The following is a 55,447-nucleotide window of genomic DNA, read 5'->3' on the forward strand; positions in this document are numbered from 1 at the left end:
CTTGGCATGGCGCAGGCCGGTATCGTCATGGACGCTGATCAGCGTGATCTTGTTCGACGCGGTGCGCAGCAGATGCGCGAGCCGCGCGGCGTACTTGACGGCGCGGAGGGAATACTTGGACCCATCGGTAGCGACAAGGATCTTCATGGCTGGAGCCTGCGGTTGTTGTTGGTCCGGCGAGTGTATGGCGGACATGAAAGCCCCCGCGGCGGCGCGCGGCAAGCCGCTTGATCCTGGTCAAGCCCCGGCGCCGCCGGGCGCCCGCCGCGGGCATCAGCCCTGTTGCACCAGCGGCGCACTGCGCGTCTTCACGCGAGCGCCGTCGCGCAGCGCCGCCGGCGGATAGACGATCACCTCGGCACCCGCCTTGACGCCGCCCAGCAGCCAGGCCTCCACCCCATTGCGCCCGCCGAGTTCCACCGGCACCAGCCGCGCCCGGCCTTGCGCGACGACGAAGACGGCCATGCCTTCCCCGGGCAGGGGAAACACCGCGCTGACCGGCACCCGCAACACCGAGGGCTGCGCCACCGTCACGATGCGCACGCCGACGCGGTAGCCGTCCCCCAGCGCCTGCCAGGACGCCGCCGGGCTCGTGATGTCGATCAGCACGTTGACGCGCTGTTCCTCGATGCCCAGGGCCGAGACCTTGGTGAACGCGGCGGGCTCGATCAGCCGCACCCGGCCTTCGAGCGTGCCCGGCGCGCCCCAGCGTTCGATGCGCACCGGCGCGCCCACCCGCGCCTGCACGGCATCGGTCGTCAGCAGCTCGGTGACGATCTCCAGCCGCGAGATGTCCCCGACCTCCAGCACCGGCGTCCCCAGGGCCACCGTGGTCTCGCTGGGCTGCGCCACCTTGAGCACACGTCCCGCGACCGGCGAGCGCAGCGCGAAGCTGGCGGCCTGCCCGGGTGGCGCACGGGCCGCCAGGAGCGCGGCGCGAGCCGTCTCCAGCTCGTGCTGCGCGACATGCCGGGTCTGCTGCGCGGCATCGAGGTCCTTCTGCGCGGCCTGCACCGAAAGCCGGTCGGTCTCCGCCTTGGCCGGCGCGATGAAGTTCTCGCGCGCCAGCAGCTCGGTGCGACGCAGCTCGGCGCGTGCCTGGTCCAGCCCCACGCGCGCGCGCTGGATGCCCGCATCCGAGCGCTGCACGGCGGCCTCTGCGGCGTCCACGCGGGCGGCCTGCTCCCGCTGGCTGCGCTCGTCCAGCATGGGGGAGAGCACGGGCGTCAGCATCGCGACGATGTCGCCGGCCGCCACTGCATCGCCTTCGCGCAGGCTGATCCGCGCCAACCGCCCGGCCAGCGGCGCCGTGATGACATAGCGGTCCCGCAGCCGCGTGCGGGCGTCCTCCACGATGGCCTGCTCATAGGGCCCGACCGCGGCCGGCGCCACCTCGACGGCGATGGGGCGCGGCGCGAAGGCCCAGGCCAACAGGCCCGCCAGCAGCACAGCCGCGCCCGCCATCGTCACCAGCGTCTTGCGTTTCATGTCGCGCTCACTCCCTCGTCTTCAGTGCGGACACCATGTCGAGCCGGTCGATGCGGCGTCGCACGACCAGCGCGCTCGCGACCGCCGCAGCCAGTACCGCCAGCGCCGCCAGCGCATAGGTGCGCGGAAGAATCACGACCGGAAAGAAGAACTGGTCCGATTTGAGCAGGTTCGCGATGACATGGACCAGCCCGTATCCGCCGAACATGCCCAGCGGCAAGGCCACGGCGATGCCGAGGGCGAGCTCGCCCAGCAGCAGCGCCGAGACCTCCGCGCGCGTGAAGCCCAGCACGCGCAGGCTCGCCAGCTCCCAGGCGCGCTCCGCGAGCGCGATGCGCACGTTGTTGTAGACGACACCGACCGCGATGACGACAGCGAACAGGGTCAGGACCGTGCTCATGATGAGGATGTTGCGCGCCGTCAGCTCCTGCATGTTGCGCAGCATCGTCGCCTTGCTGAATGCCCCGGCCGCGCGGGGCAGGCCCCGCGTGGCCTGGAGGAAGCGCGCTTCGCTGCCGCGCTCGAGCGCCAGCAGGAAGCCCGTCGCCACATCGCCCTCGCCCAGCGCGCGGTTGAGCGCGGCGCGGTTCATGTAGGCGTTGAGGCCCATCATCTCGCGCACGGTGGCATCCACGCGCAGCGTGAGCTCGCCGCGCCGCCCCTCCTGCACCTCGACGCGCACCGCATCGCCCACCCGCAGCCCGAGCTTGTCGGCCAGGCGGTCGGTCAGCACGACGCCATCGCCGAAGGGCAGGGTCTGCCGGCCCTCGACGTCGATGATGCGCAGAAGCTCGCTGCGCATCGGCCCGCCGCGGATCATCACGCGCTGGCGCCGTTGGGCGTTGACCAGCGTCACCTGCACGTCGCGCAGCGACTCGTGGGCCAGCACGCCCGGCAGCCGCGCCAGCTGCAGCGCGATGGCGCCGTCGGCCGGATCGCTCAGCCACACCGACACATCGCTGCGCATCGAGAGCACGAAGGTGCTGTCGACGATCACCTCGATGGCATCGCGGAAGAAGTTTCCCATCACGACGATCGCCACCGCCGCCGCGATGCCCCCGATCGACAGGCCGGTGCGCAAGGGCCGGCGCTCCATGTTGCGAAGGATCATCCGCAGGGCGGGGCTCAGGCGCGTGAAGCCCAGGCGCTCGGCGAGGGTGCGGCGAAAGCGCCCGGGCGCGGGCGGCCGCATCGCCTCGGCCGGCGTCAGCCGGACGGTCGCGAGGATGGCCGACAGCGTGCCGAGGACGCCCGCGCCCAGCGTCAGCCCCGCGGCCAGCAGCACCAGCGCCGGATCCATGCGATGTTCGAAGTGCGCGAAATGGAAAGTCTCGGCATAGAGACCGACGAATCCGGCCCCCAGCCGGTCGCCCAGCGCCACGCCGAGCGCGATGCCGAGCGCAACGATCGCCAGCACCAGCTTCAGGTAGTGCGCCGCGATCGCCTGGTTGGCGTAGCCGAGCGCCTTCAGCGCCGCGATCTGCTCGCGCTGCGTGGCAACCAGCCGCGAGATCACCACGTTCAGCAGGAAGGCCGCCACCCCGAGGAAGATCGACGGCAGCACCGTGCCGAGCACGCGCTGTTCCTTGATCTCGTTGTCGAGCGTGGCGTGCGAAGTCTGGTCGACGCGGCCCCGGGGGGTGGCGCCGCCGTAGCGCGCCAGCGGCAGCGCCAGCCGATCGATCACCTCCGCCTCGGACACCCGGCGCGAAGCTTCCGGGGCCAGCCGGACGGCCAGCGTGTTGAAGGCGCCATCCATGTCGTAGGCCGCGGCGAGCGCCGCCTGGTCCACCCAGAAGATCCCGAATGCGCGTTGGTCCGGCATGCCCCAGAGCCCGGCGAAGACGAATTCCGGAGACACGGCGATGCCGACGATGCGCAGGCGTCGCTGCCGGCCGTTGACCAGGGCGCCGACCGAGTCGCCGGGATGCAGGCCGCGTGCGCGCGCGAAGCCTTTGGACACCAGGGCGTCGATGGTGTCCCGCACGGGCTCGTCGATCGCTGTCTGGTCGAACAGGCCGCGGCCGGCGTCGATGGCGACCTGGTTCAGGCGCGGCGGCTGCAGCCGGTCGACCCCGATCAGCTGGCCCAGCACGGGATCGCCGCTGCCGGCGATCTCGATGCGCACCACCTCCTCGATCGTCGGCTGCACATCGGCCACGCCCGTCACGCCGCGCAGTTGCTCGACCAGCGCCAGCGGCGCGCGCTTGACGGTGGCGAAGACGTCCGCGAAACGCCCCTCGGTGTAGAAGGTGTCGCGCGCCGCGACCAGCGAATCCACGGCCGAGAGGCTGGTCAGAAAGCCACCGACACCGCTGGCCACCACCAGCGCGATAGTGAGCGCCTGGCTCCACATCGCGCGCAGGTCGCGCAGCAGCTTGCGGTCGAGTGTTCTCATGGGCGGCTCACCAGGTGAGTTCCGTCGACGCCATGCGTCTCGCATTACGCTCGATGCGCTGGATCCTGCCGTCGGCGAGGTAGACGACGCGGTCGGCCATGCCGGCGATCGCCGCGTTGTGCGTGATCACCAGCGCGGTGGTGCCCAGTTCGCGGTTGATGCGCGCGATGACATCGAGCACCAGCTTGCCGGTGGCGTAGTCGAGCGCGCCGGTCGGTTCGTCGCACAGGAGCACCTGCGGACGCTTCACGATGGCGCGCGCGATCGCCACGCGCTGCTGCTCGCCCCCCGAGAGCTGCGACGGAAAGTGGTCGCGCCGCGCCGTCAGCGCCACCCGCTCCAGCGCCTCGTCGATGGACATGGGATGGGAGGCGATGTCGGTGACCAGCGCCACGTTCTCGTACGCCGTCAGGCTCGGTATGAGGTTGTAGAACTGGAACACGAAGCCGACATGGTCGCGCCGGTAGCGTGTCAGCGCATCGTCGCCGGCCCCCGTCAGCACATGGTCCAGGTAGCTCAGGCTGCCGGTCGTGGCCACCTCCAGGCCACCGAGGATGTTCAGGAGCGTCGACTTGCCGCTGCCCGAGGGCCCCAGCAGGACGACGAATTCGCCGGCCGCGATGTCGAGATCCACGTCGCGCAGGGCCACGACATCGACGTCGCCGGCGTGGTAGGTCTTGCCCAGGCCTCGGGCACGGAAGACGGGAGATGCGGGCGGCGATGGGACGGCCATGGTCGATGTTCCGCCGCGACGCGCCGGCGGCCCTTGACCTCGGTCAAGCGGCGGAGGTACGGGCCGTCTCGCGGCGGACCTGCCGGGCCGGCTTGTCCATGCGCAGCCCGCGGAACACGGAGTGGCGCACGCGGCCCTCGCGCGTCCACTCGCCGAAGGCCACCTCGCAGACCAGCACCGGCTTCACCCATTGCGCCTTCACGCCGGAGGGCCGGCTTTCGAAAGGGCACTTGTCCGATTGCTGCGCATCCAGCTTCGCCTTGACCTCGTCCAGGCGAGCGGCGTCGAAGCCCGTGCCGACGTTGCCGCAATACCGGAGGGCGCCTTCCGCGTCGTAGACGCCGAGCAGCAGCGAGCCGAAGCCCGAGCGCGAGCCCTTGGGCGCGGTGTAGCCGCCGATGACGAATTCCTGCCGCTGCTGGTTCTTGAGCTTGATCCAGTCCGGCGAGCGGCGCGACACGTAGCCCGAGCCCCTGCGCTTGCCGATGATTCCCTCGAAGCCCAACTGGGCCGACGACGCGAGCAGATCGCGCGGCGCGGCATCGAAGCTCTCGCTCAGCCGCAGGCCGGCGGGCGGCTTCCTGCCGAGCAGGCGCGCCAGCCGTTCGCGCCGCTCTTCCACCGGTGTCTCGCGCAGGTCGAAGCCATCGAGGAAGGGAACATCGAAAAGCCAATAGACGATGGAGGCCGTCGCGCCGCGATCGAAGGCGTTCTGCAGCGCCTGGAAATCCGGCGCACCCTGGGCGTTCATGACCACGATTTCGCCATCCAGCCAGGCCGAGCGCGTGGGGAGCCGGGCCAGCGCCTTCGCCAGGCCCGGCAGCTTGTCCGTCCAGTCGTTGCCGTTGCGGGTGAAGCACCGCACCTCGTCGCCGTCGACGCGGGTCAGCAGCCGATAGCCGTCGAACTTGAGCTCGTAGAGCCAGTCGTCCGGCGCGGCGGGCGGGCGCGCCACGAGCGTGGCGAGTTGCGGCGACAAGGTGGCGGGCAGCGCGGACCTCCTCGCCGGAGGGTCCTTCTTCGCCGGCGGGTCCTTCTTCGGAGGGGCCTTCTTTTCGGCGGGCTCGTCCATGTCGTCGACACCCCTTCCGCTGATCACGCTGTCCGGCTCGGCCGCGACGATGTCGTAGTCCGCCTGCGGCCGGGCCTCGTCGTCCCGCTCCTTGATCAGCAGCCAGGGCTCCTGCTTTTCCCCCTTGCCGCGCATGCGCACCAGCGTCCAGTGGCCGCGCAGCTTCTCGCCGCGCAGCTCGAACTTCAGCTTGCCGGCGGCGAGGCCCGCGCGCGGGTCGCCATCGGCTTCCCATTCGCCCCGGTCCCAGACGATCACCGCGCCCGCGCCGTACTGGCCGGAGGGAATGGTGCCCTCGAAGCCCGCGTACGCGATCGGATGGTCCTCGACCTGCACCGCCATCCGCTTGACCGTCGGGTCCAGCGACGGGCCCTTGGGCACCGCCCAGCTCTTGAGGGTGCCGTCGAGTTCGAGCCTGAAGTCGTAGTGGAGGTGGCTCGCGTGGTGCTTCTGGACGACGAAGGAGAGCGCGCCCCGGGCCGCCTTGCCGCCCGTGCGCGGCTCCGGGGTCTTCTTGAAATCGCGCTTGCCGTGGTAGGGCGCCAGGGCTTCGCGCGCGCTCGTTCGGCTCGCCATGCGCCGCCTCAGGCCGCCTTGCGGCGCGTCGCCGTCTTCGCCGGGGCGCGCTTGCGGGCCATGGACCTGGCGGGCGCCTTGGCGTCGGCCTTGCCGCCGCCCTTGCGCAGGCTGCGCTGAAGCAGTTCGGTGAGGTCGACGACCGTCGCGCCGCCCTTGTCGCCGCCGTCTTCCGCCGACTCGGGCTGCGTCACCTCCTCGGTCTGGCCTGCTTCCACCTTCTGGTCCACCAGCTTCATGATCTGGTCCTTGAACGAGTCCTTGAATTCGTCGGGATTCCAGTCCGAACTCATGTCGTCGACCAGCTGGCTGGCCATCTTGAGTTCGCGCTCGCTCAGGCCGGCCTGCCTTGCGCTCCCGGAGGGCAGCGGAAGGTCCTTCCATGGCCGGATGTCGGCGCCCCAGCGCAGCAGGTTCAGCACCAGCCCCGCCCCGCTCGGTACCAGCACCGCGAGGTGCTGCCGGGTCTGGATGACGACCCGCGCCACGCCCACGCGGCCGCTGCGCTGCAGCGTCTCGCGCAGCAGCGCGTAGACCTTGCCGCCGCGGTGGATCGGCGCCACGTAGTACGGCCGCTCCAGGTAGATGAAGGGAATGGCGTCGGCCGGCACGAAGGTCTCGATCTCGATGGTCTGCGTGGTCTTGGGGTAGGCGGCCGAGATTTCATCGTCGCTCAGCACCACGTAGTGGCCGTCCTCGTAGGCGATGCCCTTGACGATCTGTTCGCGCGCGATTTCCTTGCCGGTCTTCTTGTTGATGCGCTTGTAGCCTACCGGGTCCATGGTGCGCTTGTCGAGCCAATCGAAGTCGATGCCGTGATCGACGGTCGCGGCATAAAGCGCCACCGGGATGTGGACGAGACCGAAGCTGACGGCCCCTTTCCACAGGATGCGCGGGGCGGGGGTTTTGGATGTGGACATGGCGAGCCTCCGTCGAGCGACGGTAGCGGGGGACCCATGAGCGCCTTGTAGGAACGCGGCGGCGAGCCGCGTCAGGACGCGCCATGCCGGCGAGGCACGCGCCCCGCCTGCAAGGTCCGGGTTCCCCCTTGGAGGAAGACCCCGGGCGCCGCCTCAGCCGCGCTTGGCCACCAGCGTCAGGATGTCGTAGCTCGCCACGAGATCCCCGTCCTGGTTCGTCACCTCGACGTCCCACGCGACGACGCCCTGACCCACGCCGTTGGCGTCCTTCTTCTGCCGGTCGATCTTGCGCTTGCAGGTGAGGCGCGCGCGGATGGTGTCGCCGATGCCCACCGGCTTGATGAAGCGCAGCGTATCCAGGCCATAGTTGGCGAGCACCGGTCCGGGCGCGGGCGAAACGAAGAGGCCCGCCGCCGCCGACAGCACGAAATAGCCATGCGCGATGCGCTTGCCGAAGGGGCTCTCCCTGGCGGCGATCTCGTCGAAGTGCATGTAGAAGTAGTCGCCCGAGATGCCGCCGAAGGCCACGATGTCGGCCTCGCCCACCGTGCGCCGGTGCGTGAGCAGCGAGTCGCCGATGGCGAGGTCCTCGAAGTGCTTGCGGAAGGGATGCAGCGGCGACTCGTGCAGCGCGGCGCCGCGCACGTACTCGCCGGTCACCGCCGCGAGCATCGTCGGCGAGCCCTGCACCGCCGCGCGCTGCAGGTAGTGCTTGACGGCTCGCAGGCCACCCAGCTCTTCGCCTCCGCCCGCGCGGCCGGGGCCGCCGTGCTTGAGTTGCGGCAGCGGCGAGCCATGGCCGGTCGATTCGGCGGCGGCCTCGCGGTCGAGCACCAGCAGGCGGCCGTGATGGGCGGCTACGACGGGGATCACCCGCGCGGCCGTGGCGGGGTCGCGCGTGACCAGCGTGCCGACCAGGCTGCCGCGCCCGCGCGCGGCGAGCGCCATCGCCTCGTCCAGGCCGTCGTAGGCCATCAGCGTGCTCACCGGGCCGAAGGCCTCGACGTCGTGCACGGCGTGATCGTTCAGGGGGTCGCGCGACAGCAGCAGCGTGGGCGCGAAGAACGCGCCGCCGGCCACGCCTTCGCCCTGCGGCGAGAAGCCGTCGCGCTCGCCGTAGACCAGCTCCGCGCCCTCCATCAGCGTGCGCACGCGCGCGGCCACGTCGGCCTGCTGCGCATGCGATGCCAGCGCGCCCATGCGCACATCCTCGCGCGCCGGGTCGCCCACCACCATCTTCGCCAGGCGCGCGCGCAGCCTCTGCGCCACCGCGTCCACATGCTGGCGCGGCACGATCGCGCGGCGGATGGCCGTGCATTTCTGGCCGGACTTGACCGTCATCTCGCGCGCCACCTCCTTGACGAAGAGATCGAACTCCTCGTCGTCCGGCGACACGTCCGGCGCCAGGATCGCGCAGTTGAGCGAATCGGCCTCGGCATTGAAGGGGATCGACTGGCGCACGATGTTCGGGTGCACGCGCAGTTTCGCCGCCGTGTCGGCGGAGCCGGTGAAGGTCACGACGTCGGAGCCGTCGAGCCGGTCGAGCAGATCGCCGGTGCCGCCGATCACCAGCTGCAGGCTGCCCTCGGGCAGCAGGCCGGAGCGGTGCATCAGGCGCACCAGCGCCTCGGTCAGGTAGCTCGTGGAGGTGGCGGGCTTGCCGATGCAGGGCATGCCGGCGAGAAAGCTGGGCGCCCATTTCTCGAGCAGGCCCCAGACCGGGAAATTGAAGGCGTTGATGTGCACCGCCACGCCCCGGCGCGGCACCAGGATGTGCGTGCCGGCGAAGCCGCCCTTCTTGCCCAGCGGCATCGCCGGCCCCTCGTGCACGAGGTTGCCGGAGGGCAGCTCGTTGCCGCCGATGCCGGCATAGGCCGACAGCGTGCCGGCGCCGCCCTCGATGTCGATCCAGCTGTCGGCGCGCGTCGCGCCGGTGTGGGCCGAGACCGCGTAAAGCTCTTCCTTGTGCTCGGCGATGTACTTGGCGATGGCGCGCAGGCGCTGCGCGCGCTGCTGGAAATCCATCGCCAGCAGATGGGTCAGGCCGACGCCGCGCGCATGCGCGAGCGCTTCGCCGAAATCGATGGCTTCGGCATGTGTGCTCGCCACCGGGCGGCCGTTGACGGCGCTCAGCAGCACTTGCGCGCCCTGCTGGCCGAGCCAGCGGCCGCCGATGAAGCTCTGTAGGGTCTGGGTCATGTGATTTCTCCTGTGGGCACGGCGACGGCCGTGCGCTTGTTTCCAAGGCCGAGGTAGGTGTCGATGATTCGCCGGTCGTGCAGCAGCGCCTGGGCCTGGCCGGTCAGCGCGACGGCGCCGGTCTCCAGCACGTAGCCGCGGTCGGCCACCTGCAGGGCCGCGCGCGCGTTCTGCTCCACCAGCAGCACCGAGACGCCGTGCTGGCGCAATGAAGACACGACGTGCAGCACCTCGCGCACGATCAGCGGCGCGAGGCCGAGCGAGGGCTCGTCCAGCATCAGCAGGCGCGGTCGCGCCATCAGCGCGCGGCCGATGGCCAGCATCTGGCGCTCGCCGCCCGAGAGCGTGCTGGCGAGCTGCGCGCGCCGCTCCTTCAGGCGCGGAAAGATGGCGAAGACCTCGTCCATGCGCTCGCGCTGGTCGCGCCGGCCGGTGCGCCAGCGGTAGAAGCCGCCGAGCAGGAGGTTGTCTCCCACCGACATCTCGCCGAACAGCTCGCGCCGCTCGGGCACCAGCGCCACGCCGCGCGCGACCATGGCCTCGACGCTGGGCCGCGCGATGCGCTCGCCCGCGAGCGTGAGGCTGCCGCTGGACGGCAGCAGCCCCATGGCCGCGCACAGCAGCGTGGTCTTGCCGGCGCCGTTGGGGCCGATGACGGTGACGATCTCGCCCTCGTCCACGCGCAGCGCGACGCCGTGCACGGCCTCGACCGCGCCATAGGCGACGCTGAAGTCCTGGAGTTCGAACAAGGGGTTCATGCGGCCACCGCCAGCGCTTCGTCGTCGCTGCCGCCCAGGTAGGCATCCAGCACACGGGGGTTGCATTGCACCTGGGCCGGCGTGCCCTCGGCGATGACGGCGCCGAACTCCAGCACCGTGATGCGGTCGGCCAGGTTCATGACGAATTCCATGTCGTGTTCCACCACCAGGATGCCCAGGCCTTCGGCACGCAGCTGGGCGAGCAGGGCCGCGAGCGCCTGCTTCTCCAGGTGGCGCAGGCCGGCGGCGGGCTCGTCGAGCAGCAGCGCCGCCGGCTGGCCGGCGAGCGCGCGCGCAATCTCCACCACCCGCTGCTGGCCGAGCGCCAGCGATGCGGCCGGCGCGTCGGCATGCTCGCCGAGGCCGCAGCGCTCGATCTGGCGGCGGGCTTCGGCCAGCAGCGCCGCCTCCTCGGCGCGGTCGAGCCGCAGCATCGCCGCCAGCCAGCCGCGGTGCCCGCGCCGGTGCGCGCCGAGCGCCACGTTCTCCAGCACGCTGCGATTGCCGAGCAGGCGCACATGCTGGAAGGTGCGGCCCAGGCCGCGCGCCGCATAGTCGCGCGAGGGCTTGCCGTTCATCGTCTCGCCCATCAGGCGCACCTCGCCGGCACTCGGGTCGTCCACGCCGGAGATCATGTTGAAGAAGGTGCTCTTGCCGGCGCCGTTCGGGCCGATGAGCGCATGCACCTCGCCGGCCCTGAGCGTCATCTCGACCTCGTTGTTGGCGATCAGGCCGCCGAAGCGCTTGGTGACCTTGTCGGCTTCCAGCAGCAGCGCGCCGGCGGCGGGCATGGCGCGCCTGTCGAGCATCGCCGGGGTCTTCGATTCGCGAACCGGCTCCGGCCTGAGCACCCGCGAAGACCAACGCGCGAGCGTCGGCCACAGGCCCTCGGCGAAACGCTGCAGCACGAAGAGCATCAGCAGGCCGAAGACGATCACCTCGAAGTTGCCGCTGGCGCCCAGCAGCTGGGGCAGGATGTCCTGCAGCTGCTCCTTGACCAGCGTGATCAGCGTCGCGCCGAGCACCGCGCCCCACAGGTGCCCCGCGCCGCCCACCACCGCCATGAAGAGGTACTCGATGCCGATGTTGAGGTTGAAGGGCGTCGGGTTGACGAAGCGCTGCAGGTGCGCATAGAGCCAGCCCGACAGCGCCGCCAGCACCGCCGCGAGCACGAACACCTTCACGCGGTAGCCGGCCGTGTCGACGCCCATCGACTCGGCCATCACGCGCCCGGACTTGAGCGCGCGGATGGCACGGCCCTCGCGCGAATCGAGCAGGTTGTGCAGCGCCCACAGCACCAGCAGCAGGGCGCCCCAGATCACGGGCCCCAGCGCGCGCGGCGAAGCCAGCGAGAAGCCGGCGACGGTGAGCGCCGGCACGCCCGTGATGCCGGTCTGCCCGCCGAGGAAGTCGAGGTTGCCGAACAGGTAGTACAGGCTCAGGCCCCAGGCGATGGTGCACAGCGGCAGGTAGTGGCCCGAGAGCTTCAGCGTGATCGCGCCCAGCCCCCATGCGACGACGAAGGTGACCGCGAGCCCGAGCGCCAGCCCGAGCCACGGCAGCACGGCGGGCGGCACCGCGCCGCCCAGCGCAGCCGTTGCCGCGGGGGACGTGCAGACCCATGCCGTGGCATAGGCCCCGAGCGCGACGAAGGCGGCCTGGCCGAAGGAGGTCATGCCGCCGACGCCCGTGAGCATCACGAGCCCGGCCGCCACCAGCGAATAGAGGCCGATGTAGCAGAAGAGCGTGACGGTGAACTCGGGCAGCCATGCCCAGCACAGCGCCAGCGCCACGACGCACAGCAGTGTCAGGTGCCGCCGGGTCATTCCTCGTCCTCCACATGGCGGCTGCGCAGCGAACGCCACCACAGCACGGGGATGATCAGCGCGAACACCAGCACCTCCTTAAAGGCGCTGGCCCAGAAGGACGAGAAGGATTCCAGCTGCCCCACCAGCAGCGCGCCCAGCAGTGCCATCGGGTAGCTGGCCAGCCCGCCGACGATCGCGGCGACGAAGCCTTTCAGCCCGATGAGGAAGCCGGTGTCGTAATAGACGGTGGTCAGCGGCGCGATGAGCAGGCCCGACACGGCGCCGATCAGCGCGGCGAGCGCGAAGCTCAGGTCACCCGACAGGTCCGTGGGAATGCCCATCAGCCTTGCGCCGACACGGTTCATCGCCGTGGCGCGCAGCGCCTTGCCGACGATGGAGCGTTCGAAGAAGAGGAACATCAGTACCACTAGCGCGAGCGCGACGCCCACCACCACCAGCGACTGGCCGGTGATCGGCAGGCCGCCGAGATCGAAGCGCGCCTCGGAGAACGCGGGCGTGCGCGAACCCTCGGCGCCGAAGAAGAGAAGGCCGAGCCCGACCAGCACGCCATGCAGGGCGACGGACACGATCAGGAGCGTCAGCACGGTGGCGTTGGCCAGCGGCCGGTAGGCGAGCCGGTACAGCAGCGGACCGAGCGGCGTGATGATCAGCAGCGCGCTCACCGCCTGCGCCGAGAGCGAGCTCGAGCGAACGCCCAGCACCATCAGCGCGGCCAGCGCCGGGAAGGCGACGGTCCACACGAGCGTCGACATCCATTCCACCGTCGCGCCGCGCTTCCAGCGCCAGCCCTCGACCACCAGCGTGGCCACGGCGAGCGCCACCAGCAGCCACAGCGTCGCCGGCACGCGGCCGGCGTTGAGCGCGGCCATCGACAGCGCGCCGAAGGCCACCAGTTCGCCCTGCGGAATGAAGATCACCCGCGTGACGGAAAACACCAGCACCAGCGCCAGGGCCATCAGTCCGTAGACCGCGCCATTGACGATGCCGTCCTGCCCCAGCAACAGGGCAATCTGAAAATCCATGTCGATTCCAAGCAGGCCGCCACGCGGCCAAGGTTAAGACCTCACCCGTTCCACCCACCCCAGCTCCGCCCCCGCGCACGCCCTGATTCCAGAAACACCGCGGCCCGGCTCCGCCGGTCCGCCGGTGTTACCCCCTGACAGGGGGCAGGCGCAGCGACACGAAGTGCGCGAAGCCCGGGGGGCACCCAGTCTTTAGGGTTGGTATTTCCAGGCGCCGTTCTCGATCTTGACCATCACGCGCGCGCGCTGGTCGAGGCCCAGGTGGTCGGTGGGCGTCATGTTGAAGACACCGTGGGCGCCGGAGACGTCCTTCACCTGTTCGAGCGCATCGCGCAGGGCTGCGCGGAAGGCCGGCGTGCCGGGCTGCGCCTTCTTGAGCGCCACGGGCACGGCGGTCGCCATCAGCAGGCCCGCGTCCCATGCATGGCCGCCGAAGGTCGAGACCGAGCCTTTGCCCTGTGCTTCCTCATAGGCGGCGATATAGGTCAGCGCCGACTTCTTCACCGGGTTGCTGGCCGGCAACTGGTCCGCCACCAGCACCGGGCCGGCGGGCAGGAAAGTGCCTTCGACATCCTTGCCGCCGACGCGCAGGAAGTCGGCGTTGGCGACGCCGTGCGTCTGGTACATCTTGCCGGTGTAGCCGCGTTCCTTCAGGCTCTTCTGCGGCAGCGCCGCGGGCGTGCCGGAGCCGGCGACGAGCACCGCGTCCGGCTTGGCGGCCATGAGCTTCAGGGTCTGGCCGGTGACGGAGGTGTCGGCGCGGCCATAGCGTTCGTTGGCGACGATCTGCAGCTTCTTCAGCCCGGCCGCCTTGGTGAATTCCTCGTACCAGCCTTCGCCGTAGGCGTCGGAGAAGCCGATGAAGCCCACCGTCTTCACACCATGGGCGGCCATGTGCTCGGCGATGGCGAGCGACATCATGATGTCGTTCTGCGGCGTCTTGAAGACCCACTTCTTCTTCGCGTCCATGGGCTCGACAATGCGCGCCGAGGCGGCCATCGAGATCATCGGCGTCTGCGCTTCCGCGACGACGTCGATCATCGCCAGGGAGTTCGGCGTGACGGTCGAGCCCAGGATGATGTCGACCTTGTTCTCGGAGATCAGCTTGCGCGTGTTGCTCACCGCCGCGGTGGTGTCGCTCGCGTCGTCGAGCACGATGTAGTTGATCTTCTGCCCGGCGATGGTCTTGGGCATCAGCGCGATGGTGTTCTTCTCCGGAATGCCGAGCGAGGCGGCCGGGCCCGTGGCCGACACGGTCACGCCCACGTTGATGTCGGCCTGCGCGAGCGCCGATGCCAGCAGGGTCGCGATGAGGGCGACGGGTTTGAGGAATTTCATGCGTTGTCTCCGTTGTGGTTGCTTGGGTTGAAGGTTGAAGAAAGGGAAGATGTTCGCTCCGGACTCAGGCGTCGGCGGGCGCCACGCGCCGCGGCGGCCTGACGGCCGGCAGGCCGCCCAGGAACAGGTCGGCGACGACCGGCGCCATGCTCTCATAGGTCAGCTCGCCGTCGGACCGCATCCAGATGAACATCCAGTTGATCATGCCAAAGAGCAGCATGGTCAGCGGCTTGGCCAGCACTTCGCTGTCAAGGTCGGGGCGCAGCAGCGACACGACGCGCGCGAAGCCGGCGACGACCGTGCGCTCCTTGTCGAGCACGCGCTGGCGGTCTTCGGGCTCCAGGAACTTCACGTCTTCCGTCAGCACCCGGTGGGCGTGGCGCGCCCCGGCGTATTCCTCGACGAAGCGGCGGATCAGCTCGCGCAGGCGCTCCTCCGACGGGAGCCCCTGGGCCTCGACATCGGCCACCAGGTCTTCGAGCCGCGTGACGTGGTTCTCCGCGATGCTCACGAGCAGGCTGTACTTGTCGCGGTAGTAGTGATAAAGCGAGGCCTTGGAGAAGCCGCAGGCCTCGGCCACCTGGTTCATCGAGGTCGCGGGATAGCCCCGGTTGGCGAAGAGCAGCGCGGCGCGCTCGAGAATCATCTCGCGCTGGTCGTCGTATCCGGGGGAGCGTCCGCGGGCCATGGATTCCTTGGTTCTGGTGTCAGCGTTCGTCGAACGAGAGCACCACGCGCTCGGTGAGCGGATGGGCCTGGCAGGTCAGCACGAAACCGGCCGCCACTTCGTTCTTGTCGAGCGCGAAGTTTCGCTCCATCCGCACCTCGCCCTCCACGAGCTTGGCGCGGCAGGTGCCGCACACGCCCGAAGTGCAGGAGAAGGGCACTTCGAGCCCGGCCGCCGACGCGCAGTCGAGGATGCTGGGCTGGTCCTTGCGGTATTCGATCTCGCGCTGCAGGCCGTCGCGGATGATGACCACGCGCGAGACCTCGGCGTCGCCGGGGCGGGCCTCGTGGATCACCGCGCCCACCGGCGCGCCCTCGGGCGCGGCCACGCCGAAGCGCTCGATGTGGATGCGCTCCTCGGGCACCCCGGCGGCGAGCAGCGCGGCCTCGGCCTCGTCGTTCATCTGGAAGGGGCCGCAGATGTAGACCTGGTCGATGCCGGCCGCCGGCACCACGCTCGCGAGGAATTCGCCGAGCTTGGCGCGGCTCATGCGGCCCATGTTCAGCGGCGCGTCGGTCGGCTCGCCGGAGAACACGTGGTGCAGCACCAGGCGCGTCATGTAGCGGTTCTTCAGGTCTTCGAGTTCTTCCTTGAACATCGTCGACTGGAGCTTGCGGTTGCCGTAAATGAGCGTGAAGCGCGAGTGCGGCTCGCGCGCCAGCACGGTCTTCATGATCGAGAGGATCGGCGTGATGCCGCTGCCGCCGACGATGCCCACGTGGTGGCGATGCGAGGCCGGCTCGATCGGCACGAAGAAGCGGCCCTGCGGCGCCATCACGTTGATGGTGTCGCCGGGCTTGAGCTGGGCATTGATCCAGTTGGAGAAAGTGCCGCCCTGGACCTTGCGCACGCCCACGCGCAGCTCGCCGTCGTCGACGCCGGCGCAGATCGAATAGGAGCGGCGCAGGTCCTGGCCGTCGATGTCCTTGCGCAGCGTGAGGTACTGGCCCTGGGTGAAGCCGAAGACATCGCGCAGCTCCGGGGGGACGTCGAAGGAGACGATGACGGCTTCCTCGGTGTCCGGCTCGACGGCGCGCACGCGCAGGGGGTGGAAGGTGATGCTCATGGTGACGGGTCTCAGATCGGCTTGAAGTGCTCGAAGGGTTCGCGGCAGGACACGCAGCGGTACATCGACTTGCAGGCCGTGGAGCCGAAGGCCGACAGGCGCTCCGTGTTCGTGCTGCCGCAGCGCGGGCAGGCAACGGCGTCGGCCTTGCGCCCGAAGATGCGGATGGGCGAGACGCCCTCGGGCAAGGCCGGTCCGGGCGGCGCGATGCCGTATTCGGACAGCTTGCGCCGGCCGTCGGCGCTGATCCAGTCGGTGGTCCAGGCGGGTGCGCGCCGCAGCGTGACATGGGCCGGGCCGAGGCCGGCCCTGGCGATGGCTTCGAGCACGTCGTGCTCGATCACCTCGGTGGCGGGGCAGCCGGAGTAGGTCGGCGTCAGCACCACTTCGAGCGCGTCGCCGTGCTCGACCACGTCGCGCACGATGCCCAGGTCACGCACCGAGAGCGCGGGCACTTCGGGGTCGAGCACGGTGCCGAGCACTTCCCACGCGCGCTCGCAGCGCGTGCCCGCCGGCGCGGCGGCGGCGTTCACCAGGCGCCTCCGGGGAAGGAGCGCTGGAGATATTGCATCTCGGCCAGGATGAAGCCCATGTGCTCGCTGTGCACGCCGTGCTTGCCGGTGCTGCGGAAGGCCGCTTCCTTCGGTTCGGCGAGCCTCGCCTCGGCGAGGATGGCGCGCATCTCGGCGAGCCAGGGCGCCTGCAGGTCGGCCCAGCGCGGGCCGAGGCCCTCGGCCTGCGCCGCGTCGTCCACCGCGTCGGACTCGAAGAGCTCCGGCACGTAGAGCCACAGCTCGCGCAGCGCCTTCTCGGTGCGCTGGCGCGATTCTTCCGTGCCGTCGCCCAGGCGCACGACCCAGTCGGCCGCGTGCTGCTGGTGGTAGCGCGACTCCTTGACCGCCTTGCCGGCGATGCCCGCGAGCTCGGCGTCGCCGGATTCGCGCAGCCGCTCCCACAGCAGCTTCATCAGCGTGGCGACCATCGCGTTGCGCACCACGGTGAAGGCGAAGTCGCCGCGCGGCAGTTCCACCAGCGTGAGGTTGCGGTAGTCCCGCTCGTCGCGCAGGTAGGCGAGCTGGTCTTCGTCGTGCCCCAGCCCTTCGACCTGGCCGGCGTGCGTGAGCACCGCGCGGGCCTGGCCGATGAGGTCGAGCGCCATGTTGGACATCGCGATGTCCTCTTCGAGGATGGGCGCGTGGCCGCACCATTCGGCGATGCGCTGGCCGAGGATCAGGCAGGTGTCGCCGATGCGCAGCAGGTACTGCACGCGCGCGCCGTGGTTGATTTCGATGGACGCTTGCATCACGTTCTCACATGTGGTCGACCGCGCCGGGGAGCCGGTAGAAGGTGGGATGGCGATAGACCTTGTCTTCCATCGGATCGAAGTACATCTCCTTGTCTGCCGGATCGCTGGCGACGATCTGGTCGGAGCGCACGACCCACACGCTGGTGCCTTCCTGGCGGCGCGTGTAGACATCGCGCGCCATCTGGATGGCCATCTTCGGATCGGCCGCGTGCAGGCTGCCGCAATGCTTGTGGTCGAGGCCGGACTTGCTGCGGACGAAGACTTCCCACAGCGGCCATTCGGCCGCGGTGGCGTTGACGGGATTGGAGGCGACGGGCGTGTTCATGAGTGTTCCTTGGACTGCGACTTCATCAGGCGGCGATGGGTACGGGGGCCGAAAGCCTGGCGGCATGGGCGAGCGCGGCTTCGCGCACCCAGGCGCCGTCCTCCCACGCCTTGACGCGGGCGCCGAGCCGTTCGCGGTTGCAGGGGCCGTCGCCGCCGACGACGCGCCAGAATTCGCGCCAGTCGATGGCGCCGTGGTCGTAGTGCTGGCGCGCCTCGTTCCACTTCAGCTCGGGGTCGGGCAGGGTCACGCCGAGCACCATGGCCTGGTCGACGGCGGCATCGATGAACTTGGCGCGCAGATCGTCGTTGGAGATGCGCTTGATGCCCCAGCGCATCGACTGCGCGGAGTTGGGCGACTGGTCATCGGGCGGGCCGAACATCATGATCGAGGGCCACCACCAGCGGTTGACGGCGTCCTGCACCATCGCCTTCTGCGCCTCGGTGCCGTGCTGCATCATGGTGAGCAAGGCCTCGAAGCCCTGGCGCTGGTGGAAGCTCTCCTCGCGGCAGATGCGGATCATGGCGCGCGCATAGGGCGCATAGGAACAGCGGCAGATGGGCACCTGGTTCATGATCGCCGCGCCGTCGACCAGCCAGCCGATGGTGCCCATGTCGGCCCAGGTGAGCGTCGGGTAGTTGAAGATCGAGCTGTACTTGGCGCGGCCCGTGTGCAGCGCGTCGAGCATCTGGTCGCGCGAGGTGCCCAGCGTCTCCGCCGCCGAGTAGAGGTAGAGCCCGTGGCCCGCCTCGTCCTGCACCTTCGCCAGCAGGATCGCCTTGCGCTTGAGCGTCGGCGCGCGGGTGATCCAGTTGCCTTCGGGCAGCATGCCGACGACCTCGGAGTGCGCGTGCTGGCTGATCTGGCGCACCAGCGTCTTGCGGTAGTGCTCGGGCATCCAGTCCTTGGCTTCGATGAAGTCGCCCTCGTCGATGCGGGCTTCGAAGCGTTCCTCCAGCCGCATTTCCTCGGCGGAGCGCACGGCCTTGCCGCCCTCCTCCTTGGGCTGGGTGTCCATTGCCTGGGTGTACATGGGGACTCCTTTACTTGGGGCGTTTGTCGATCACGCGCCGGGCCTTGCCCGTCAGCGTGCGTTCAATGGTGTCGGGGGTGAGCACCGCCACGCTGGTCGTGATGCCGACCAGCGTCTTGATGCGGTGTTGCAGCCAGGCCGCGATCTCGCCGATCTCGGCCGCGCTGGTGGAGGGCGCCGCCTGCGGCTGCAGCTCGCACTGCACGTGCACGCTGTCGAGCAGGCCGTCGCGGCTCACGTGGATCTGGTACTGGCCCGAGAGCTTGGCGTGCTGCAGGACGATCTCCTCGATCTGCGTGGGGAACACGTTGACGCCGCGGATGATCAGCATGTCGTCGGAGCGCCCGACGATCTTGCCCATGCGGCGGAAGGAGCGCGCGGTGGGCGGCAGCAGGCGCGTGAGGTCGCGCGTGCGGTAGCGGATGATGGGCAGCGCTTCCTTGCTGAGCGAGGTGAAGACCAGTTCGCCCTCGGCGCCGTCGGGCAGCACCTCGCCGGTCTCGGGGTCGATGATCTCGGGGTAGAAGTGGTCTTCCCACACCACCGGGCCATCCTTGGTCTCGATGCATTCGCTGGCCACCCCCGGGCCCATCACCTCGGACAGGCCGTAGATGTCGACCGCGTCGATGCCGGCCTTGCCCTCGATCTCGCGGCGCATGGCCTCGGTCCAGGGCTCGGCGCCGAAGATGCCGACCTTGAGCGATGTCTCGCGCGGGTCCAGCCCCTGGCGCACGAACTCCTCGACGATCACCTGCATGTAGCTGGGCGTGACCATGATGATGTCGGGCTTGAAGTCCTGGATCAGCTGCACCTGCTTCTCGGTCTGGCCGCCCGACATCGGGACCACGGTGCAGCCCGCGCGCTCGGCGCCGTAGTGGGCGCCCAGGCCGCCGGTGAAGAGGCCGTAGCCGTAGGCCACATGGACCATGTCCCCCGCCCGGCCGCCCGCCGCGCGGATCGAGCGCGCGACGAGGTCGGCCCAGGTGTCGATGTCCTTCTTCGTGTAGCCCACGACCGTCGGCTTGCCGGTGGTGCCGGAAGAGGCGTGGATGCGCGCCACCTGCGCGCGCGGCACGGCCAGCATGCCGAAGGGGTAGTTGTCGCGCAGGTCCTTCTTGCCGGTGAAGGGGAAGTTCGCGAGATCGCTCAGCTGCTGGAGGTCCGCGGGGTGCACGCCCTTGGCGTCGAAAGCCTGGCGGTAATGCGGCACGTTGTCGTAGGCATGCTGCAGCGACCAGCGCAGGCGCTGCAGCTGCAGGGCCTGGATCTCGTCGCGGCTCGCGCGTTCGATCGGCTCCAGGTCGCCGGGGGCGGGTTGTTTCACGGGCATGGGGTGGGTCTCCTTGGGCCTTGGTGTGTCAGGTCATTCGGCGACGGCCGGCTTGCCTTTGAGGGTGTAGGAGCGGCCGCGGAACACCGCGATGCGCTCCCCCTTCTGGTTGGTGATCTCGCTGTCGTAGACGCCGGTGCGGCCGGCCTTCGAGACCTCCACGCTGCGCGCGGTGAGCCGGTCGCCCAGGCGCGCCGGGGCGAGCAGGTCGATGGAGAAGCCGGAGGCGACCGTGAGCTCGTTGTACGAGTTGCAGGCGAAGGCGAAGGCCGTGTCGGCCAGCGCCGCGAGAAAGCCGCCGTGGCAGGTCTGGTGGCCGTTGAGCATGCTCTGGCGCACGGTCATGGTCGCGCTGGCGTGCCCGGGCGAGACCTCGGACACCTCGATGCCGAGGCCTTGGGTGGCGTGGTCGACCGCGTACATGCGGTCGCGGACGAACTCGGCGGTTTGCTGGGGGCTGCGTGGGGTCATGTCGGCGGGGCGATCGGGTTTCAGCGGTCGGTGAAGACGGGCGGGCGCTTGGCGGAGAAGGCGGCGACGCCTTCGAGGTAGTCGTGTGCGCGGCCCAGGCCGGCCTGGACGGTCGCTTCTTCGTCGAGCGCCTGGTCGAGCGTGAAGTGCTGGGCGCGGTCGATGGCACGGCGCGTGGCGGCCAGCGCCTTCACGGGCATCGCCGACAGGCGCTCGGCGAGCTTGCGGGTCTCCTCGGTCAGCGCGGCGTCTTCCACGCATCGCCAGATCAGGCCCATGCGCTCGGCCTCCGCGGCGCTCAGCTTGTCACCCAGCATGGCCAGGCCCAGGCCGCGCGCGCGGCCGACCAGGCGCGGCAGCAGCCAGGTGCCGCCGGTGTCGGGGACGAGGCCGATCTTCGCGAAAGCCTGGATGAAGCTGGCCGACTGGGCGGCCAACACGAAGTCGCAATTCAGCGCGAGGTTGGCGCCCGCTCCGGCGGCAACCCCGTTGACGGCTGCGATCACCGGCACGGGCATCGACTTCAAGCGCTGAACCAGCGGCTTGTAGAACTGGGTGATGGCGCGGCTCAGGTCCTTGGGCGGCTCGCCGGCCGGCGAGGGCGCGACCATCGGGTCGGCCAGATCCTGCCCGGCGCAGAAGCCGCGGCCGGCGCCCGTCAGCACCAGACAGCGGACCTCGCTGTTGGCGCAGGCCGCGTCGAGCGCGGTGAGCAGCTCCGTGTGCATGGCGCCGGTGAAGCTGTTGAGGGCGGCGGGACGGTTCAGCGTGAGCGTCAGAACCGGGCCTTCTTGCGAGGCGAGGACGAGTGCGTCGGACAAGGCTTTGTCTCCAGGATGGGCGGGGGTGGCGACCGGATCGAGTGTCATGCATTGTTGACCGACCGGTCGGTTAATCATAGGATCAGCGGTTGCCCGACGCAAGTCGGAACTGGCGCGGGTAAACCCGCACCCCTTCCCTCCCCACCCGACACAAGGAGCCTGCCTTGCCCTGTTATTCGATCGAAGGCGTGGTGCCGGTCATCGACCCGAGCGCCTACGTGCATCCCACGGCCGTGCTGATCGGCGACGTGATCGTCGGCCCCGAGTGCTATGTCGGCCCATGCGCGGTGCTGCGCGGCGACTTCGGGCGCATCGTGCTGGAGCGCGGCTCCAACCTGCAGGACACCTGCGTGGTCCACGGCTTTCCGGCGCAGGACACGGTGGTCGAAGAGAACGGCCACATCGGCCACGGCGCGGTGCTGCACAGCTGCCGCGTGCGGCGCGATGCGCTGGTGGGGATGAACGCGGTGATCATGGACGAGGCCGAGGTCGGCGAAGCGGCCATCGTCGCGGCCTGCGCCTTCGTGCCGGCGGGCAAGAAGATCCCCGCGCGCTCGCTGGCCGCGGGCATTCCGGCGAAGGTGCTGCGCGAATTGAGCGAGCAGGAAGTGGCGTGGAAGCGCGAAGGCACCCTGACCTACCAGGACCTCACGCGCCGCAGCCTGGCGACGATGAAGGAAGTCGAGGCGCTGCCGGCGGTGGAGGCGCACCGGCCGCGGGTGCAGGCGCCGGATGTGCGGCCGTTGATTGCGACCCGGCGCGGATGAACCGACGTTCTTCGTAGAGCGGGATCAGCGCCACGCTGCGAACATCGAGGCATGGTCTTGATTGCTGGAAGAGAAGGACTGGCGCATCAACCCGCGCGGCAGGTGCTGGCCAGACAACTCCGCGCGCAGCGCGGCGCTCGCGGGATTTCACAGGAACAACTCGCCGACGTGGCGGGCTTGGACCGGTCGTATGTCGGCTCCGTCGAACGCGCGGAGCGCAACGTGTCGCTCGACAACATCGAGCGGCTGGCCACAGCGCTGGCGCTCGAGATCGCGGCCTTGCTCGTGCCCGTTTGATCGACGCTCCTGCTCCCTTGACCCGGTCAAGCCGCCTTTGAACAACGGGGCTTGCCGCAAGACCTGCGCCTGGGCGGAGCCCGCGTGCTCACCCTGCACCCATCGACGTGACTTCTCCCCCAGAATGCCGGAGCATGCTCTTCGGGCGCTCTGGGGGATATCGATGAGATGGGTTTGCACCGCCGCGTTGACGGCCTCGCTCCTGACGGCATTGCCCGCCGGCGCCTACGAGGACGACGTGCACTTCGGCCTGACGCTCTGGCTGGCGCTGAAGGCCGGCTTCTCGCGCGACGATGCTCAGTCGCTCGCGGCGGCGGATGTCCGCTACGACCACCGCGCCACGAGCGCGATCGACATGGTCAAGAGCTACGCCTGCTTCAGTCGCGACGAGGAGATGTCGCGCATCGTCAAGAAGATTCACTTCCCGAGCGACGGCCCCGTGCCGGGCCCGCCCACGGCCCGCGCGGTCCCGCCGGGCGGGCCGGAGGCCTATCGGGTCGTGAAGGATCGCATCGAGCGCCCCGCCGGGTCGGCCGCAGACAACCTCATCGAATTCGGCCTGGGGCTCCACCCGCTGCAGGATTCATGGTCGCACCAGGGCGTGCCGGATTCCCCGCTGCAGCCGTCGAAGGCCTGCGATCCGATGCTGTCGTGGGGCCACCCGGCGGCGCGCGGAGGTTGGAAAAAGCACGATGCGGACCTCACACCGAGCTACCCCGCCGACGCCATGGCGATGGCCGGCGCCACCTACGAAACGCTGTGCAGCTACCGCCAGAAGCTGCAGAAGAGCGCATGCGCCATGGGGTTCGACAAGCTTCGAAAGGACGTGGGCGACTTCGCGGCCGCGAGAACCAAGACGGACAAGGCGCAATGGTTCAAGGCGCAAGGCATCGAGGACACCGCGTTTCTCGACGAGATCGATCTGCCGGATGGACCAGGCTACCAGTCGCGCTACGAACCCATCGACTACGAATCGGCGTCCTTGAATCCCTTGCCCGCGAGCCGGCTGGCGGCCCTGCCGCGCGGCTTCGAAGCAGGCTTCATGCGGGACTTCTTCACCGCCTGGATGACCGAGAAGGATCTCGGCCTGGTGGTCCGAAGGTGGGTCGCCGACCGAGGCTACCGTGACTTCCCGGGCCAGGGCGAGGCACGCGCCGTCGACCCTCAGGTGCTGGAGGCCCAGTTGCGCTTCTGGCGCGTCCGCGACCACGGAGCGCTCGCCGCCCTGCCCCTGGCCTGGACGCACGACCTCACCCGGCTCACCCGGGGCCAGGTCGCCGACATCCCGCCCCTGCAGCGCGCGGACCCCTACCCTTCGCTGGAGGCCGCGCTGCTGCCCCTCGACCCCACGGGCCTGCCGATATGGAGCCAGTCCTTCGCGCAGCCGGACGGACGCAAGTCCATCATCGGTGTCGCCCGGGTGCGCCATGCCGCGCACGACCTGATCCTGGTCGTGGCGGATCTGGTCGAGGGCACATACAAGGTGATCAGCATCGCCAGCGTCATCGACCAGTGAGCAAGGCGGCCCTCAGGGGCCGAAGCTGGATCGCGCCGCGATGCCCCACTGCCCGCCGATGCGCGTGAGCACGTACAGCGACTCGTACACGCCGATGACGCTGCCGTCCTTTCGAAAGCGCGTGTACGACAGCGCGACATGGGCCTTGCTGTCGTTGAACTGCACCAGCTCGCGCGTCTCCCAGCGGCTGTGAGACCAATCGTCCTGCGCCTGCAGGCGCGCGAAGAGATCCATCGGATTGCTGCCGGGCGCCTCGTAGACGGTGGTGCTTCCGCCGGCGAAACGGTAATGGGGGAAATGCATGGTCCGGTCCATGGCCGCCGCGTCATGGGCATTGAGCGCTTCCATGAAATCGTCCAGCACCTGGATGCATGCGACCTCGATGTGCGCCTTGGCGCCAGCGGATGTCGTGCGCATGGAATTCAGTCGATGGTGATGTTGGCGCGCTTGATGACCGCGCTCCACTTCCTGTCTTCCGCCGCCAGGAACTTCGCGTACTCGCCCGGGGAATCGGAGATCAGCTCCAGGCCCTGGTCGGCGAACTGCTTGCGGGCCGCGGGCGTGGCCGCGAACTCGACGATCTCCTTGTTCAGCCGATCGACGATGGCCGGCGGCGTCTTGCCCTGCGCGAAGATGCCGTACCAGGCGAGCATGGTGAAGTCGTCGACGCCCGCCTCGGCGAAGGTCGGAACGCTGGGGATCAAGGCATTGCGAGCCGCGGATGTCACGGCCAGCGCGCGCAGCTTGCCGGCCTTGAGCTGCGGCAGCGATGTGATGAGGCTGTCGAACATGAAGCTGGTCTGGCCGCCCAGCAGGTCGTTCATGGCGGGCGCCGCGCCCTTGTAGGGGATGTGCGTGAACCTGGCACCGGTGCGCTCCGTGAGAAGCGCCGCCGCGAGGTGGGGCGAGGAACCGTTGCCGTAGGAGCCGAAGGTCAGCGCGCCGGGCGTCTTCTTCGCATCGGCGAGCAGGTCGCCCAGTGTCTTGTAGGGGCTGGCGGCGTTGACCACGAGCACGTTCGGGCCCTGCGCAATCAGCGAGACGGGCGTGAGGTCGGCCTTGGGGTCATAGGGCAGCTTCTTCAGCAGATAGGGATTCACGACCGCCTGGCCGATCGCCGCCAGCAGGATCGTGGCGCCATCGGGCGCCGACTTCGCGACGACGTCGGTGGCGATGACACCGCCGCCGCCGGGGCGGTTGTCGACGATCATGGGTTGGCCCATCGCCTGCTGCGCGTGGTGCGCCAGGTTGCGTCCGATGACGTCGGTGATCCCGCCGGGCGGAAATGGAATGACCAGCTTGAGGGGCTTGTCCGGATACTCCGCTCGCGCCGGAAGGGCCGCCAGGCCGAACGAGGCGGCGGCGAGCGACGCGGCGAGCATGAGCGCTCTGCGATTCAGGTGATGTGTCATGGATTCGTCTCCTGCCCCTTGGCGAGGGCGATGGTTGAGGGTTCGGCGGGCGCGGTCAGGCCGCCTCGCGCAGGCCGGGCTGGGGCCGGCTCGCGGGTGCCTGGAAGCGATGAAGTCCGGCCAGCGCTTCGCGCATCTCGCGCTCGATGCGGCCCACGATGTCGGCCAGGGGCTCGATGCGATCCGCGAAGGCCACCGCCTGCCCCAGCGACAAGGTGCCCACGCTCGAGTCGCCCGTCTCGTAGACCTTGCGCCCCAGCGCGCCCGTCACGTGCGGGCGCAGCGCCTCGAAGTCGCCGGCGTTGGCGCGCTCGAGTTCCTGGACCGTGTCGGTGGACCGGTTGCGGAAGGCGCGCACCGTGTTGCGCACGCTCTGCATGATCAAGGCCGTGTCCGTTTCCTTCGAACGCACCAGCGTTTCCTTGTAGTCGCGGTGGGCCCAGATCTCCTCGGCCACGAGAAAGCGCGTGCCGATCGTCACGCCGTCCACGCCCAGCGCCAGGGCCGCGATGACCTGGGCGCCCAGGCCGATGCCGCCGCCGAGGAGCACGGGGATGTGCATGCGGCGCCCGACCAGCGCGCCCTGCACCATCGTCCCGATGAGGTCGACGCCCGGATGGCCGCCGCACTCGGCGCCGACCACCGACACCGCATCCACGCCGATGGCCTGGGCCTTGACCGCATGCCGAAGCGAGGGCGCCTTGTGCAGCACCTTGATGCCGGCCTCGTGCAGCAGAGGCAGGTAGGGCTCCGGGTTCCGGCCGGAGGTCTCGACGAAGCGAACGCCGGCGCGGATGACTTCCTCGAAGGTTTCCAGCACGCGCTCGCCCGGCGCGGGCGCCGGCAGCATCGACACGTTCACGCCGAAGGGCAGGCCGCCGGCCAGGTCCTGGCAACGCGCGATCTCGTCGCGCAAGCCGGCCACGCTCGCGTGGCTGGCCGCCGTGATGAAGCCCATGACGCCGGCGCGCGCCGCCGCCGCCACGTAATCGGCGTTGGCGAGCCATTGCAGACCGCCCGCCACGATGGGCAGGCGCGTGCCGAACAACTCGGTGACTGAAGTTGAAAACTGAGCCATCTGCTGACCTTTCGAGAGCACGGGGCCGTTTGACGGCGAATTATCGGAACAATCGTTTCATTTTTAGTATTCTTCGAGCTTGTCGTTTTGTCAATCACCACAGCAACCCTCCATTTTTGGCATCGACTGGACTTGCGAAAGCCAGAACCCGCAATACAATGGTCCACATGTTCCATTTTTAAGGATCAGCCGACATGAGCACACAAAAGCCCGCGGGTGCGCCGGAAGCCGAGGAGGGCGAGCGCGATCAGGTCTCGGCGCTGGCGCGCGGCCTGATGCTGCTGGACTGCTTCCGCTCCTCGGAGCGCTTCCTGAGCGTCCAGGACCTGGTGGAGCGCTCGGGCCTGCCGAAGGCGACCGTCTCGCGGCTGGCCTACACGCTGCAGGCCAACGGCTACCTCGAATACGCCGAGGGCCCGGGCAAGTTCTATCTCGGCGCGCGGGTCATTTCGCTGGGCTTCTCGGTGCTGGGCGCCATGCCCGTGCGACAGATCGCGAGGCCCTTCATGCGCGAGCTTGCCGAGAGCTGCTCCGCCTCGGTCGGCATGGGCTCGCGCGACCGGCACACCATGCTCTATGTCGAGAACGCGGCCAGCGCCGCCAACCAGAACTTCCGCCTCAACATCGGTTCCAGGGTGCCCCTGGCAACCTCCGCCCTGGGCCGCGCCTACTACTGCGGCCTGACGGAAGCCGAGCGCGAGACGCTCCATGCGGAACTGGCGCAGCGCGCGCCGTCCGAATTCAAGCAGATCAAGTCCGCGCTGCACGCCGGCCTCAAGTCCTTTGAAGAGCTTGGCTTCTGCGTGTCCATCGGCGAGTGGCAGACCGACGTCAACGCCGTGGGCGTGCCCTACCGCTCGCCGGACGGCACGGCGGTCCTCGGCTTCAACTGCTGCGGCCCCTCGTTCCAGCTGACGCCGTCGGATCTCCACGAGAAATGGGGACCGCGCCTGCTCAACATGGTGAGAAACGTCGAGGCAGCGACCTCGGCCGCCTAGCCCCCATCCCCAGGAGACAAACCCTCATGAATACCCCCAGCCGCGCGGCCGACGAAGAGCGCTTCACCCGCATCGGGCAGATCCCGGCCTACTGGGCCGGCATCGCGCCGGATGCGCCGGCCTTGTTCGAGCGGGGTGCGTCGATCTCCTACGCCGATCTGCAACGAGCCATTCACCACGCGAAGGCGGCGCTCGCCGGCGCCGGCGTGACGGCGGGCCACCGCGTGATGATCGTGGCCGAGAACTGCGCCGGCGCGGTGTATTTCCTCTTCGCCGCAAGCGCGCTCGGCGCCGCCTTCATCCTCGTCAATGCGCGCCTGTCCGCCGAGGAGGTCGACGCCATCGCGGCGCACGCGCAGCCGCAGGCCGAGATCTATCTCGATGCCGGCTTCAAGGATGCGGTGCTGCATGGTCTGCGCCGCGGCGCGATGCCGGTCAACTGCGGCGCGGCCGGAAGCGCCCGCATCGTCGTCGCGCCCGAGCCCGTGGCGGTGGAACCGGGCCACGAGGACGTGGCCGCGCTGATCTACACCTCGGGCACCACCGGCAAGCCCAAGGGCGTGATGCTGACGCACGAGGGCCTGCTCTTCGTGGCAACGACCATGGCGGCGTACCGCCAGCTGTCGGCGGCCGACCGCAGCTATGCCGTGCTGCCGATGTCGCACACCATGGGGCTGACCAGCGTCATGCTCAGCACCCTGGTCGCGGGCGGCGCTGTCGTCCTGCAGCCGAGGTTCGAGGTGGACGCGCTGGTGCACGCGATCGAGGAAGAGGGCATCACCCTGTTCCAGGGCGTGCAGGCCATGTATTCCTCGCTCCTCAACTACCTCCAGCGGCACCGGCGCAGGCTCGACACCGGCAAGCTGCGCTACATCTATGCGGGTGGCTCGCCGCTGGACCCGACCCTCAAGGACGAGGTGGAGGCGCTGTTCCGGCTCCCGCTGCACAACGGCTACGGCATGACCGAGTGCTCGCCGACCCTCTGCCACTCGCGCTATGGCGAGCGCCGTTCGGACGCCTCCGTGGGGCCGGCGATTCCGGGCGTCAGCGTGCGGATCGTGGACGAGAACGGCGCCGACATGGCCGCCGGCGCGCCGGGCGAATTGTGGGCGAGCGGGCCGGGCGTGATGAAGGGCTATTTCCACGACGAGGCCGCGACGCGGGCCGCGATGAGCGGGCCCTGGCTGCGCACCGGGGACCTCGCCCGGCGGGACCCGGACGGCAACGTGTTCCTGGTCGGGCGCATCAAGGACATCATCATCCGCTCGGGATTCAACGTGTACCCGGCCGAGGTCGAAGCCGCGATCAACGCGCACCCGGCCGTCGAGCAATCGGTGGTCGTGGGGCGGGAGGTGGAGCGCAATGAAGAGGTCGTCGCCTTCGTCCAGCTCAGGCCCGGCGCCCGGCTCGACAGCAGCGAGCTCCTGGCCTTCGTGAAGGACCGGCTCTCCGCGTACAAGAAGCCCTCCCAGATCGTCTTCATGGAAGCCTTGCCGGCCATGGCCAGCGGCAAGCTTCGCCGCGCCGGCCTGAAGGCCCTGGCCGCCGAGATGGCCGCCACGGACGCGGCGCCCGTCGCCTGACCCCTCTCCTTCCTTCGCCGGAGGTCCCGGCACTACTTATCCCAAGGATCCGCATGAGAAAAGGTTCATTCAGCATTCCACCGATGGAGCGCGTCTTCTTCGGCCGGCCCTTCGTGGAAGTCGTCCTCGAAGAGGTCGAACGCCTCGGCGCGAAGCGCGTGTTTCTCCTGGTCAGCAACACGCTGAACAACAAGACCGACGAGATCCGCAAGCTGCGCGATGCGCTGGGTTCGAACTTTGCCGCGATCTACGACGACATTCCCGCGCACATCCCCCGCGATGCCGTGTTGCGCGCGGCGGCCGTGGCGCGCGCGGCGGATGCCGACCTGATCGTGACGGTCGGCGGCGGCTCGATCACCGATGCCGGAAAGAATGTCCAGCTGTGCCTGGAGCACAACATCACGGAGCTCGACCAGTTCGAGCCTTTCCGGCTCAAGACGGATCCGGTCACCGGCGTCGTCGAGGCGCCGGTGTTCCGGGGGCCGAAGGTGCGCCAGATCGCCGTGCCGACGACGCTGTCGGGCGGCGAGTTCCACCAGAGCGGCGGCTCGAACGATCCGGTCAGGAAGCTCAAGCAGAGCATCCGCAACCCGCTCATGATCCCGCGCACGGTGGTGTTCGATCCCGCATTGACGCTGCACACGCCGCTGGACCTCTGGCTCTCGACCGGCATGCGCTCGGTGGACCACGCCGTCGAGTCCTCGTATTCGCCCTACGGCAGTCCCTTCGTCGACGGCACCTCCATGCAGGCGCTGCGGCTGCTGCCCGGCGCGCTGAAGCGGACGAAGAAGGACCCCGGCGACCTGGAGGCACGCGCCGACGCGCAGTCCGGCATGTGGCTGTCGCAGATGGGCATGTGGTCGCTGGTGCCGATGGGGGCCAGCCATGGCATCGGCCATGTGCTGGCCGGCACTTTCCACGTGCCGCACGGCCACTGCACCTGCGTGACGCTGCCGGCCGTGCTTCGCTTCAACAAGCCGGTGACGGCGGACAAGCAGAAGCAGATCAGCGAAGCCCTGGGCGACGGCGCCCGCGAAGCGGCCGAGCTCGTGGCCGAGCTCATCGCCGATCTGGAAATGCCCGACCGCCTCCACAAGGTGGGCGTGAAGCGCGAGGATTTCCCGCTCGTCGCGAAGAACGCGCTGCTGGATCGCTGGACCCACAGCAATCCACGCAGGTTCAAGGGCCCCGAGGAAATCATCGAGCTGCTCGAGAGCGCGGCCTGAGGCCGCCGCGGCCGGCTACTGCCTGACCAGGCCGAGCTGGCGGATGATCCCGCCCCACTGGTCGTAGGTCGAGCGCGTGAGATCGGCCAGCTGCTGCGGCGTCGAGGACTCGGCCTCGTAGGCCCCCTGGCGGAAGAAGTCGCGCGTGGCGGGCATCGCCAGCACCGTGGCAAGGGCCTCGTTCAACCGGGCGACCACCGGCGCGGGCATGTGCGCCGGGCCGAAGAAGCCGAGCCAGCTCGGCATGTCCACGCCGCTGACGCCCTGCTCGGTCATCGTCGGCACGTCCGGCAGCATCGGGCTCCTCTTCGGCGCGGCCACGGCGAGCATGCGGACCTTGCCGGTGGCCGTGTTCTGGATGGCATTGGGTGCGGCGTCGAAGTAGTACTGCACGCGGCCCGCCAGGAAATCCTTCGCCGCGTCGGCGCCGCCCTTGTACGGCACATGCACCACGTCCAGCCCCGCCTGGCGCGCGAAGGCCTCGCCGTAGATGTGCGACGAAGTCCCGGTGCCGAAGGAGGCATAGCTCAGCTTGCCGGGGTTGGCCTTGATGTAGGCGACGAGCTCCTGCACTGTCTTCGCCGGCACGCTCACGTGCACCGTCAGGACCAGCGGCCCGCGCGCGCCGAGCGAGATCGGCGTGAAGTCCTTGAACGGGTCGTAGCGCACCTGCGCGAGCGTCTGCGGGTTCTGGGCCACCACCGACGAGGGCGCGTACATCATCGTGTAGCCATCGGGCGCGGCACGGATCACCTCCTCGGCGGCCAGGATGAAGCTGGCGCCGGGCCGGTTCTCCACGATGACCGGCGTCTGCAGCACCTCGGCCAGTTGCCTGGCGACGTAGCGCGCCTGCGTGTCCGAGGCGCCGCCCGCCGCGAGGCCGAGCACGATGCGCACGGGGCGGCCCTTCTCGGGGAAGGCCGCGGGCGCGGCGAACGCGGCAAGCGGCGCGAGGGCCGCGCTGCCCGCGGCACCCGCGCCGGCAGACGCCAGCCATGCGAGGGCGCGTCGGCGCCCGATGTCGAGAACGCCGCCGCTCATTGCTTCGCCAACCCGACCTGCTTCACCATCTCGCCCCACTTGTCGTAGGTCGCGCGCGTGATGTTCGCGAACTCCTTCGGCGTGCTGCCGCCCGCCTCATAGCCGCCGTTGCGATAGAACTCGCGCACCTGCGGCATGGCCAGCACCTGCACCAGCGCCGCGTTGAGCTTCGCGAGCACGGGCGCGGGCATGTTCGCCGGCGCGTAGAAGCCGAGCCAGCTCGGCAGGTCGAGGCCCGACACGCCCTGCTCCTTGAAGGTGGGCACATCGGGCAGCGCCGGGATGCGCGCCCCGGCGGCAACGGCGATGATCTTGACCTTGCCCGAAGCCAGGGTGATGAGGGCCGACGAGGCCGAATCGAACATGTACTCCACGCGCGCGCCGATCAGGTCCTTCGCGGCATCCGAGCCACCCTTGTAGGGCACGTGCACGGCGTCGATGCCCGTCCTCTTGAGGAAGGCCTCGCCGTAGATGTGGGACGACGTGCCGGTGCCGAAGGAGGCGTAGCTGACCTGGCCGGGATGGGCCTTCACGTAGCTCACCAGCTCGGCCACGTTGTTGGCCGGCACCGAGTTGCTCACCAGCAGCACCAGCGGGCCCCGCCCGCCCATCGACACGGGCGTGAAGTCCTTGAACGGGTCGTAAGGCACCTTCGCGAACGTGTGCGGGTTCTGCGCCATGGTCGACGAGGGCGCGTAAAGCAGCGTGGAGCCGTCCGGCGCGGAGCGGGCGACCTCGGACGCCGCCAGCATCGTGCTGGCGCCGGGCCGGTTCTCCACGATCACGCTGACGCCCAGCAGGTCGCCCAGCTTCTGCGCGACCACGCGCGCCTGCCCGTCGGTGCCGCCGCCGGCGGTGAAGCCCACGACGATGCGGATGGGCTTGCCCTTGGGCGGGAAATCCTGGGCCGCGGCCAGCGGCGCAAGGCCGAGCAGCAACAGGCCCGCGGACAGGGCGAGAAGGCGGCGGGAAAGTCGTCCGAAGCGGCGAAGGGGCATGAGTCGTCTCCAATCTGTCTGTGTTTTATGGACTATCGACTCATTAATGCAATCAGATTGACAGGGATTACCCTAGATACCGTATTAATTTGTTGACTAAATGGACATCAAGTCCAAAATAACGATCAAGCAACCCAGCAAACCGAATCCATGAAAACTGTCGTCCGCACTGACGAGCGCATCCTTTCCTCCGACATTTTCGACCGCGACAGCCGCGTCAAGCGGCCCGATCACGGCCTGTGGTCGGAGCCGGGCAAGGACATCCCTGTCTACCACCGCTGCGGCGTGCTGGTGGTCGGTGGCGGCCCTTCGGGCACCGCGGCCGCCGCGGCCGCCGCGCGCCAGGGCGCCGACGTGGCGCTGCTGGAGCGCTACAACCACCTGGGCGGGCTTTCCACCGGCGGCCTGGTGATCTGGATCGACCGCATGACGGACTGGGAAGGCAAGCTGGTCATCCGCGGCTTCGCCGAGGAACTGTTCGACCGCCTGCCGGCCGACGCCATCGCGGGCCCGGCGCGCGAGGACTGGGGCTCGCAGGACGCGGGCAAGGCCGCGCACTGGTCGCAGCGCACCGCCGCCTATCACGGCGTGGTCACATGGTCGCCCACCATCGACCCGGAGCGGCTCAAGCTGCTGTCGCAGGAGATCGTGCTGGAGCGCAAGGTCAAGCTGATCTATCACTCGTGGGCGGCCATCCCGATCGTGCAGGACGGCGTGGTCAAGGGCGTGGTGTTCGAGAGCAAGGAAGGCCGCATGGCCATCATGGCCGACGTGGTGGTCGACGCGACGGGCGACGGCGACCTGTTCGCGCGCGCCGGTGCCGCCTTCGTCAACGACATCGAGGAAGCCGATGTCCACCACTGCATGAACACCTCCTGGCTGTTCGGCGGCGTGGACATGAACCGCTGGATCGCCTTCAAGGCCGGCCAGCCCGAGCAGTTCAGCGCCTTCATGGCGCGCGGGCGCGAGCAGCTCGGCCTGTTCGAGCGGCCCTTCGTCTCCTGGCGCAACGAGGTCGCGCTGTTCATGGGCCCGCGCCAGTCCGGCTATTCGGCGCTCGACGTGGACGACCTCACGGCCGTCGAAGTGCGCTCGCACCGCGCAATGGCGGCGCACCTGGACTATTACCGCGCCCATGCGCCGGGCTTCGAGAACGCCTTCATGATGCTCAGCGCGCCGCAGATCGGCGTGCGCCATGCGCGGCGCCTGACCGGGGTCGGCGCGGTGCTGCGCAGCCAGTGGTCCGACGGCGTCGCGCTGGCCGACGAGGTGGGCGTCACGCCGGCGGTCTCGCCCAAGTTTCCCAACATCTCGATTCCCTACGGCGCGCTGGTGCCGCAGCAGCTCGACGGCCTGCTGGCCTGCGGCCGGCACATCTCCTGCGATCGCAACTCGCACGGCTTCATGCGCGAGATCCCGCAGTGCTGGATCACCGGCCAGGCCGCGGGCGTCGCGGCGGCCATCGCCTCGCGGCAGGGCATCGCGCCGCGCGCCGTCGACATCGACGCGCTGCAGGCGGCGCTGCTGGAACAGGGCGTCTACCTGCGTCCGCGCGCGGACGCGGCGTTGCCGGAGCTGCCGGCAACCGCCGGCGCGAACGCCTGAGACCCGCGCCATGAGCCGGAGCGCGAGCGCATCGCAAGCCTCTACATTGGGAGCTCTTTTCAAGGGTGCCCCCATGACAGCCGAAAAACACGATCTCTCCTCCAACGGCAACGACCGCTCCGACACCGTCAGCGCGCTGGAGCGCGGCATCTCGGTGCTGCGCTGCTTCAGCGAGGACCTGCCGGTGCTCGGCCACGCCGAAGTCGCGCGCATGACCGGCATCCCGCGGCCGACCGTCAACCGGCTGGTCGCGACGCTGCTGTCGATGGGCATGCTCAAGACCTCGCCGACGCCCGACCGCTTCATGCTCGGGCCCGGCGTGGTGTCCCTGGCGCGCGTGTTCCTGGGCAGCCTGGATGTGCGCGCCGCCGCGCGGCCCAGCATGCGCGCCCTGGCCGAGGAGGTCGGCGCCTCGGTCTACCTCGCGGTGCGCGACGGCATGGAGATGGTGCTGATCGAGGCCTGCCGTCCGCGCTCGTCGATGCTCTCGGCCCGGCTCGACGTCGGCTCGCGCGCGCCCCTGCCGAGTTCGGCGCTCGGCCGCGCCTACCTGTCGGCCATGCCCGAGGACCAGCGCACGAAGCTGCTCGACTCCCTGCGCCTGATGCGCGGCGCCGAGTGGGACAGCGTGGCGCCGAACATGATGCGCGCCATCGACGAAGCCGGGCGCCTGGGCTACTGCCTCTCGCTCGGCGAGTTCCACCGCGAGATCAACTCGGTCTCGGTGCCGCTGATCGGGCCGGGCGACGAGATCATGGCGCTCAACGGCGGCGGCGCGGCCTTCGTCTTCAGCGAGGAACGGCTGCGCAAGGAAATCGCGCCGCGCCTGCACGACATCGCGCTGACGATTGCGCGCGACATCGGCGGGCACGTGCCCGTGCCTCGACCGCCCGCGCCCTGAAGCGCGCGCCAAGCCCCCCCGATACCAGACCACCGACGGAGACAACAGGCCATGCACCTGAGCGATGAAGAAAAAGCCATGATGGACGGCCGCGACGGCCCCGCCGTCCAGAAGGCCATGGACCTGCTGATGCGCTACGGCGAGGCCCTGGGCGCCGAGCGCCTGGTCGAGACGCGCAACGTCTGCGCCACCATCACTTCCACCACACCGTTCCAGCGCGACTTCGCGCACGCCAAGGGCGGCGGCATGGACGCGGTCTTCTCCGAATTCAGCCTCGACAGCCAGGAGGTCGTGGCGATCCCGAAGTTCAAGGTCTTCACCAGCCACCTGCAGCTGGGCTTCGATCCCGGCCAGCCCGAACGCATGGGCGTGAGCGAGGACATCGTGCAGTTCTACAACAAGAGCGAGCGCCACGCGGCCGGCCTCGGCGCGCAGATCATGAACACCTGCACGCCCTACCAGGTCGGAAACATCCCGACGCGCGGCGAGCACTGCGCGTGGATGGAGTCGTCGGCGGTCGTCTACTGCAACTCGGTGCTGGGCGCGCGCACCAACACCGAGGGCCGCGAGAGCACGGGGGCGGCCATGCTGACGGGCCGCATTCCGTACTGGGGCTACCACCTCGACGAGAACCGCCGCGCCACGCACGTGGTCGAGCTCGACATCGAGGTCGAATCGGTCCAGGACTGGGGCCTGCTCGGCTACTACATCGGCGAGCACGTGCAGGAGCGCGTGCCCGTGGTGCACAGCCGGCGCGGCATCGGCCGCGTGCCCAACCTGCCGAGGCTCAAGCATTTCGGCGCCGCCGCGTCGTCCTCCGGCGGCGTGGAGATGTACCACATCGCAGGCATCACGCCCGAGGCGCTGACGCTGGAGCAGGCCCTCGGCGGGCGCGCGCCCCGGCAGACGATCCGCTATGGCGAGGCCGAGCGGCGCGCCACCTACGAGAAGATCAACGCCACCGGCAAGGATGCCGAGATCCAGTACGTGATGCTGGGCTGCCCGCACTACACGATCGAGCAGATCTGGGAGGCCGCGCAGCTCATCGAGGGGCGCAAGGTGCACCCGAACTGCGAGCTGTGGATCTTCACCCCGCGCGCCATCAAGTCGCTGGCCGACCGCAACGGCTACACCCGGATCATCGAGGAGGCGGGCGGCATCATCATGAGCGACAGCTGCTCCGCCATGAGCCGCGCCGTGCCCAAGGGCACGAAGACCGTGGCCCTCGACTCGGCCAAGCAGGCGCACTACCTGCCGGCCATCCTCGGCGTGCAGGCCTGGTTCGGCAGCACGGCCGAATGCATCGACGCGGCCTGCACCGGCCGCTGGAACGGAGGCTACGCATGAGCGCCGAAACCATGGAACAGCAAAGCATCGTCATCCGCGGCCGCAAGGTCGTGGGCGGCATCGCCGAGGGCGAGGCGCTGGTCACGCGCGACCGCATCTCGGGCTGGGGCGGCATCGATCCGCGCACCGGCACCGTGATCGAGACGCGCCACGAGCTGCGCGGCGTGAGCTTCGCCGGCAAGGTGCTGGTGTTCCCGGGCGCCAAGGGCTCCTCGGGCTGGTCGGCCATGTTCCACATGACGCGGCTGCTGAACTCGGCGCCGGCGGCCTTCCTGTTCAACGAGATGACGACCAAGATGGCGCTGGGCGCGGTCGTCACGCACTCGCCCTCGATGACCGACTTCGAACGCGATCCGCTCACCTGCATCGAGACCGGCGACTGGGTCCGCGTCGATGCCGATCGCGGTGTCATCGAAATCACCAAGAAGAAAACGAACGGAGCTCCATCTTGACGCGTCCCCTGCGCAGCAACTTCCCTCGCGGCTCCTACCTCTGGTCCGTGCGCAACGCCCACTGGCGCGCGCTCGGCATCCCCGAGGAGGATTGCGAGAAGCCCAAGATCGCCGTCGTCAACAGTTCCTCGGAACTGGCCGCCTGCTTCAGCCACCTCGACCAGGTGGCGGTGCAGGTCAAGGCCGCGATCCGCGCGGCGGGCGGCGTGCCCTTCGAGATCCGCACCGCCGCGCCCAGCGATTTCATCACCGGCGCGGGCGCGCGCGGCGCCTACATGCTGGCGGCGCGCGACCTGGTGACCAACGACATCGAGGTCGCGGTCGAGGGCGCGCAACTCGACGGCATGATCTGCCTGACCTCCTGCGACAAGACGGTGCCGGGGCAGCTCATGGCCGCCGCGCGCCTGAACATCCCGACGCTGCTGGTGCCCTGCGGCTACCAGCCCAGCGGCGAGTACAAGGGCCATCACATGGACATCGAGGAGGTGTTCATCGGCGCCATGCATGCGGTCACGGGCAAGCTGCCGATCGAGGAGCTGGTCGGCATGAGCCGCGAGGCCATCCGCGGCCCCGGCGTCTGTTCGGGCCTGGGCACCGCGAACTCGATGCACATCGTCTGCGAGGCGCTGGGCATGGCCTTGCCGGGCAGCGCGCCGGTGGCCGCCCTGAGCCCCAAGATGATGGCCGACGTGCGCGCCGCCGGCACGCGCATCGTCCAGATGGTGCTGGACGACCTGAAGCCGCGCGACATCCTCACGCCCGGCGCCTTCGCCAACGCGGTGCGCGCGGTGCTCGCGGTCGGCGGCTCGCTCAACTGCGCCAAGCACCTGCAGGCCGTGGCGACCGAAGGCGAATGCGGCGTGGACGTGTACGGCCTCTTCGAGCGCCTGGGGCCGGACACGCCCGTGCTCGCCGGCGTGCGGCCCATCGGCGCGCACAGCATCGAGGCCTTCGAGGCAGCGGGCGGCTGCCGGGCCCTGATGAAGCAGCTCGAGCCGCTGCTTGAAACCAGCGCGCTCACGGTGACCGGCCGGACGGTCGCCGGCAACCTGCGCGACGCACAGGTCGCGGACACGCAGGTGATCCGCCCGATCGCCAGCCCGGTGGCGGCGCATCCGGCCATCGTGCTGCTGCGCGGCAATCTCGCGCCCGAGTCCGGCCTCATCAAGACCGGCATCGTGGAACGCAAGATGCGCAGCTTCACCGGCCCGGCCCTGTGCTTCTGGACCTCGGACGCGGCCATCGCGGCGCTCAAGCAGGGCGACATCCGCCCCGGCCAGGTGGTGGTGATGCGCGGCGCGGGCGCCTGTGGCGGCCCGGCGATGGGCGGCGGCGCATCGCGCGTGGTCTTCGCCATCGACGGCGCGGGGCTGGGCGACCAGGTCGCCATCCTGACCGACGGCCACCTCTCCGGCCTCGTCTGCAAGGGCCTGGTGGTGGCCGAGGTGTCGCCGGAAGCGGCGCTCGGCGGCCCGCTCGGCCTGGTGCGCGACGGCGACCTCATCACCATCGATCTCGACGCCCGCCGATTGGATGTCGCGCTGAGCGACGCGCAATTGCAGGCGCGCCGCGCGGACTGGCAGGCGCCGCCGCCGATGCATGACACCGGCTGGCTGCAGCAGTACCGGCGCAACGTGGGGCCGCTTTCGCAAGGCGCCGTGCTCGTGCGCTTCGATCCAGCGAAAGCGCCCGGCTAGAACCCGGCATCCCCTGAGTCTTCAGACAACGGGTGTGGACCTCGCGTCCACACCCGGCGGCGCAGCCATGCCCGCGAACCCCGTTTTTTTAACCAGAGAAGAAGCAGGAGACAAATCCGTGAAAAAGAAACTATTGCTGTGCTCAGCCCTCGGCCTGGCCTTTGGCGCGGTGCACGCCCAGTCCAGCGTCACCATGTTCGGCATCATGGACCTCGGCGTCCAGCGGACCACCGCGGGCGGCGTCGGCTCGGTCAATGCCGTGTCCAACGGCGGGCTCTCGACCAGCCGGCTCGGCTTTCGCGGCAGCGAGGACCTGGGCGGCGGACTGCGTGCCGGCTTCTGGCTCGAAGGCAGCCTCAACCCCGACAACGGCACGGGGCGCGCGACCAACACCAACAACCAGGCCAGCGGCGCCACCACCGCCGGGCCCCTGGCCTTCGACCGCGAGTCCTACGTGAGCCTCTCGTCCGACGGCCTCGGCGAAGTGCGAGTGGGTCGCGATTTCGTTCCGACGCACTACAACAGCATCTATTTCGACCCGTTCAACGCCAACGGCGTGGCGCGCGCGGGCAACTTCACCTTCGCCGGCGTCACCGCGGCGCCCCTGCCAAGCGCCATCGACGGCAGCAACACGGTGAGCTACTGGCTGCCCAAGCTCGGCGGCTTCTACGGCATGGCGATGGTGGGCACGGGGGAGAACGTGTCCCCGGCGGCGAACGAGAACGACGGCAACTTCGCCGGCGCGCGTGTGGGCTTCGCCGCCGGCGCCTTCGACGTGGCCGCGGCCGTGACCCGCACGCGCAACGTCTCGACCGCCGTCATCGGCGACTACACGCACGCCAACATCGGCGGCTCCTGGGACGCGGGCTTCGCCAAGTTCTACGCGCTCTACAACGTCGTCAAGGTCAACCTGCTGGCCGGCCAGGTGCGCAAGAACACCGCCGAGCTCGGCGCCATCATCCCCGCCGGCGATGTCGGCCGCATCCGCGTGAGCTACGCCGCCCTGGACGACCGCAGCGACGCGACCCTGCGCAATGCCAACGGCACGCTCCAGAGCACCAACGACGCGCGCCAGTTCGGCATCGGCTACATCCACTTCCTGTCGAAGCGCACGGCGCTCTACACCACCTATGCGCACCTGAGCAACCGCGGGCAGGCGCGCTACGTGGTCAGCGGCGGTCCGGCGCCGCTGGGGGGCCAGAACTCGTCGGGGCTGGAATTCGGCGTCCGCCATCTCTTCTGACCGTTTCCGAAGCCAAGGAGATCGACATGCAACGCAGGACCCTCATGACATGGACCGCGATGGCGGCCGGCGGCGCCTTCGCGCTGCCGGGCATCACCGCCTGGAGCGCCGACGCCTATCCGCAGAAGCCGCTGCGGCTGGTTGTCGGCTTCGCGTCGGGCGGCGGCGCGGACTCGATCGCGCGCATCATCGCGGACGGGCTCTCCAAGCAATTGGGGCAGCAGGTGATCGTGGACAACCGGCCGGGCGCCGACGGCATCCTCGCGGCGCAGGCCGTGGCGGCCGCGAAGCCCGACGGCTATACGCTGCTGCTGGGCACCAACACCGCCATGGTGGCGGCACCGACGCTGCGGCCGGATGCGCCCTACGACCCCTTCAAGGCCTTCACGCCGATCAGCTCCGCCGGGCAGTTCTCGATGTTCCTCGTCGTGCCCGCGAGCCTGCCGGTGAAGAACGTGAACGACCTGCTGGCCATGGTCAGCGCCAAACCCGGCGGCTACAACTCGGCTTCGAGCAACAGCGCGGCGGAGCTGGCGATGCTGCAGTTGCTCGGCAACGAACGCAAGGTGGTCAACGCACGCTACAAGGGCGACATGCAGGCCATGACGGACCTGCTGGGCGGCGAGATCCAGATGATGTTCACCACCGGCACGCTGGCGCCCGGCTTCGTGAAAGACGGCCGCATCCGCGCGCTGGTCACGCTGCAGCCCGAGCGCAGCGCCCTCCTGCCCGACGTGCCGACGGCGGGCGAGGCGGGCCTGGGCAAGCTCACCATCACGCCCTGGGCCGGCTTCTTCGGGCCGCCGGGTTTGCCCGCCGCCATCACGGACAGGCTCTCGGCGGAGCTGCAGGCCACGCTCAAGCGCGAGGACGTGCATGGCCGGCTGGTACAGCAGGGCTTCGAGGGCTATGGGCTGAGTCCGTCGAAGTTCGCGGCCTTCTTCCGCACGCAGTACGACGCCTTCGGCGCGACCGTCAGGCAACACAACCTGAAGTTCGACCAGTAGCGGATCGGCGAACGAGGCGTCGCCGAATGACCGGACATCATTGGCGTTCATTCCTCGAAGGAGTGGTCATGCTCGACGATGTCAGCCCGCAGGCCTTCAAGGCCCGGATGCGCGGCGCCGTGGTGCAACCGGAGGGGCCGGACTACGACGCGGCGCGGCGCGGCGCGGCGCGGCGCGGCGCGCAAGGTTTACAACGCGATGAGCGGCAAGCGGCCGCGCCTGATCGCGCGCTGCGCCGACTTCGCGCGTGACATCCACCGGCGTCGCCGGGCTGACGCTGGGCGGCTGTTCCGCGTCAATCAGAACATCGCGCCGCCGGCGTAGTCAGCTGCTCACGGCGGGCTTGTCACCGCCGTAGATGTAGCGGCGCGACCAGGGCAAGGTGTCCGCCGGCCGGCCCGCCTTGCGCCCCACGATCTGGTAGATCGCCACGTCGTCGTTCTCGAACGCATAGGCGCAGCCCGCCAGGTACACCCGCCAGATGCGGAACTTCTCCTCGTCCACCAGTTCGTGCGCCCGCGCGCTCTGCGCCTCGTAGTTGTCGCTCCACAGACGCAGCGTGCGCGCGTAATGCCGCCTCAGGTTCTCCACGTCGAAGGCCTCCAGCCCGCCTTCCTGCATCGCCCGCAGCGCATAGCCGATGTGCGGCAGCTCGCCGTCCGGGAACACGTACTTGTCGATGAACTCGCCCCCGCCGTAGGACGCCTCTCCGCCCTCCGGGTCGGTCGAGGTGATCCCGTGGTTCATCACCACCCCGTCATCGGCCAGCAGCTCCTGCACGCGACGGAAGTAGCCCGGCAGGTTCTTGCGCCCCACGTGCTCGAACATCCCCACGCTGGTGATGCGGTCGAACTGGCCCGTGACATCGCGATAGTCCTGCAGCCGGATCTCCACCCGGTCGGCCACGCCCGCCGCCTTGACGCGCTCGGTTGCCAGATCGAACTGGTTCTGCGAAAGCGTCACGCCCACGCAGCGCGCGCCGAACTTCTGCGCCGCGCGAATCACCAGCGCGCCCCAGCCGCAGCCGATGTCGAGCAGCGTCTGCCCGGGCTTCAGCTCGATCTTGGTGAGGATGTGGTCGATCTTGCGCAGCTGCGCGCTCGCCAGGTCCTCGTCGCCGTTCTCGAAATAGGCGCAGGAATAGACCATGTTCGGGTCCAGCCACAGCTGGTAGAACTCGTTGGACACGTCGTAGTGGTACTGCACCGACTTCCGGTCCGAGCTCTTCGAATGGGTGAAGTAGCGCGCCACCCGCTGCAGCTTGCTGGGCTTGTCGATCGACGACTTGGCCAGCGCGTAGGCGATGTCGATGACGTCGCGCAGCCGGCCCTCCAGGTCGATCTTCTGCTTGATGTAGGCCTCCCCCAGGTTGTCCAGGCTCGGCTCCAGCAGCAGCGGCAGCGCCGCCGCCGACTTCACGTGCAGCGTGACGGCGGGCTTGTCGAAAGTCCCGAAGTCATACGACTGCCCGCCCCACAGACTCAAGCGCGCCGGCACATTGGCACGGGCGCGAACCGCTTCGCTCCACCGTGCAACCTTCTTTTCCCACAGCATGCGTTTCTCCTGAATCACAGCGTCTCGTTTCGAGACGCGGGCAATTCGATCCGATCCTTGACAGGGCCGTCAACGTTGTAACCTTAGGCAACTTTGACAGCGTTGTCAATGGGAACGCGCGAGAACCGGGGCGGGACGGTCTGCTAGGGCTCAGGGCTTGTTGATCGACACGGTCATGTTGTGCCTTGTCGATACGCCGCTGACGGCAATCACGATACCGGTGCCCTGAAGCGGAACCTGCACGCTCGGGCTGCAGGTGATGGGACTGCAGCCGTTCGCAGCGCGGTAGCGCATACCGCCGTAGGGCGCGTTGAAGGCGACGACGTCGGTGTGGCCATCCGAAGCGAACTGGCGCGTCACCGCGCCGGTCGCGGCGTCGACGGCCGTGATGGTGTTGCTCTCCTCGCTCACGACGCCGATCCCGGTGCTGCTGATCGTGGACTGCCAGAACGCATTGGAAGTGCCGACGGCGGGAAGCGCCAACGGTGCCTGCGCACTGAGGATCGTCAGCGTGCCGCTGCTTTCCAGTCCGAGCAGCAGGGTCTTGCCCGCGGCATTGCGGAATCCGAAGAGGCGCGCGCCGATGATGCCGCCCTGCCCATCGTCAATGTAGTCGAAGCCGCCGTCGGCGTTCACCGCCAGGTGCCCCTGCGGCGTGGGATCTTCGGTGCAAGCGCCGTAGCCGCCGGCGCAATTCGTCGAGACGGTGTTCACGCCCGACGCGTTCAATGTCACCGTGCCGAAGTCGCCGGTCGTACTGGCGGCCCCGGCGTACGAGCTGCGGTTGTAGACACCACCGAGCGACGCCATGTCCAGCGTCTGCACGGGCAGTGAAATGCCGATCGAGCCGCTCGCGCCGCTACCCTTGACCCATGCGGCGATGCCGGACTTGGCCACCAGCACGCGCGTGCTGCCCGAATCGTTGAGCGTGTAGTCGCAGCTGGCGTTCCGGTGGAGGGCGTAGGTGCCTCCGTTGACGGTCGCCGTCATCGCCGAAGCATTGATCGTGGCCAGGTAGTTCGTCTTGCCGACGATGTCGACCACCCGGTGCGCTCCGCTCTTGAGGGCGGCGCAATCGCTGCTCGACACGGCCAGCAGCGTGGAAACGGTCGCGGTGCCGGTCGCGCTGCCGACACCGCTCGCGCCGGCTACCGTCGTGGACAGCTCGCCCAGGCTCGTGCCTGCGGCGGCGATCGAGGCCTGCAGCCGGTCGAGCACGCCGTCGTACCCGGTCCCGCTGCCCGCGCTCAAGGTGCCGGAAAGGATATCGGTGACGGCGGAGACATCGACGCCGGCGCCGCCGAGCAAGGTCAGCAGGGCCGTCTGCGCGCTGGCGATCGCATCGCCGCTGATCGCCGTCGTGCCATCGAAGCGCGCCACATAGGACGCCGGGTCCGTGCCCGACAGCTGAGCGAGCAGCAGCTCGCTCAGCGGCGTGATGTTGGATTTCGCCGTGCCGGTCCCCGTGCCGGCGGCGACCGAGTGCAGCACGATGCTGCCGTCCGCGCTGGTGGCGGTCATCACGCAAGGCAGGCTGCCATTGTTCAGGCTCAGGTTGTAGGCGCCGCCGGTCGAGGTCTTGGCGCTGCCGCTGCCGCTCGCGCAGGTGACGCTGACGGTGGCGTCGGCCAAGGCCGCGCCGGTGGCCGCGGTGCCGGACAGGCTCAGCGCGGGGGTGGTCGAGCCAGCGGCGGGCGCGCCGCCGGACGAGCCTCCCCCGCCGCCGCAGGCGGTCAGCACGGCTGCAAGGGAGATAGCCGGCCAGAGCGCGGCAGGTGTACGCAAGAGGAGAGTATTCATGGGCCTTGTGGGATGTTGTTGGCGATGCGGCCCGATGCGACCGCTCCAGGGAGCAGGCACCGGGGCACGGCACGATTCTCAAAGGCGCATCCATGCGTCGTCTTCATCCATCTGGACGAAGGCCGCCACGTCACGCGTGACAAATGTCCCGTTTCAGGGTCGCATGGCCGGCTGTCGGACCCGGCACGGCGAACTCAGCCGGGGAGTGCCTTGAGAAGCCCGACGACCTCGGCCTGTCCGCGCGTGTTCGTCTTCGCGTAGACCGCCCGAAGCTGGGTCCGGACGGTCGACATCGACAACCGAGCTCCGCGGGCGTATTCCTCCGGCGACTTGCCGTCGAGCAAGGCCAGCGCGGCCCCGCACTCCGCCGGCGTCAGGCCGAAGATCTGCGACAGCTGTTGCGACGACAGCGTGCCGGCCTGCCCGCGTCGCCGCGCCGTGACAAGCGCGCGGGCGCGACCCAGCGCGGGCGCCAGCAGGGCTTCCTGGGGAAGGCTCGCCACGCTCACGAAGCAGGCCTGCGGTCCGGATCGCACGCCTGAGACGGGGAGGCTGCTGGCGAGCTTGCTCTCGACGGCTTGCACGATGGCGCGTCGAAGCCGGGACGCATCCGCCGGCGCCGTGGCCCTGAGACGACCGCCCTTGACCACGAGACTGTCGTCGTCCCCCAGCAGCGCCTCCGCGTGGCCGTTGGCAAAGACGATCTTGCCGTTCGCATCGAGGCCGAACACCGCCAGCCCGGTGGAATGCGCCGCCTGACGATCGATCGCCAATGATTCATGCAGGTCGCGCGTGCGCATCCACAGCCTGCATGCGCGGCGCAGATGCGGCATGAGGCGCTGCGTGCGCTTGATCTCCTCATCGGCGAAGGCGCCCCGTTCGCTGGCGCGTACCAGCCCCACCAGGATCCGATCGTCGCCCTCGGTGAGCACCGAACTCGACAGCGTGTGGCGAACGCCCCAGGGCGCCAGGTAGTCCTGGTAGTACTCGCTGCGCGAGATGAAGCTGGCGTCGAAGTGCCGCTGGCAGGCCGATACCTCGCCTTCCGGGCATTCGCTCGCCAGCACGCGCCGTGGGTCGATACGGCCGTAGTACGCGTCATAGAGCCGAATGGGGCCTTCGATGCCCTCCGAGTGCACGTTGAATCGGCTCTGCTGCGACGTGGCATTCCATTGAACGAGATGGAAGAGGTTGGCGCCCGTCCAGGAGGTCAGCTCGCCGAGCGCCCGCCGCCAGGTATCGGGCAGCAAGGCCGCGTCGTACAGGCTTCCGACGATCCGGTCATATTCCTCTTCCGAATTCATGCGCTTTGTCTTCTTGTTGGTGACGTTCGTTCGTCAGCCTGCATGGCGAGCGCAGGCCCCTGGCCCATCTTACTGAACCGGTGTCAGCGCCCCGCCTACCAGTTCGCCTCGCGCTCGGGCGTGGCCGTGATGTGGTGGATCGAGAGATCCGCGCCCTCGTACTCTTCCTCCTGCGAGAGGCGCAGACCCAGCGTCTTCTTGAGCACCCCGTACACCACGGTGCCCGCGACCAGCGCCCAGACGACGCCGATCGCCACGCCGATGAGCTGCGCCAGCACGCTCACGCCGCCGATGCCGCCCAGCGCCTTGCTGCCGAAGATGCCGGCCGCGATCCCGCCCCAGGTGCCGCACAGGCCGTGCAGCGGCCAGACGCCGAGCACGTCGTCGATCTTCCACTTGTTCTGCGTCAGCGTGAACATGACGACGAAGATCGCGCCCGCCACGCCGCCCACCACCAGCGCGCCGATCGGATGCATCAGGTCGGAGCCGGCGCACACGGCCACCAGGCCCGCCAAGGGGCCGTTGTAGACGAAGCCCGGGTCGTTCTTGCCCAGCGCCAGCGCCACCAGCGTGCCGCCGACCATCGCCATCAGCGAGTTGACCGCCACCAGCCCGGAGATCTTGTCGATGCTCTGGGCGCTCATCACGTTGAAGCCGAACCAGCCCACGCACAGCACCCAGGCGCCCAGCGCGAGGAAAGGGATGCTCGAAGGCGGATGCGCACTGAGCGAGCCGTCGCCACGGTAGCGGTTGCGGCGCGCGCCCAGCAGCAGCACGGCCGGCAGCGCCAGCCAGCCGCCCAGCGCATGCACCACCACCGAGCCCGCGAAGTCGTGGAACTCGCTGCCCGTGACCGACGCGATCCACCCCTGGATGCCGAAGGCCTTGTTCCACGCGATGCCTTCGTACAGCGGATAGACGAAGCCGACGATCACCGCCGTCGCGATCAGCTGCGGCCAGAAGCGCGCGCGCTCGGCGATGCCGCCCGAGATGATGGCCGGGATGGCGGCCGCGAAGGTGAGCAGGAAGAAGAACTTCACCAGTTCATAGCCGCTCTTGAGCGCCAGCTGATCGGCACCGACGAAGAAGTGCGTGCCATAGGCCACGCCGTAACCGACCAGGAAATACGCCACGGTCGAGACCGAGAAATCGACCAGGATCTTGACCAGCGCATTGACCTGGTTCTTCTTGCGCACAGTGCCGAGTTCGAGGAACGCGAAGCCCGCGTGCATGGCAAGGACCATGATGGCCCCGAGAAGAATGAACAGCGCATCCGCGCCCTGTCTTAGTGCGTCCATGAGGCCCAACTTGCAGATTTATGTCTTGAAATGGTGCGAATCACCGGATCTACCGGCGAAGGCGTCCTCTGCAAGCAATATTGGTGCCAAATGAGAGCTATCGTGGTGCCTTGTGTTCCACATCAGCGCGTCATGCACCGGAACGGCACAGGGCACTTTGAATGAGGAAAATGCCCGGCAGTGAGGTACAACCGCTCTTGCCGGATTGGGAAGACGGCCCCGATTCCAATCGGCAAGGCGATGAGCGACCGAAGCGCCTTTTCTCTTTCACCCCGTCGAGGAGGACCCCATGACCCGTACCGTCGCCCGAAAGCGCGCCGCCTTCCGCGCCCTCCACGCCCAAGGCTGCTTCGCCCTGCCCAACCCCTGGGACGTGGGCAGCGCGCTCTTCCTGCAAGGCCTGGGCTTCAAGGCGCTGGCGACCACCAGCTCGGGATTCGCGTGGTCACGCGGCGGCTTCGACGGCGCGATGTCGCGAGAGACGGTCCTCGAGCATCTGCGCGAGATCGTCGCCGCCACCGATCTTCCGGTGAACGCGGACTTCGAGAGCGGCTTCGCGGAGGATCCGCAAGGCGTCGCCGAGAGCGTGCGGCTGGCCATCGAGACCGGCGTCGCGGGGCTGTCGATCGAGGATTCGACCGGCGATGCCGCCGACCCGCTGCGCGACATCGGCGCCGCCGTCGCGCGGCTGCGCGCCGCGCGAAAGGCCATCGACGCGGCGGGCGGCGACACGCTGCTCGTCGGGCGGGCGGAGAACTTCCTCGTCGGACGGCCCGACCTCGACGACACCATCGCCAGGCTCAAGGCCTATTCCGAGGCCGGCGCCGACTGCCTCTACGCGCCGGGCATCCGCACGCGCGAGGAGATCGCCGCCGTCGTCGCCGCCGTGGCGCCCAAGCCGGTGAACCTGCTGGTCGGCTCCGTCAGCCACTTCACCCTGCAGGACATCGCCGAACTCGGCGTGCGGCGCGTCAGCGTCGGCGGCGCCCTGGCGCGCGCGGCCTGGGGCGGGTTCTCCCGCGCCGCGCGTTCGCTCGCGGATGGAAGCTTCGATGGCTTCGAAGGGGCCGCGTCGGGCGCGGAGCTCAATGCATTCTTCCGCCAGACTCAAGAGAAGCCGCCCGCGGGTTAGGCGCCTTGCGCAATTCGAGGCATCTTGGAACCGCTCGACAATCCCGCCGATGCCGCCTCGGTGGTTGACAGCCCCGAAGCCATCGCGCATGACGTGGCAGCGATCGGCCGCATGAGCTCGGTGCCCTCGCTGCTCAAGCTCATCTGCCAGAACACCGGCATGGGCTTCGCGGCCGTCGCGCGTGTCACCGAAGGCAATTGGACGGCCTGCGCCGTCGAGGACCGCATCCAGTTCGGCCTCCGGCCCGGCGGGCAGCTCAAGGTGGAAACCACGCTCTGCCGCGAAGCGCGCGCGTTCCGGCGCCCCGTCGTCATCGACCACGCCAGCCAGGACCCGGTCTACCGAGACCACCACACGCCGCGCCTCTACAACATCGAGAGCTACATCTCCGTGCCGATCATCCGCCGCAACGGCGACTATTTCGGGAACCTGTGCGCCATCGATCCGCGGCCGGCCATCGTTTCGGACGCGCGCATCGTGGCCATGTTCACGGCCTTCGCGGAACTGATCGCGCATCAGCTCGAGAATGAGGACCGCCAGGAGCAGGCAGAGACAGCGCTCAAGGGCGAGCGTGCGGCATCCGAATTGCGCGAGCAATTCATCGCCGTGCTCGGGCATGACCTGCGCAACCCGCTGGCCGCCGTCGGCGCCACCGCCGAGCTCCTGTCGCGGCGCACGGATGCGCCCGAACTGGTCAAGCTGGGCGCGCGGCTGCGGTCCAGCACGCGGCGCATGTCCGGGTTGATCGACGACGTGCTCGACCTGGCGCGCGGCCGCCTCGGGTCGGGCATCGGCCTCACGATCCGCGACGCGGACTTCCTGGGTTCGGCCCTGAGGGACGTCGTGGACGAGACGCGCGCCGCCAATCCCCGCCTGGACATCCGCGATGAGATCGACATCGCCGGTTCGGTTCGTTGCGACCAGGGGCGAGTGCAGCAGTTGCTGTCGAACCTGCTGGGCAACGCCGTCACCTACGGCGCGCCCGACCAGCCCATCATCGTCCAGGTGAGGGGCGAAGCCGATGAACTCGTGGTGTCCGTGAGGAACGGCGGCTCGCCCATCCCGCCGGCGGACCTCGACAAGATCTTCCAGCCCTACTGGCGACCCGCGAGCAGCAAGCCCGGCGGCGGCCTGGGCCTGGGCCTGTACATCTGCTCCGAAATCGTGAAGGCTCACCGGGGCAGCCTGACGGTCACTTCATCCACCGACGAGGGCACGACCTTCACGGCCCGTATCCCGGTTGGATGGGACCACGGCGCTGGCGCATGATCACGCCTCGCGCGCTTCCGTCGAATAGAAGGAGAAGGCCATGACCCTGCAATCCACCCTGCGTTCGAGCGCCCTGGTCCTCGCGCTGGCGGCCTGCCTGCCGCTCGCCCACGGCGCCGGCTTCACGCTCGCCAGCCCGACCATCAAGCCCGGCAGCATGCTGACCGAGGCCCAGGTCTTCAACGGCTTCGGCTGCAGCGGCAAGAACGTCTCGCCCGCGCTGAAGTGGAGCGGCGCGCCCAAGGAGACCCGGAGCTTCGCCGTCACCGTGTACGACCCCGACGCGCCCACCGGTTCGGGCTGGTGGCACTGGGTGGTCTACAACATCCCGGCCACGGCCACCGAATTGCCCGAGGGCGCCGGCGTGGCCGAGGGCAAGGGCCTGCCCGCCGGAAGCGCCCAGGCGCGCACCGACTTCGGCACGGCCGCCTTCGGCGGCGCCTGCCCGCCCCCGGGCGACAAGCCGCATCGCTATGTCTTCACCGTCTACGCGCTGAAGACCGACAAGCTCGACGTGCCGGCCGACGGCACCGCGGCGCTGGTCGGCTTCATGATCAACGCCAACAAGCTGGCCGCGGCCACCTTCACCGCCCGGTACGGCCGCGCCAAGTGAGCGCGCGGCTGCGGCGCGCCGCAGCCCGCTGACGCCGGCCTCAGGGCGCCGGCACCGCCGTGCGGTTGGCGGGCACGATCTGCTGCTGGTAGGCGAACACTTCGCGGCTTCGGGGGTCGACACGGACCCGCAGCCAGTTCACGTCGTTGGTGCCGTTGGCCTGGTTGTCGCCGAAAGTCTCGACCCGCGTGAAGTTCTCGAGCCGGCGGCCCAGGCTGTCGAGCAGCGGCTTGTCGATGCGGTGGTAGTGCGAGTCCCCATGCACGTAGGCGACGGGCTTGCGGAAGGCGATGACCTCCTCGCGCAGGGCCACCAGGTAGTCCTGGAAGCCGTCCGGCTGGCCGTCCGTCTGGGCGAGCGTCTTCGGGTCGCGCAGCGGCGCTCGCGTTGCATCGGTCGCATCCCAGCCTGGATTGGCCTGAGAGATGATCATGACCGCGGCCGATTGCCGTGCGGCGGCGAAGCGGAACGACTCCCTCAGCCAGGCGATGTTGGCCAGATTGCGCGCGGCCCACTCCGCCGCGTCGGGCGCCGTGTCGCACAGGTTGTTGCACGAGCCCTGGACATTGAGCGTCACGTAGGTCACGCCGCCGAAGGTCCAGCGGCGATTCTCGACGCAGGGCGTCGGGCCGTTCACGCCCAGGCAGAGCGCGGCGCTCTGTACTTCCTGGCGCATGCGCTGCCGGCCCATCGAATAGGGGGTGCCGAAGAACACCTGGCGTTCATGGTCCAGGCGCTCGCGCGACGAGAAGCCGCCGTTCGCCGGACGATCGCAATCGGTCCAGTCGTTGTCGCCGGGCGTGAGCATGGCGGGGGCCTTCAACGCGTCGAAGAAGCCATGGGCCTGCACATACATGGCGTCGCTGCAGGTCGTCGGCGTGACGGAGCCCGGCGTGCCGCTGCCGGCCTTGAGATCGCCGTCGTGGACGGTGAATGCCAGGTCTTGCCTGTTCATGTCCGCGATCAGGTTCGGCACGCCCTTGAGCGCCTGCTCGTCCGAATAGGGCAGGTCACCCCAGAGGCCGATGAGGTAGGGCGCGTTGCGCCCGTCCCGGCCGTCCCGGTCATCGGTGTCGTGGTCAGCCAATGCCATCGTGGTGACGCTGGAGACAAGGAGCGCGAGAACGGCCGTCAAGAACCGCGTTCTTCTGGTTTTCATGAAACTTCCTTCCGGAGTCTGTGGGGATTTCTTCGAGTCACGGGGGTGACCGGCCCACTTTAGAAGCGGCAGTTGACGGGAATGTGAATCCGGCGGCGCATGGTGCAAGATGGGTCCGATGAGCAAAGCCCGCGCGCTTCTGTGGACCGTCGTGCTGGCCATCTGTGTGGCCGTCGTGTTCCTGTTGACGCGATCGTCCATCGTGGCCACGAACACGCCGGTGGCCTACGTCGACGTTCCGATCGACGAGGTTGCCGCCGGAATCCCGATCTTCTTCACCTGGAACGACGCGCCCTTCGCCCTGGTGCGCACGACGCCGCAGATGCTCGACGACCTTCAGGCGCAGACGCGCAACACCTGGAGCCGGCGGCCGATCCCGCCCGGGCGTCCCGCCTTCTTCGTCTATTCACTGAGGAGTCCGGTGCGCGGTTGCGTCGCCCGGCATGCGCCCAAGGGTGCCTACCGCTATGCGCCCGAGCGCCTGTGGCAGGGGGGGTTCTACGATCCCTGCCACTTCGCGGAGTGGGATTACGCGGGACGCGCCATCAAGCAATACCCGGATCAGAGCGCGTCGATGCGCGTGGCCGATCTCGACTCGCCCGCGTTCGAACTGCGGGATGCGGACACCCTGCGGGTCCATCATTGAGTTCGATGGCCGCGCCTCTGGCCTTGTGGCCTGTTGCCACTCGGGGCGCATGGGTGTAAACCGGGCGCCCATCACACCAGGAGCGAACCATGCCTGCTTTCATGTTGTTCAGACACAGGGTCAAGGACTTCACGAGCTGGAAGGCCGGGTACGACGCCCATCTGCCCAAGCGCGCGGAGGCAGGCCTGACCGAGAAATACCTGCTTCGCGGCGCGGACGATCCCAACGAGGTCGTCGGCCTGTTCGAGGCCCAGGATCTCAGCCGGGCCAAAGCCTTCGCCGCGTCCGCGGACCTGCGAGAGAAGATGCAGGAACTCGGCGTGCTGGACACGCCGGACATCTACTTTCTCAAGAGCTGAGGGGCGCATCGGCGCCCAGCGGCCCGGCTCCCGCACGAGCGGCGCTTCGATCGCCGTCGCTCTTGCCTTCAGGACGAAGGCCGGCCTCCAGCGGGACCAGGAGGTTGGCTGGAAGCGTCTCGAGCCCATTCGCAATGCGGTAGATGCTCTCCAGACTCAGGTTGCGCTCGCCGCGCTCGACCTGCCCCACGAAGCTGGGATCGAGCCCGCACCGCCAGCCGAGCTCCTCCTGCGACACCCGCAGCTGGCGACGCAGCGCCCTCATCCGGGACCCGAAGGCGCTCCGGATCGCGCTGCTCCATGCCGTGTGCTTTTTCGATTGCGCCTTTTTCATCGGGACCGGATGGTCGGGCCTGGGCGCCAATCAGTCCACGGAGTTTGCGTACCAAATTCTTGCGGCGCCTTGAAGGGCCGCCGGCACCAGGGACGCATGGCGCGCCCTCAGGCAGTCTTCACATGCCCCGCCAGATCCCGCTCGCTCGCCACAGCGAAATAGAACCACTCCGTCCCAGGCAGCGCCGTCGCGCTCGGAAACACGATGAAGCCATCGCGTTCCGCATGCACCATGCGCCCGTCCTCGCGCACGCCGATGGGCTCGCCGCGCGCAACGGGGTCGAAGGTCGCCCATTCGCGCACGAACTGGTCCTCCTCGTGCGCGCGATCCGTCACGCTGACGAGCCGCAGCAGGCTCGGCGGCGCGGGCGGCGGCAGGGCCGGGTCCGCTTCGATCATCCCGAGCAGGCGCAGCGCGGCATGGATCGCCCGATGCGCCACATCCGGCGCGGCCGGGTCTTCGTGCTGCCCGCATTCGAGCGTCACGCCGTAGCCCCCCCGGCTGCGCATGTATTCATTGGTGCCCCAGCCGAAGGCCAGCGCCGCGTCGTCGGCCGCCTGGCCGCCTGCGCGCTGCGCCAGCCCCGCCGCGTAGATGTCCAGCCAGCCTTCGACCACGCGCGAGGTGCCCAGGTGCAAGGCAAGCTGGCCTTCCTCGAAGGCGCGCGAAAAGGGCTCCAGCGTGCCGCCGTTGTCGCGCGGCCCGATCATCGCGAAGGCATCGCCCTCGCTCTGGAACGAGTGCAGGTCGAGCAGCACGTCGTGCCGGTCCAGCAGCGGGCACAGCAGGTCGGTGATGCGCGCCTCGTAGTCGGCGGGCTCCTCGCCGGCCGCGGTCGGGCGAAACAGCCGATTGAGATTGCGTTCGCCTTCGCGCCGCCCCAGGCGCCGCGCCAGCGGGTTCGCCACCGGCACCATCGTCAGCTGCCCCCGCAGCAGCTGCAGCGCCCCTGCGTCCAGCTCGGCCACCGCCCGCTCGATGCCGGCGGTCCCGCAGGTCTCGTTGCCGTGCACACCCCCCAGCACGATCAGGCGAGGCCCGGGCTGGAGTGCATGGAAAGCATGAATGCGCAGCGTGTCGCGGAGTATCGTTTTAGGGTGTGGGGCTGTCATCTCGTCGGCCATCCTACAGCGCGGCGCAAGCCGGTCCTACCGCGTTTTCCTCGCCTCGACGCGACAACACGGGATGCACACGAAGGAGCGATCCATGGCCACGAAGTCCCACGGGCACCCCAAACCCGCGCCCTCCCACAAACAGGCGGGCGGCGGCAAGACGAAGGTGCAGCAGGAGGGCGAGCCGGCGCCCCGGCTGCCGCACGAGCACGACCAGTCGTCGGACAGCCAGCAAAGCCAGGGCGGCAACGGCTCGCAGCGCGAGGTGGGCCGCCAGGCGCTCGAAGACGTGGAGCGCGGCGTGGTCGATACCGACCGTGGCCCGGTGGCGGACCAGGTCTACAACGACAGGCTCAAGCCGTGATCAGGTCCTGATCAGGACTTGACCGCGTCGTCGAGCTGCGCGCGCATCGAGGCGATGACGCCGGCGTAGTCGGGCGCATTGAAGATCGCGCTGCCCGCCACGAAGGTGTCCGCCCCCGCGCTGGCGACCCGGGCGATGTTGTCGACCTTGATGCCGCCATCCACCTCCAGGCGGATGTCGCGCCCGGTCTCGTCGATGCGCTTGCGCGCCAGCTCGATCTTGCGCAGCGCGGAATCGATGAAGCTCTGGCCGCCGAAGCCGGGGTTCACGCTCATGATCAGGATCAGGTCGATGTCGTCCATCGCCCAGTCCAGCGCCTCCAGGCCCAGGCCGGGGTTGAACACCAGCCCGGCCTTGCAGCCGGCCGCCTTGATGGCCTGGATGCTGCGGTGCACGTGGGGCGAGGCATCGGGATGGAAGCTGATGTAGTCGGCGCCCGCTTGCGCGAAGGCGGCCGCCAGCGCGTCGACCGGCTGGATCATCAGGTGCACGTCGATCGGCACCGGCCGGCCGTCGGGCGTCTGGGCGTGCGGCTTCAGCGCCTGGCACACCATCGGGCCGAAGGTGAGGTTGGGCACGTAATGGTTGTCCATCACGTCGAAATGGATCCAGTCGGCGCCGGCGGCGATGACGTCGCTCACTTCGGCGCCGAGGCGCGCGAAGTCGGCCGAGAGGATGGAGGGGGCGATGCGGAACGGGCTGCTCATGGGGCGGGATTGTCGCAGGGCCGTGCCGGCGATGGCTTCCGTTACCATCGCGCCGATGTCCAAGCTCCCGATGAACGTGCAGGTCGAACCGCGATTCCTGCCTGACCAGTCTTCCCCGGAAGACCGGATCTACACCTTCGCCTATACGGTGACGGTCACCAACACCGGCAAGGTCGCCGCGCAGTTGATCGCGCGCCACTGGATCATCAACGACGCTTCAGGCCACGCGCAGGAGGTCAAGGGCCTCGGCGTGATCGGCCAGCAGCCGCTGCTCGCGCCGGGGGAATCCTTCCGGTATACAAGCGGCTGCCGGCTCCAGGCGGCAAGCGGTACCATGCACGGCAGCTATTTCTTCGTGGATGAGCGAGGCGAACGCTTCGATGTCCCGGTCCCCCTGTTCGTGCTGGAAGCCGACGCGGGGGACATGCCCTCCCCGCGCGTGCTCCACTGAGAGCGCGCTTCAGGCCGCTTTGGCGCGCTCCCAGGGCGCTCACGGTCGCCCAACGATGTTTGGTTCCGCCTGATGATGTCTTTCTTTTCCAATGACCTGCTGGGCTTCTGGGCCGAGTGGGTCCGGCCCTCGGCGGGCCTGCCCACGGTGCTGTGGTCGCTGTTGCTGGCCACGGCGGCGGCGGCGGGGCACCTGGTGCAGCGCTACCTCGGGCTGCCGAAGGTGGTCGGCTATTCGGTGGTCGGCACCATTGTGGGCTTCGCAGGTTTCGAGGGCGCGATGTGGCCGCTGCAGGGCATCAGCCTGTTCCTGCTGGAGCTGGGCGTGGCGATCGTGCTGTTCGAGGCCGGCGGCCGGCTGCCGCTGCGCTGGTTCCGCCACAACCCGATGGTGCTGCTGCAGAGCATCCTCGAATCGACGCTGACCTATTTCGGCGTGTTCTGGGCACTGCACTGGCTGGGCGTTCCCGATCCGGTGGCCAACCCGGTCGCGCTGATGGCGATCGTCGCCTCGCCGGCCGTGCTCAGCCGCGTGGTCATGGACACGCGCGCCTCCGGGCCGGTGACCGAGCGGGCCATGACGCTGGCGACGCTCAACACCCTCTACGCGCTGTCGCTGGGCTATGCGCAGGCGGGGCTGATCGAGCATGCGCCGCTGGGGCTGCTGCAGAAGCTGTATCCGGTGGCGGTGGTGCTGGGCCTGTCCTTCGTGGTGGGGGCGCTGATGGCGCTGGCGCTGCGCTCGGCCTTGCGGGTGATGAGCCCG

55 protein-coding genes (1 of these 55 cut by a window edge) are annotated in these 55,447 nt (G+C 69.1%); 22 read left to right on the forward strand and 33 right to left on the reverse strand.

Going from position 1 to position 55,447, the window contains the following annotated elements; genetic code table 11:
* From AC1DNF_RS20175 to AC1DNF_RS20270, 20 genes are all read right to left on the reverse strand, one after another.
* Positions 1-195 (reverse strand): universal stress protein (locus AC1DNF_RS20175; protein ID WP_478150479.1); only part of this gene is annotated, 195 nt, incomplete at its 3' end.
* Between the two features lie 78 nt (positions 196-273).
* On the reverse strand, positions 274-1,488 hold the full coding sequence (locus tag AC1DNF_RS20180; protein ID WP_478150391.1) for an efflux RND transporter periplasmic adaptor subunit: 1,215 nt from the start codon (positions 1,486-1,488) through the stop codon (positions 274-276).
* 7 nt (positions 1,489-1,495) lie between these two features.
* Positions 1,496-3,886: an ABC transporter permease gene (locus tag AC1DNF_RS20185; protein ID WP_478150392.1), complete on the reverse strand. Its 2,391-nt coding sequence runs from the start codon at positions 3,884-3,886 to the stop codon at positions 1,496-1,498.
* A gap of 7 nt (positions 3,887-3,893) precedes the next feature.
* Positions 3,894-4,619: an ABC transporter ATP-binding protein gene (locus AC1DNF_RS20190; protein WP_478150393.1), complete on the reverse strand. Its 726-nt coding sequence runs from the start codon at positions 4,617-4,619 to the stop codon at positions 3,894-3,896.
* Between the two features lie 43 nt (positions 4,620-4,662).
* Entirely contained in the window at positions 4,663-6,267 is a 1,605-nt protein-coding gene (gene ligD, locus AC1DNF_RS20195; protein ID WP_478150394.1) for a non-homologous end-joining DNA ligase, read from the reverse strand.
* Between the two features lie 8 nt (positions 6,268-6,275).
* Positions 6,276-7,187, reverse strand: a complete 912-nt coding sequence (ku, locus tag AC1DNF_RS20200; protein ID WP_478150395.1) for a non-homologous end joining protein Ku — start codon at positions 7,185-7,187, stop codon at positions 6,276-6,278.
* Positions 7,188-7,340: 153 nt separating this feature from the next.
* Positions 7,341-9,386: a phenylacetic acid degradation bifunctional protein PaaZ gene (gene paaZ, locus AC1DNF_RS20205; RefSeq protein WP_478150396.1), complete on the reverse strand. Its 2,046-nt coding sequence runs from the start codon at positions 9,384-9,386 to the stop codon at positions 7,341-7,343.
* Positions 9,383-10,144: an ABC transporter ATP-binding protein gene (locus tag AC1DNF_RS20210; RefSeq protein ID WP_478150397.1), complete on the reverse strand. Its 762-nt coding sequence runs from the start codon at positions 10,142-10,144 to the stop codon at positions 9,383-9,385. The genes paaZ and AC1DNF_RS20210 overlap by 4 nt, the downstream gene beginning before the upstream one ends.
* A complete protein-coding gene (locus tag AC1DNF_RS20215; RefSeq protein WP_478150398.1) occupies positions 10,141-11,970 on the reverse strand; it encodes a branched-chain amino acid ABC transporter ATP-binding protein/permease in 1,830 nt (609 codons plus the stop codon). The genes AC1DNF_RS20210 and AC1DNF_RS20215 overlap by 4 nt, the downstream gene beginning before the upstream one ends.
* On the reverse strand, positions 11,967-12,995 hold the full coding sequence (locus tag AC1DNF_RS20220) for a branched-chain amino acid ABC transporter permease (protein WP_478150399.1): 1,029 nt from the start codon (positions 12,993-12,995) through the stop codon (positions 11,967-11,969). The genes AC1DNF_RS20215 and AC1DNF_RS20220 overlap by 4 nt, the downstream gene beginning before the upstream one ends.
* A gap of 192 nt (positions 12,996-13,187) precedes the next feature.
* Positions 13,188-14,333, reverse strand: a complete 1,146-nt coding sequence (locus AC1DNF_RS20225) for an ABC transporter substrate-binding protein (RefSeq protein WP_478150400.1) — start codon at positions 14,331-14,333, stop codon at positions 13,188-13,190.
* A gap of 64 nt (positions 14,334-14,397) precedes the next feature.
* On the reverse strand, positions 14,398-15,021 hold the full coding sequence (locus AC1DNF_RS20230) for a TetR/AcrR family transcriptional regulator (protein WP_478150401.1): 624 nt from the start codon (positions 15,019-15,021) through the stop codon (positions 14,398-14,400).
* A 19-nt stretch (positions 15,022-15,040) separates the two neighbouring features.
* Positions 15,041-16,126, reverse strand: coding sequence for a 1,2-phenylacetyl-CoA epoxidase subunit PaaE (paaE, locus tag AC1DNF_RS20235; protein ID WP_478150402.1), 1,086 nt, complete (start codon positions 16,124-16,126; stop codon positions 15,041-15,043).
* 11 nt (positions 16,127-16,137) lie between these two features.
* The gene (paaD, locus tag AC1DNF_RS20240) at positions 16,138-16,659 is read right to left on the reverse strand and encodes a 1,2-phenylacetyl-CoA epoxidase subunit PaaD (protein WP_478150403.1); all 522 of its coding nucleotides are present in this window, start codon (positions 16,657-16,659) and stop codon (positions 16,138-16,140) included.
* Positions 16,656-17,429, reverse strand: a complete 774-nt coding sequence (gene paaC / locus AC1DNF_RS20245) for a 1,2-phenylacetyl-CoA epoxidase subunit PaaC (protein ID WP_478150404.1) — start codon at positions 17,427-17,429, stop codon at positions 16,656-16,658. The genes paaD and paaC overlap by 4 nt, the downstream gene beginning before the upstream one ends.
* A gap of 7 nt (positions 17,430-17,436) precedes the next feature.
* The gene (gene paaB / locus AC1DNF_RS20250) at positions 17,437-17,757 is read right to left on the reverse strand and encodes a 1,2-phenylacetyl-CoA epoxidase subunit PaaB (RefSeq protein ID WP_478150405.1); all 321 of its coding nucleotides are present in this window, start codon (positions 17,755-17,757) and stop codon (positions 17,437-17,439) included.
* Positions 17,758-17,782: 25 nt separating this feature from the next.
* Positions 17,783-18,790: a 1,2-phenylacetyl-CoA epoxidase subunit PaaA gene (gene paaA, locus AC1DNF_RS20255; RefSeq protein ID WP_478150406.1), complete on the reverse strand. Its 1,008-nt coding sequence runs from the start codon at positions 18,788-18,790 to the stop codon at positions 17,783-17,785.
* 10 nt (positions 18,791-18,800) lie between these two features.
* Complete coding sequence (gene paaK / locus AC1DNF_RS20260) at positions 18,801-20,120, reverse strand: phenylacetate--CoA ligase PaaK (protein ID WP_478150407.1); 1,320 nt, start codon at positions 20,118-20,120, stop codon at positions 18,801-18,803.
* 33 nt (positions 20,121-20,153) lie between these two features.
* Entirely contained in the window at positions 20,154-20,591 is a 438-nt protein-coding gene (gene paaI / locus AC1DNF_RS20265) for a hydroxyphenylacetyl-CoA thioesterase PaaI (protein WP_478150408.1), read from the reverse strand.
* Between the two features lie 20 nt (positions 20,592-20,611).
* On the reverse strand, positions 20,612-21,412 hold the full coding sequence (locus AC1DNF_RS20270; RefSeq protein WP_478150409.1) for an enoyl-CoA hydratase-related protein: 801 nt from the start codon (positions 21,410-21,412) through the stop codon (positions 20,612-20,614).
* Positions 21,413-21,576: 164 nt separating this feature from the next.
* On the opposite strand from AC1DNF_RS20270, the gene AC1DNF_RS20275 reads away from it, so the two are divergent.
* The 3 genes from AC1DNF_RS20275 (at position 21,577) to AC1DNF_RS20285 (ending at position 23,992) form a co-directional block, all read left to right on the forward strand.
* A complete protein-coding gene (locus AC1DNF_RS20275; protein ID WP_478150410.1) occupies positions 21,577-22,179 on the forward strand; it encodes a phenylacetic acid degradation protein PaaY in 603 nt (200 codons plus the stop codon).
* A 57-nt stretch (positions 22,180-22,236) separates the two neighbouring features.
* The gene (locus AC1DNF_RS20280; protein ID WP_478150411.1) at positions 22,237-22,476 is read left to right on the forward strand and encodes a helix-turn-helix domain-containing protein; all 240 of its coding nucleotides are present in this window, start codon (positions 22,237-22,239) and stop codon (positions 22,474-22,476) included.
* A 163-nt stretch (positions 22,477-22,639) separates the two neighbouring features.
* Positions 22,640-23,992, forward strand: coding sequence for a DUF6765 family protein (locus AC1DNF_RS20285; RefSeq protein WP_478150412.1), 1,353 nt, complete (start codon positions 22,640-22,642; stop codon positions 23,990-23,992).
* Positions 23,993-24,004: 12 nt separating this feature from the next.
* Here AC1DNF_RS20285 and AC1DNF_RS20290 read toward each other — a convergent pair whose 3' ends face one another.
* From AC1DNF_RS20290 to AC1DNF_RS20300, 3 genes are read right to left on the reverse strand one after another with little or no spacing between them, the layout of a single operon-like run.
* The gene (locus AC1DNF_RS20290) at positions 24,005-24,409 is read right to left on the reverse strand and encodes a hypothetical protein (RefSeq protein WP_478150413.1); all 405 of its coding nucleotides are present in this window, start codon (positions 24,407-24,409) and stop codon (positions 24,005-24,007) included.
* 5 nt (positions 24,410-24,414) lie between these two features.
* The gene (locus AC1DNF_RS20295) at positions 24,415-25,404 is read right to left on the reverse strand and encodes a Bug family tripartite tricarboxylate transporter substrate binding protein (RefSeq protein WP_478150414.1); all 990 of its coding nucleotides are present in this window, start codon (positions 25,402-25,404) and stop codon (positions 24,415-24,417) included.
* Positions 25,405-25,459: 55 nt separating this feature from the next.
* Positions 25,460-26,482 (reverse strand): NAD(P)H-dependent flavin oxidoreductase, encoded by a 1,023-nt coding sequence (locus AC1DNF_RS20300; protein WP_478150415.1) that lies wholly within the window; start codon positions 26,480-26,482, stop codon positions 25,460-25,462.
* Between the two features lie 194 nt (positions 26,483-26,676).
* Between AC1DNF_RS20300 and AC1DNF_RS20305 the strand changes: the two genes are divergently transcribed.
* From AC1DNF_RS20305 to AC1DNF_RS20315, 3 genes are read left to right on the forward strand one after another with little or no spacing between them, the layout of a single operon-like run.
* On the forward strand, positions 26,677-27,480 hold the full coding sequence (locus AC1DNF_RS20305) for an IclR family transcriptional regulator (protein ID WP_478150416.1): 804 nt from the start codon (positions 26,677-26,679) through the stop codon (positions 27,478-27,480).
* Between the two features lie 26 nt (positions 27,481-27,506).
* Positions 27,507-29,063 carry a class I adenylate-forming enzyme family protein gene (locus AC1DNF_RS20310; RefSeq protein ID WP_478150417.1) on the forward strand — a complete coding sequence of 519 codons (1,557 nt, stop codon included), beginning with the start codon at positions 27,507-27,509 and terminating at the stop codon, positions 29,061-29,063.
* A gap of 53 nt (positions 29,064-29,116) precedes the next feature.
* Positions 29,117-30,289, forward strand: coding sequence for an iron-containing alcohol dehydrogenase (locus AC1DNF_RS20315; protein WP_478150418.1), 1,173 nt, complete (start codon positions 29,117-29,119; stop codon positions 30,287-30,289).
* A gap of 15 nt (positions 30,290-30,304) precedes the next feature.
* Here the strand turns inward: AC1DNF_RS20315 and AC1DNF_RS20320 are convergent, their stop codons facing one another.
* Positions 30,305-31,330, reverse strand: coding sequence for a Bug family tripartite tricarboxylate transporter substrate binding protein (locus AC1DNF_RS20320; RefSeq protein WP_478150419.1), 1,026 nt, complete (start codon positions 31,328-31,330; stop codon positions 30,305-30,307).
* The gene (locus AC1DNF_RS20325) at positions 31,327-32,328 is read right to left on the reverse strand and encodes a Bug family tripartite tricarboxylate transporter substrate binding protein (protein WP_478150420.1); all 1,002 of its coding nucleotides are present in this window, start codon (positions 32,326-32,328) and stop codon (positions 31,327-31,329) included. Before AC1DNF_RS20325 ends, AC1DNF_RS20320 begins: the two co-directional genes overlap by 4 nt.
* Before the next feature lie 150 nt (positions 32,329-32,478).
* On the opposite strand from AC1DNF_RS20325, the gene AC1DNF_RS20330 reads away from it, so the two are divergent.
* The 8 genes from AC1DNF_RS20330 (at position 32,479) to AC1DNF_RS20365 (ending at position 40,831) form a co-directional block, all read left to right on the forward strand.
* On the forward strand, positions 32,479-33,933 hold the full coding sequence (locus tag AC1DNF_RS20330; RefSeq protein ID WP_478150421.1) for an FAD-dependent oxidoreductase: 1,455 nt from the start codon (positions 32,479-32,481) through the stop codon (positions 33,931-33,933).
* A gap of 73 nt (positions 33,934-34,006) precedes the next feature.
* Positions 34,007-34,834 carry an IclR family transcriptional regulator gene (locus tag AC1DNF_RS20335; protein ID WP_478150422.1) on the forward strand — a complete coding sequence of 276 codons (828 nt, stop codon included), beginning with the start codon at positions 34,007-34,009 and terminating at the stop codon, positions 34,832-34,834.
* 51 nt (positions 34,835-34,885) lie between these two features.
* Complete coding sequence (locus tag AC1DNF_RS20340; RefSeq protein WP_478150423.1) at positions 34,886-36,181, forward strand: aconitase X; 1,296 nt, start codon at positions 34,886-34,888, stop codon at positions 36,179-36,181.
* The gene (locus AC1DNF_RS20345; protein WP_478150424.1) at positions 36,178-36,633 is read left to right on the forward strand and encodes an aconitase X swivel domain-containing protein; all 456 of its coding nucleotides are present in this window, start codon (positions 36,178-36,180) and stop codon (positions 36,631-36,633) included. Before AC1DNF_RS20340 ends, AC1DNF_RS20345 begins: the two co-directional genes overlap by 4 nt.
* Positions 36,630-38,330: a dihydroxy-acid dehydratase gene (gene ilvD / locus AC1DNF_RS20350; protein WP_478150425.1), complete on the forward strand. Its 1,701-nt coding sequence runs from the start codon at positions 36,630-36,632 to the stop codon at positions 38,328-38,330. Before AC1DNF_RS20345 ends, ilvD begins: the two co-directional genes overlap by 4 nt.
* Before the next feature lie 118 nt (positions 38,331-38,448).
* On the forward strand, positions 38,449-39,573 hold the full coding sequence (locus AC1DNF_RS20355; RefSeq protein WP_478150426.1) for a porin: 1,125 nt from the start codon (positions 38,449-38,451) through the stop codon (positions 39,571-39,573).
* Positions 39,574-39,599: 26 nt separating this feature from the next.
* Positions 39,600-40,580: a Bug family tripartite tricarboxylate transporter substrate binding protein gene (locus AC1DNF_RS20360; protein ID WP_478150427.1), complete on the forward strand. Its 981-nt coding sequence runs from the start codon at positions 39,600-39,602 to the stop codon at positions 40,578-40,580.
* Between the two features lie 68 nt (positions 40,581-40,648).
* Positions 40,649-40,831, forward strand: a complete 183-nt coding sequence (locus AC1DNF_RS20365) for a hypothetical protein (protein ID WP_478150428.1) — start codon at positions 40,649-40,651, stop codon at positions 40,829-40,831.
* 73 nt (positions 40,832-40,904) lie between these two features.
* Here AC1DNF_RS20365 and AC1DNF_RS20370 read toward each other — a convergent pair whose 3' ends face one another.
* The 4 genes from AC1DNF_RS20370 to AC1DNF_RS20385 form a co-directional block, all read right to left on the reverse strand.
* The gene (locus AC1DNF_RS20370) at positions 40,905-42,134 is read right to left on the reverse strand and encodes a class I SAM-dependent methyltransferase (protein WP_478150429.1); all 1,230 of its coding nucleotides are present in this window, start codon (positions 42,132-42,134) and stop codon (positions 40,905-40,907) included.
* Positions 42,135-42,284: 150 nt separating this feature from the next.
* Positions 42,285-43,934: a hypothetical protein gene (locus AC1DNF_RS20375; protein WP_478150430.1), complete on the reverse strand. Its 1,650-nt coding sequence runs from the start codon at positions 43,932-43,934 to the stop codon at positions 42,285-42,287.
* Between the two features lie 194 nt (positions 43,935-44,128).
* A complete protein-coding gene (locus tag AC1DNF_RS20380) occupies positions 44,129-45,238 on the reverse strand; it encodes a helix-turn-helix transcriptional regulator (protein ID WP_478150431.1) in 1,110 nt (369 codons plus the stop codon).
* Between the two features lie 95 nt (positions 45,239-45,333).
* Positions 45,334-46,536: an ammonium transporter gene (locus tag AC1DNF_RS20385; protein WP_478150432.1), complete on the reverse strand. Its 1,203-nt coding sequence runs from the start codon at positions 46,534-46,536 to the stop codon at positions 45,334-45,336.
* Between the two features lie 289 nt (positions 46,537-46,825).
* On the opposite strand from AC1DNF_RS20385, the gene AC1DNF_RS20390 reads away from it, so the two are divergent.
* The 3 genes from AC1DNF_RS20390 to AC1DNF_RS20400 are packed head-to-tail and all read left to right on the forward strand — an operon-like array spanning position 46,826 to position 49,550.
* Positions 46,826-47,668: an isocitrate lyase/PEP mutase family protein gene (locus AC1DNF_RS20390; protein WP_478150433.1), complete on the forward strand. Its 843-nt coding sequence runs from the start codon at positions 46,826-46,828 to the stop codon at positions 47,666-47,668.
* A 24-nt stretch (positions 47,669-47,692) separates the two neighbouring features.
* Entirely contained in the window at positions 47,693-48,937 is a 1,245-nt protein-coding gene (locus AC1DNF_RS20395) for a GAF domain-containing sensor histidine kinase (protein WP_478150434.1), read from the forward strand.
* Positions 48,938-48,977: 40 nt separating this feature from the next.
* Positions 48,978-49,550 carry a YbhB/YbcL family Raf kinase inhibitor-like protein gene (locus AC1DNF_RS20400; protein WP_478150435.1) on the forward strand — a complete coding sequence of 191 codons (573 nt, stop codon included), beginning with the start codon at positions 48,978-48,980 and terminating at the stop codon, positions 49,548-49,550.
* 40 nt (positions 49,551-49,590) lie between these two features.
* On the opposite strand, the gene AC1DNF_RS20405 is transcribed toward AC1DNF_RS20400, so the two are convergent.
* Positions 49,591-50,709, reverse strand: a complete 1,119-nt coding sequence (locus tag AC1DNF_RS20405; RefSeq protein ID WP_478150436.1) for a hypothetical protein — start codon at positions 50,707-50,709, stop codon at positions 49,591-49,593.
* Positions 50,710-50,827: 118 nt separating this feature from the next.
* Between AC1DNF_RS20405 and AC1DNF_RS20410 the strand changes: the two genes are divergently transcribed.
* Positions 50,828-51,355, forward strand: a complete 528-nt coding sequence (locus tag AC1DNF_RS20410) for a Rieske (2Fe-2S) protein (RefSeq protein WP_478150437.1) — start codon at positions 50,828-50,830, stop codon at positions 51,353-51,355.
* A gap of 89 nt (positions 51,356-51,444) precedes the next feature.
* On the forward strand, positions 51,445-51,714 hold the full coding sequence (locus AC1DNF_RS20415; protein ID WP_478150438.1) for a hypothetical protein: 270 nt from the start codon (positions 51,445-51,447) through the stop codon (positions 51,712-51,714).
* On the opposite strand, the gene AC1DNF_RS20420 is transcribed toward AC1DNF_RS20415, so the two are convergent.
* Positions 51,704-52,048: a helix-turn-helix domain-containing protein gene (locus AC1DNF_RS20420; protein ID WP_478150439.1), complete on the reverse strand. Its 345-nt coding sequence runs from the start codon at positions 52,046-52,048 to the stop codon at positions 51,704-51,706. The two genes, AC1DNF_RS20415 and AC1DNF_RS20420, sit on opposite strands and share 11 nt — an antisense overlap.
* A gap of 107 nt (positions 52,049-52,155) precedes the next feature.
* Entirely contained in the window at positions 52,156-53,160 is a 1,005-nt protein-coding gene (locus tag AC1DNF_RS20425) for a M14 family metallopeptidase (protein WP_478150440.1), read from the reverse strand.
* Positions 53,161-53,254: 94 nt separating this feature from the next.
* Between AC1DNF_RS20425 and AC1DNF_RS20430 the strand changes: the two genes are divergently transcribed.
* Positions 53,255-53,524, forward strand: a complete 270-nt coding sequence (locus tag AC1DNF_RS20430; RefSeq protein ID WP_478150441.1) for a hypothetical protein — start codon at positions 53,255-53,257, stop codon at positions 53,522-53,524.
* An 11-nt stretch (positions 53,525-53,535) separates the two neighbouring features.
* Here AC1DNF_RS20430 and rpe read toward each other — a convergent pair whose 3' ends face one another.
* Positions 53,536-54,231: a ribulose-phosphate 3-epimerase gene (gene rpe, locus AC1DNF_RS20435; protein WP_478150442.1), complete on the reverse strand. Its 696-nt coding sequence runs from the start codon at positions 54,229-54,231 to the stop codon at positions 53,536-53,538.
* 55 nt (positions 54,232-54,286) lie between these two features.
* Here rpe and apaG point away from each other — a divergent pair, with 55 nt between their 5' ends.
* Together apaG and AC1DNF_RS20445 are read left to right on the forward strand one after the other, a co-directional pair.
* Positions 54,287-54,682: a Co2+/Mg2+ efflux protein ApaG gene (gene apaG, locus AC1DNF_RS20440; protein WP_478150480.1), complete on the forward strand. Its 396-nt coding sequence runs from the start codon at positions 54,287-54,289 to the stop codon at positions 54,680-54,682.
* A gap of 75 nt (positions 54,683-54,757) precedes the next feature.
* Positions 54,758-55,447 carry the 5' portion of a cation:proton antiporter gene (locus AC1DNF_RS20445; protein ID WP_478150443.1) on the forward strand. It continues 576 nt past the right edge of the window, so the window shows 690 of its 1,266 coding nt (coding positions 1-690); its start codon is at positions 54,758-54,760; its stop codon lies beyond the right edge, outside the window.

This window comes from Variovorax sp. 01T432, from assembly GCF_056398605.1.

Bases quoted from the DNA above. Each gene is read 5' to 3' on its own strand.
- paaE (WP_478150402.1), bottom strand. From the start codon at position 16,126: ATGAGCATCACCTTCCACCCCCTGCGCGTGCGCGCCGTCGAGCCGGAC.
- AC1DNF_RS20330 (WP_478150421.1), top strand. From the start codon at position 32,479: ATGAAAACTGTCGTCCGCACTGACGAGCGCATCCTTTCCTCCGACATT.
- AC1DNF_RS20215 (WP_478150398.1), bottom strand. From the start codon at position 11,970: ATGACCCGGCGGCACCTGACACTGCTGTGCGTCGTGGCGCTGGCGCTG.
- paaC (WP_478150404.1), bottom strand. From the start codon at position 17,429: ATGCAAGCGTCCATCGAAATCAACCACGGCGCGCGCGTGCAGTACCTG.
- AC1DNF_RS20300 (WP_478150415.1), bottom strand. From the start codon at position 26,482: ATGGCTCAGTTTTCAACTTCAGTCACCGAGTTGTTCGGCACGCGCCTG.
- AC1DNF_RS20335 (WP_478150422.1), top strand. From the start codon at position 34,007: ATGACAGCCGAAAAACACGATCTCTCCTCCAACGGCAACGACCGCTCC.
- AC1DNF_RS20375 (WP_478150430.1), bottom strand. From the start codon at position 43,934: ATGAATACTCTCCTCTTGCGTACACCTGCCGCGCTCTGGCCGGCTATC.
- apaG (WP_478150480.1), top strand. From the start codon at position 54,287: ATGTCCAAGCTCCCGATGAACGTGCAGGTCGAACCGCGATTCCTGCCT.
- AC1DNF_RS20305 (WP_478150416.1), top strand. From the start codon at position 26,677: ATGAGCACACAAAAGCCCGCGGGTGCGCCGGAAGCCGAGGAGGGCGAG.
- AC1DNF_RS20380 (WP_478150431.1), bottom strand. From the start codon at position 45,238: ATGAATTCGGAAGAGGAATATGACCGGATCGTCGGAAGCCTGTACGAC.
- AC1DNF_RS20415 (WP_478150438.1), top strand. From the start codon at position 51,445: ATGCCTGCTTTCATGTTGTTCAGACACAGGGTCAAGGACTTCACGAGC.
- AC1DNF_RS20315 (WP_478150418.1), top strand. From the start codon at position 29,117: ATGAGAAAAGGTTCATTCAGCATTCCACCGATGGAGCGCGTCTTCTTC.
- ku (WP_478150395.1), bottom strand. From the start codon at position 7,187: ATGTCCACATCCAAAACCCCCGCCCCGCGCATCCTGTGGAAAGGGGCC.
- AC1DNF_RS20210 (WP_478150397.1), bottom strand. From the start codon at position 10,144: ATGAACCCCTTGTTCGAACTCCAGGACTTCAGCGTCGCCTATGGCGCG.
- AC1DNF_RS20425 (WP_478150440.1), bottom strand. From the start codon at position 53,160: ATGACAGCCCCACACCCTAAAACGATACTCCGCGACACGCTGCGCATT.
- AC1DNF_RS20405 (WP_478150436.1), bottom strand. From the start codon at position 50,709: ATGAAAACCAGAAGAACGCGGTTCTTGACGGCCGTTCTCGCGCTCCTT.
- AC1DNF_RS20420 (WP_478150439.1), bottom strand. From the start codon at position 52,048: ATGAAAAAGGCGCAATCGAAAAAGCACACGGCATGGAGCAGCGCGATC.
- AC1DNF_RS20360 (WP_478150427.1), top strand. From the start codon at position 39,600: ATGCAACGCAGGACCCTCATGACATGGACCGCGATGGCGGCCGGCGGC.
- AC1DNF_RS20345 (WP_478150424.1), top strand. From the start codon at position 36,178: ATGAGCGCCGAAACCATGGAACAGCAAAGCATCGTCATCCGCGGCCGC.
- AC1DNF_RS20310 (WP_478150417.1), top strand. From the start codon at position 27,507: ATGAATACCCCCAGCCGCGCGGCCGACGAAGAGCGCTTCACCCGCATC.
- AC1DNF_RS20190 (WP_478150393.1), bottom strand. From the start codon at position 4,619: ATGGCCGTCCCATCGCCGCCCGCATCTCCCGTCTTCCGTGCCCGAGGC.
- AC1DNF_RS20220 (WP_478150399.1), bottom strand. From the start codon at position 12,995: ATGGATTTTCAGATTGCCCTGTTGCTGGGGCAGGACGGCATCGTCAAT.
- rpe (WP_478150442.1), bottom strand. From the start codon at position 54,231: ATGAGCAGCCCGTTCCGCATCGCCCCCTCCATCCTCTCGGCCGACTTC.
- ligD (WP_478150394.1), bottom strand. From the start codon at position 6,267: ATGGCGAGCCGAACGAGCGCGCGCGAAGCCCTGGCGCCCTACCACGGC.
- AC1DNF_RS20225 (WP_478150400.1), bottom strand. From the start codon at position 14,333: ATGAAATTCCTCAAACCCGTCGCCCTCATCGCGACCCTGCTGGCATCG.
- AC1DNF_RS20385 (WP_478150432.1), bottom strand. From the start codon at position 46,536: ATGGACGCACTAAGACAGGGCGCGGATGCGCTGTTCATTCTTCTCGGG.
- AC1DNF_RS20230 (WP_478150401.1), bottom strand. From the start codon at position 15,021: ATGGCCCGCGGACGCTCCCCCGGATACGACGACCAGCGCGAGATGATT.
- paaB (WP_478150405.1), bottom strand. From the start codon at position 17,757: ATGAACACGCCCGTCGCCTCCAATCCCGTCAACGCCACCGCGGCCGAA.
- paaI (WP_478150408.1), bottom strand. From the start codon at position 20,591: ATGACCCCACGCAGCCCCCAGCAAACCGCCGAGTTCGTCCGCGACCGC.
- AC1DNF_RS20295 (WP_478150414.1), bottom strand. From the start codon at position 25,404: ATGACACATCACCTGAATCGCAGAGCGCTCATGCTCGCCGCGTCGCTC.
- AC1DNF_RS20185 (WP_478150392.1), bottom strand. From the start codon at position 3,886: ATGAGAACACTCGACCGCAAGCTGCTGCGCGACCTGCGCGCGATGTGG.
- paaA (WP_478150406.1), bottom strand. From the start codon at position 18,790: ATGTACACCCAGGCAATGGACACCCAGCCCAAGGAGGAGGGCGGCAAG.
- AC1DNF_RS20365 (WP_478150428.1), top strand. From the start codon at position 40,649: ATGCTCGACGATGTCAGCCCGCAGGCCTTCAAGGCCCGGATGCGCGGC.
- AC1DNF_RS20370 (WP_478150429.1), bottom strand. From the start codon at position 42,134: ATGCTGTGGGAAAAGAAGGTTGCACGGTGGAGCGAAGCGGTTCGCGCC.
- AC1DNF_RS20290 (WP_478150413.1), bottom strand. From the start codon at position 24,409: ATGCGCACGACATCCGCTGGCGCCAAGGCGCACATCGAGGTCGCATGC.
- AC1DNF_RS20400 (WP_478150435.1), top strand. From the start codon at position 48,978: ATGACCCTGCAATCCACCCTGCGTTCGAGCGCCCTGGTCCTCGCGCTG.
- paaK (WP_478150407.1), bottom strand. From the start codon at position 20,120: ATGCCCGTGAAACAACCCGCCCCCGGCGACCTGGAGCCGATCGAACGC.
- AC1DNF_RS20410 (WP_478150437.1), top strand. From the start codon at position 50,828: ATGAGCAAAGCCCGCGCGCTTCTGTGGACCGTCGTGCTGGCCATCTGT.
- AC1DNF_RS20390 (WP_478150433.1), top strand. From the start codon at position 46,826: ATGACCCGTACCGTCGCCCGAAAGCGCGCCGCCTTCCGCGCCCTCCAC.
- AC1DNF_RS20320 (WP_478150419.1), bottom strand. From the start codon at position 31,330: ATGAGCGGCGGCGTTCTCGACATCGGGCGCCGACGCGCCCTCGCATGG.
- AC1DNF_RS20325 (WP_478150420.1), bottom strand. From the start codon at position 32,328: ATGCCCCTTCGCCGCTTCGGACGACTTTCCCGCCGCCTTCTCGCCCTG.
- AC1DNF_RS20180 (WP_478150391.1), bottom strand. From the start codon at position 1,488: ATGAAACGCAAGACGCTGGTGACGATGGCGGGCGCGGCTGTGCTGCTG.
- AC1DNF_RS20285 (WP_478150412.1), top strand. From the start codon at position 22,640: ATGAGATGGGTTTGCACCGCCGCGTTGACGGCCTCGCTCCTGACGGCA.
- paaZ (WP_478150396.1), bottom strand. From the start codon at position 9,386: ATGACCCAGACCCTACAGAGCTTCATCGGCGGCCGCTGGCTCGGCCAG.
- AC1DNF_RS20430 (WP_478150441.1), top strand. From the start codon at position 53,255: ATGGCCACGAAGTCCCACGGGCACCCCAAACCCGCGCCCTCCCACAAA.
- AC1DNF_RS20340 (WP_478150423.1), top strand. From the start codon at position 34,886: ATGCACCTGAGCGATGAAGAAAAAGCCATGATGGACGGCCGCGACGGC.